General features: G+C 74.9%; 57 protein-coding genes, 1 pseudogene and 1 riboswitch (2 of these 59 only partly in view). Of the genes and pseudogenes, 33 read left to right on the top strand and 25 right to left on the bottom strand.

All coding sequences use genetic code 11. The features are described from left to right. Positions 1-105, top strand: the 3' end of a protein-coding gene (locus tag OU787_RS03410) for an SOS response-associated peptidase (RefSeq protein ID WP_268658487.1). It extends 639 nt beyond the left edge of the window; 105 of the gene's 744 nt are visible here — the last part of the coding sequence; the start codon falls outside the window, past its left edge; the stop codon is at positions 103-105. 23 nt (positions 106-128) lie between these two features. Here OU787_RS03410 and OU787_RS03405 read toward each other — a convergent pair whose 3' ends face one another. Then, positions 129-344: a hypothetical protein gene (locus OU787_RS03405; protein WP_268658486.1), complete on the bottom strand. Its 216-nt coding sequence runs from the start codon at positions 342-344 to the stop codon at positions 129-131. Positions 345-497: 153 nt separating this feature from the next. Between OU787_RS03405 and OU787_RS34750 the strand changes: the two are divergent. The 4 genes and pseudogenes from OU787_RS34750 (at position 498) to OU787_RS03385 (ending at position 3,462) form a co-directional block, all read left to right on the top strand. After that, positions 498-1,429: pseudogene (locus OU787_RS34750) on the top strand (ADP-ribosylglycohydrolase family protein). A 5-nt stretch (positions 1,430-1,434) separates the two neighbouring features. Further along, on the top strand, positions 1,435-1,731 hold the full coding sequence (locus tag OU787_RS03395) for a hypothetical protein (protein ID WP_030461392.1): 297 nt from the start codon (positions 1,435-1,437) through the stop codon (positions 1,729-1,731). Between the two features lie 98 nt (positions 1,732-1,829). Further along, the gene (locus OU787_RS03390; RefSeq protein WP_268658485.1) at positions 1,830-2,519 is read left to right on the top strand and encodes an HAD family hydrolase; all 690 of its coding nucleotides are present in this window, start codon (positions 1,830-1,832) and stop codon (positions 2,517-2,519) included. A 268-nt stretch (positions 2,520-2,787) separates the two neighbouring features. Next, the gene (locus OU787_RS03385; RefSeq protein ID WP_198545022.1) at positions 2,788-3,462 is read left to right on the top strand and encodes an endonuclease; all 675 of its coding nucleotides are present in this window, start codon (positions 2,788-2,790) and stop codon (positions 3,460-3,462) included. Positions 3,463-3,535: 73 nt separating this feature from the next. Here the strand turns inward: OU787_RS03385 and OU787_RS03380 are convergent, their stop codons facing one another. The 4 genes from OU787_RS03380 to OU787_RS03365 all read right to left on the bottom strand — a co-directional run bounded on the left by OU787_RS03380 (position 3,536) and on the right by OU787_RS03365 (position 7,642). Next, a complete protein-coding gene (locus tag OU787_RS03380; RefSeq protein ID WP_035955991.1) occupies positions 3,536-3,769 on the bottom strand; it encodes a hypothetical protein in 234 nt (77 codons plus the stop codon). Between the two features lie 31 nt (positions 3,770-3,800). Next, complete coding sequence (locus tag OU787_RS03375) at positions 3,801-5,957, bottom strand: MMPL family transporter (RefSeq protein ID WP_030461395.1); 2,157 nt, start codon at positions 5,955-5,957, stop codon at positions 3,801-3,803. 115 nt (positions 5,958-6,072) lie between these two features. Next, complete coding sequence (locus OU787_RS03370) at positions 6,073-6,501, bottom strand: DUF302 domain-containing protein (RefSeq protein WP_051817170.1); 429 nt, start codon at positions 6,499-6,501, stop codon at positions 6,073-6,075. A 148-nt stretch (positions 6,502-6,649) separates the two neighbouring features. Continuing rightward, positions 6,650-7,642, bottom strand: a complete 993-nt coding sequence (locus OU787_RS03365; RefSeq protein ID WP_051817171.1) for a cytochrome c oxidase assembly protein — start codon at positions 7,640-7,642, stop codon at positions 6,650-6,652. Positions 7,643-7,783: 141 nt separating this feature from the next. Here OU787_RS03365 and OU787_RS03360 point away from each other — a divergent pair, with 141 nt between their 5' ends. After that, on the top strand, positions 7,784-9,169 hold the full coding sequence (locus OU787_RS03360; protein ID WP_030461398.1) for an FtsW/RodA/SpoVE family cell cycle protein: 1,386 nt from the start codon (positions 7,784-7,786) through the stop codon (positions 9,167-9,169). Between the two features lie 39 nt (positions 9,170-9,208). On the opposite strand, the gene OU787_RS03355 is transcribed toward OU787_RS03360, so the two are convergent. Beyond that, positions 9,209-9,799 carry a TetR/AcrR family transcriptional regulator gene (locus OU787_RS03355; RefSeq protein ID WP_030461399.1) on the bottom strand — a complete coding sequence of 197 codons (591 nt, stop codon included), beginning with the start codon at positions 9,797-9,799 and terminating at the stop codon, positions 9,209-9,211. 121 nt (positions 9,800-9,920) lie between these two features. Between OU787_RS03355 and OU787_RS03350 the strand changes: the two genes are divergently transcribed. Continuing rightward, the gene (locus OU787_RS03350) at positions 9,921-11,033 is read left to right on the top strand and encodes an ABC transporter permease (protein ID WP_030461400.1); all 1,113 of its coding nucleotides are present in this window, start codon (positions 9,921-9,923) and stop codon (positions 11,031-11,033) included. After that, positions 11,030-11,680, top strand: a complete 651-nt coding sequence (locus OU787_RS03345; protein ID WP_030461401.1) for an ABC transporter ATP-binding protein — start codon at positions 11,030-11,032, stop codon at positions 11,678-11,680. Before OU787_RS03350 ends, OU787_RS03345 begins: the two co-directional genes overlap by 4 nt. 200 nt (positions 11,681-11,880) lie before the next feature. On the opposite strand, the gene OU787_RS03340 is transcribed toward OU787_RS03345, so the two are convergent. The 3 genes from OU787_RS03340 to OU787_RS03330 all read right to left on the bottom strand — a co-directional run bounded on the left by OU787_RS03340 (position 11,881) and on the right by OU787_RS03330 (position 14,394). Beyond that, positions 11,881-13,275 (bottom strand): FAD-dependent oxidoreductase, encoded by a 1,395-nt coding sequence (locus tag OU787_RS03340; RefSeq protein ID WP_030461402.1) that lies wholly within the window; start codon positions 13,273-13,275, stop codon positions 11,881-11,883. 185 nt (positions 13,276-13,460) lie between these two features. Further along, positions 13,461-14,099, bottom strand: a complete 639-nt coding sequence (locus tag OU787_RS03335) for an MSMEG_1061 family FMN-dependent PPOX-type flavoprotein (RefSeq protein ID WP_030461403.1) — start codon at positions 14,097-14,099, stop codon at positions 13,461-13,463. A gap of 46 nt (positions 14,100-14,145) precedes the next feature. Further along, a complete protein-coding gene (locus tag OU787_RS03330; RefSeq protein WP_030461404.1) occupies positions 14,146-14,394 on the bottom strand; it encodes an SCO4226 family nickel-binding protein in 249 nt (82 codons plus the stop codon). A gap of 150 nt (positions 14,395-14,544) precedes the next feature. Beyond that, a riboswitch (FMN riboswitch) is annotated at positions 14,545-14,672 on the top strand. A gap of 182 nt (positions 14,673-14,854) precedes the next feature. Here OU787_RS03330 and OU787_RS03325 point away from each other — a divergent pair. The 9 genes from OU787_RS03325 to OU787_RS03285 all read left to right on the top strand — a co-directional run bounded on the left by OU787_RS03325 (position 14,855) and on the right by OU787_RS03285 (position 22,459). Further along, positions 14,855-15,514 (top strand): riboflavin synthase, encoded by a 660-nt coding sequence (locus tag OU787_RS03325; protein WP_030461405.1) that lies wholly within the window; start codon positions 14,855-14,857, stop codon positions 15,512-15,514. A gap of 56 nt (positions 15,515-15,570) precedes the next feature. Next, positions 15,571-16,161 carry a nicotinamide mononucleotide transporter family protein gene (locus OU787_RS03320; protein WP_268661797.1) on the top strand — a complete coding sequence of 197 codons (591 nt, stop codon included), beginning with the start codon at positions 15,571-15,573 and terminating at the stop codon, positions 16,159-16,161. Continuing rightward, the gene (locus OU787_RS03315; RefSeq protein ID WP_268658484.1) at positions 16,158-17,426 is read left to right on the top strand and encodes a bifunctional 3,4-dihydroxy-2-butanone-4-phosphate synthase/GTP cyclohydrolase II; all 1,269 of its coding nucleotides are present in this window, start codon (positions 16,158-16,160) and stop codon (positions 17,424-17,426) included. The genes OU787_RS03320 and OU787_RS03315 overlap by 4 nt, the downstream gene beginning before the upstream one ends. 90 nt (positions 17,427-17,516) lie before the next feature. Continuing rightward, on the top strand, positions 17,517-18,014 hold the full coding sequence (gene ribH / locus OU787_RS03310) for a 6,7-dimethyl-8-ribityllumazine synthase (RefSeq protein WP_268658483.1): 498 nt from the start codon (positions 17,517-17,519) through the stop codon (positions 18,012-18,014). Positions 18,015-18,193: 179 nt separating this feature from the next. Further along, on the top strand, positions 18,194-18,466 hold the full coding sequence (locus tag OU787_RS03305) for a phosphoribosyl-ATP diphosphatase (protein WP_030461409.1): 273 nt from the start codon (positions 18,194-18,196) through the stop codon (positions 18,464-18,466). Positions 18,467-18,507: 41 nt separating this feature from the next. After that, on the top strand, positions 18,508-19,356 hold the full coding sequence (gene hisG / locus OU787_RS03300) for an ATP phosphoribosyltransferase (RefSeq protein WP_268658482.1): 849 nt from the start codon (positions 18,508-18,510) through the stop codon (positions 19,354-19,356). A gap of 55 nt (positions 19,357-19,411) precedes the next feature. Continuing rightward, entirely contained in the window at positions 19,412-19,867 is a 456-nt protein-coding gene (locus OU787_RS03295; protein ID WP_030461411.1) for a PH domain-containing protein, read from the top strand. A 208-nt stretch (positions 19,868-20,075) separates the two neighbouring features. Next, positions 20,076-21,413, top strand: coding sequence for a hemolysin family protein (locus OU787_RS03290; RefSeq protein ID WP_268658481.1), 1,338 nt, complete (start codon positions 20,076-20,078; stop codon positions 21,411-21,413). Beyond that, positions 21,410-22,459 (top strand): hemolysin family protein, encoded by a 1,050-nt coding sequence (locus OU787_RS03285; RefSeq protein ID WP_268658480.1) that lies wholly within the window; start codon positions 21,410-21,412, stop codon positions 22,457-22,459. Before OU787_RS03290 ends, OU787_RS03285 begins: the two co-directional genes overlap by 4 nt. A gap of 62 nt (positions 22,460-22,521) precedes the next feature. Here OU787_RS03285 and OU787_RS03280 read toward each other — a convergent pair whose 3' ends face one another. The 3 genes from OU787_RS03280 to OU787_RS03270 all read right to left on the bottom strand — a co-directional run bounded on the left by OU787_RS03280 (position 22,522) and on the right by OU787_RS03270 (position 25,884). Further along, positions 22,522-24,354, bottom strand: coding sequence for an AAA family ATPase (locus OU787_RS03280; protein WP_268661796.1), 1,833 nt, complete (start codon positions 24,352-24,354; stop codon positions 22,522-22,524). Positions 24,355-24,660: 306 nt separating this feature from the next. Then, a complete protein-coding gene (locus OU787_RS03275; protein ID WP_268658479.1) occupies positions 24,661-25,284 on the bottom strand; it encodes a uridine kinase family protein in 624 nt (207 codons plus the stop codon). Between the two features lie 198 nt (positions 25,285-25,482). Continuing rightward, positions 25,483-25,884 carry a hypothetical protein gene (locus OU787_RS03270; RefSeq protein ID WP_268658478.1) on the bottom strand — a complete coding sequence of 134 codons (402 nt, stop codon included), beginning with the start codon at positions 25,882-25,884 and terminating at the stop codon, positions 25,483-25,485. 208 nt (positions 25,885-26,092) lie between these two features. Here OU787_RS03270 and OU787_RS03265 point away from each other — a divergent pair, with 208 nt between their 5' ends. Both OU787_RS03265 and OU787_RS03260 read left to right on the top strand, forming a co-directional pair. Beyond that, positions 26,093-26,533, top strand: coding sequence for an Lrp/AsnC family transcriptional regulator (locus OU787_RS03265; protein WP_030461417.1), 441 nt, complete (start codon positions 26,093-26,095; stop codon positions 26,531-26,533). Positions 26,534-26,564: 31 nt separating this feature from the next. Then, positions 26,565-28,172, top strand: a complete 1,608-nt coding sequence (locus OU787_RS03260; protein WP_268658477.1) for an amidohydrolase — start codon at positions 26,565-26,567, stop codon at positions 28,170-28,172. A gap of 15 nt (positions 28,173-28,187) precedes the next feature. On the opposite strand, the gene OU787_RS03255 is transcribed toward OU787_RS03260, so the two are convergent. Next, on the bottom strand, positions 28,188-29,099 hold the full coding sequence (locus OU787_RS03255) for an SDR family oxidoreductase (RefSeq protein ID WP_268658476.1): 912 nt from the start codon (positions 29,097-29,099) through the stop codon (positions 28,188-28,190). Between the two features lie 121 nt (positions 29,100-29,220). Here OU787_RS03255 and OU787_RS03250 point away from each other — a divergent pair, with 121 nt between their 5' ends. The 3 genes from OU787_RS03250 (at position 29,221) to fxsA (ending at position 32,898) form a co-directional block, all read left to right on the top strand. Next, the gene (locus OU787_RS03250; protein ID WP_268658475.1) at positions 29,221-29,811 is read left to right on the top strand and encodes a TetR/AcrR family transcriptional regulator; all 591 of its coding nucleotides are present in this window, start codon (positions 29,221-29,223) and stop codon (positions 29,809-29,811) included. A 756-nt stretch (positions 29,812-30,567) separates the two neighbouring features. Beyond that, positions 30,568-32,172, top strand: a complete 1,605-nt coding sequence (lnt, locus tag OU787_RS03245; protein WP_442788417.1) for an apolipoprotein N-acyltransferase — start codon at positions 30,568-30,570, stop codon at positions 32,170-32,172. A 138-nt stretch (positions 32,173-32,310) separates the two neighbouring features. Next, the gene (gene fxsA, locus OU787_RS03240) at positions 32,311-32,898 is read left to right on the top strand and encodes an FxsA family membrane protein (RefSeq protein ID WP_268658474.1); all 588 of its coding nucleotides are present in this window, start codon (positions 32,311-32,313) and stop codon (positions 32,896-32,898) included. A 132-nt stretch (positions 32,899-33,030) separates the two neighbouring features. Here fxsA and OU787_RS03235 read toward each other — a convergent pair whose 3' ends face one another. The 3 genes from OU787_RS03235 to OU787_RS03225 all read right to left on the bottom strand — a co-directional run bounded on the left by OU787_RS03235 (position 33,031) and on the right by OU787_RS03225 (position 35,644). After that, on the bottom strand, positions 33,031-33,405 hold the full coding sequence (locus OU787_RS03235; RefSeq protein WP_030461424.1) for an RNA polymerase-binding protein RbpA: 375 nt from the start codon (positions 33,403-33,405) through the stop codon (positions 33,031-33,033). A gap of 247 nt (positions 33,406-33,652) precedes the next feature. Beyond that, positions 33,653-35,278 carry an FtsK/SpoIIIE domain-containing protein gene (locus OU787_RS03230; protein ID WP_268658473.1) on the bottom strand — a complete coding sequence of 542 codons (1,626 nt, stop codon included), beginning with the start codon at positions 35,276-35,278 and terminating at the stop codon, positions 33,653-33,655. A gap of 171 nt (positions 35,279-35,449) precedes the next feature. Continuing rightward, positions 35,450-35,644, bottom strand: a complete 195-nt coding sequence (locus OU787_RS03225; RefSeq protein WP_014134294.1) for a hypothetical protein — start codon at positions 35,642-35,644, stop codon at positions 35,450-35,452. Between the two features lie 347 nt (positions 35,645-35,991). Here OU787_RS03225 and OU787_RS03220 point away from each other — a divergent pair, with 347 nt between their 5' ends. The 5 genes from OU787_RS03220 (at position 35,992) to OU787_RS03200 (ending at position 40,538) form a co-directional block, all read left to right on the top strand. Continuing rightward, positions 35,992-36,411, top strand: a complete 420-nt coding sequence (locus OU787_RS03220) for an ankyrin repeat domain-containing protein (RefSeq protein ID WP_051817173.1) — start codon at positions 35,992-35,994, stop codon at positions 36,409-36,411. A gap of 66 nt (positions 36,412-36,477) precedes the next feature. Next, entirely contained in the window at positions 36,478-36,975 is a 498-nt protein-coding gene (locus tag OU787_RS03215) for a GNAT family N-acetyltransferase (RefSeq protein WP_030461427.1), read from the top strand. Between the two features lie 204 nt (positions 36,976-37,179). Then, on the top strand, positions 37,180-38,718 hold the full coding sequence (locus OU787_RS03210) for an endo-1,4-beta-xylanase (RefSeq protein ID WP_327059450.1): 1,539 nt from the start codon (positions 37,180-37,182) through the stop codon (positions 38,716-38,718). 384 nt (positions 38,719-39,102) lie between these two features. Then, positions 39,103-40,005 carry a nucleotidyltransferase domain-containing protein gene (locus tag OU787_RS03205; RefSeq protein WP_268658472.1) on the top strand — a complete coding sequence of 301 codons (903 nt, stop codon included), beginning with the start codon at positions 39,103-39,105 and terminating at the stop codon, positions 40,003-40,005. Next, positions 40,002-40,538 carry a GNAT family N-acetyltransferase gene (locus OU787_RS03200; RefSeq protein WP_268658471.1) on the top strand — a complete coding sequence of 179 codons (537 nt, stop codon included), beginning with the start codon at positions 40,002-40,004 and terminating at the stop codon, positions 40,536-40,538. Before OU787_RS03205 ends, OU787_RS03200 begins: the two co-directional genes overlap by 4 nt. A gap of 7 nt (positions 40,539-40,545) precedes the next feature. Here the strand turns inward: OU787_RS03200 and OU787_RS03195 are convergent, their stop codons facing one another. Both OU787_RS03195 and OU787_RS03190 read right to left on the bottom strand, forming a co-directional pair. Beyond that, a complete protein-coding gene (locus OU787_RS03195; RefSeq protein WP_268658470.1) occupies positions 40,546-41,352 on the bottom strand; it encodes an alpha/beta fold hydrolase in 807 nt (268 codons plus the stop codon). Between the two features lie 120 nt (positions 41,353-41,472). Beyond that, entirely contained in the window at positions 41,473-41,970 is a 498-nt protein-coding gene (locus OU787_RS03190) for a MarR family winged helix-turn-helix transcriptional regulator (RefSeq protein ID WP_030461432.1), read from the bottom strand. A gap of 133 nt (positions 41,971-42,103) precedes the next feature. Between OU787_RS03190 and OU787_RS03185 the strand changes: the two genes are divergently transcribed. Beyond that, the gene (locus OU787_RS03185; protein WP_051817174.1) at positions 42,104-42,961 is read left to right on the top strand and encodes an SDR family NAD(P)-dependent oxidoreductase; all 858 of its coding nucleotides are present in this window, start codon (positions 42,104-42,106) and stop codon (positions 42,959-42,961) included. Positions 42,962-43,079: 118 nt separating this feature from the next. On the opposite strand, the gene OU787_RS03180 is transcribed toward OU787_RS03185, so the two are convergent. From OU787_RS03180 to thrS, 4 genes are all read right to left on the bottom strand, one after another. Next, a complete protein-coding gene (locus OU787_RS03180; RefSeq protein WP_030463431.1) occupies positions 43,080-43,697 on the bottom strand; it encodes a vitamin K epoxide reductase family protein in 618 nt (205 codons plus the stop codon). A 4-nt stretch (positions 43,698-43,701) separates the two neighbouring features. Continuing rightward, a complete protein-coding gene (locus OU787_RS03175) occupies positions 43,702-44,541 on the bottom strand; it encodes a DsbA family protein (RefSeq protein WP_051817758.1) in 840 nt (279 codons plus the stop codon). 143 nt (positions 44,542-44,684) lie between these two features. After that, complete coding sequence (locus OU787_RS03170) at positions 44,685-45,323, bottom strand: hypothetical protein (protein ID WP_051817755.1); 639 nt, start codon at positions 45,321-45,323, stop codon at positions 44,685-44,687. 199 nt (positions 45,324-45,522) lie between these two features. Beyond that, entirely contained in the window at positions 45,523-46,791 is a 1,269-nt protein-coding gene (gene thrS / locus OU787_RS03165; protein ID WP_051817761.1) for a threonine--tRNA ligase, read from the bottom strand. Between the two features lie 250 nt (positions 46,792-47,041). Here thrS and OU787_RS03160 point away from each other — a divergent pair, with 250 nt between their 5' ends. Beyond that, entirely contained in the window at positions 47,042-48,742 is a 1,701-nt protein-coding gene (locus tag OU787_RS03160) for a hypothetical protein (RefSeq protein WP_268658469.1), read from the top strand. A 7-nt stretch (positions 48,743-48,749) separates the two neighbouring features. On the opposite strand, the gene OU787_RS03155 is transcribed toward OU787_RS03160, so the two are convergent. Continuing rightward, entirely contained in the window at positions 48,750-49,760 is a 1,011-nt protein-coding gene (locus tag OU787_RS03155) for a helix-turn-helix transcriptional regulator (protein WP_268658468.1), read from the bottom strand. Between the two features lie 148 nt (positions 49,761-49,908). Between OU787_RS03155 and OU787_RS03150 the strand changes: the two genes are divergently transcribed. From OU787_RS03150 to OU787_RS03140, 3 genes are all read left to right on the top strand, one after another. Further along, a complete protein-coding gene (locus OU787_RS03150) occupies positions 49,909-50,394 on the top strand; it encodes a DUF3224 domain-containing protein (protein ID WP_327059351.1) in 486 nt (161 codons plus the stop codon). Positions 50,395-50,491: 97 nt separating this feature from the next. Further along, complete coding sequence (locus OU787_RS03145) at positions 50,492-51,775, top strand: cytochrome P450 (protein WP_268658467.1); 1,284 nt, start codon at positions 50,492-50,494, stop codon at positions 51,773-51,775. Between the two features lie 132 nt (positions 51,776-51,907). Beyond that, positions 51,908-52,684 (top strand): SDR family oxidoreductase, encoded by a 777-nt coding sequence (locus OU787_RS03140; RefSeq protein ID WP_268658466.1) that lies wholly within the window; start codon positions 51,908-51,910, stop codon positions 52,682-52,684. Positions 52,685-52,748: 64 nt separating this feature from the next. On the opposite strand, the gene OU787_RS03135 is transcribed toward OU787_RS03140, so the two are convergent. Together OU787_RS03135 and OU787_RS03130 are read right to left on the bottom strand one after the other, a co-directional pair. Further along, complete coding sequence (locus OU787_RS03135) at positions 52,749-53,891, bottom strand: Cmx/CmrA family chloramphenicol efflux MFS transporter (protein ID WP_268658465.1); 1,143 nt, start codon at positions 53,889-53,891, stop codon at positions 52,749-52,751. A 313-nt stretch (positions 53,892-54,204) separates the two neighbouring features. Continuing rightward, the gene (locus tag OU787_RS03130) at positions 54,205-54,426 is read right to left on the bottom strand and encodes a hypothetical protein (RefSeq protein WP_268658464.1); all 222 of its coding nucleotides are present in this window, start codon (positions 54,424-54,426) and stop codon (positions 54,205-54,207) included. A gap of 181 nt (positions 54,427-54,607) precedes the next feature. On the opposite strand from OU787_RS03130, the gene OU787_RS03125 reads away from it, so the two are divergent. Continuing rightward, positions 54,608-54,847, top strand: partial view of a TetR/AcrR family transcriptional regulator gene (locus OU787_RS03125; protein WP_268658463.1) — the 5' portion only. Its footprint extends 357 nt past the window's final position; only the first 240 of its 597 coding nucleotides appear in the window; its start codon is at positions 54,608-54,610; its stop codon lies off the right edge, out of view.

The raw sequence follows: 54,847 nt of genomic DNA, 5'->3' as shown, positions 1-54,847 counted from the left end.
GGCAACCTCCTGGTCCGGGCGGTGCCGACGGCCGTCAACCGGGTCTCCGCGAACGGCCCCGACCTGCTCGCCGACGCCCCCGACCCGCTCGGCCTGACCGGCTGACGGGCCGACCGGCTGACCGCCCGTCAGCCGTCCCCGTCGGCGCTGCCGCTGCTGCCGGAGTCACCGGGGACCAGCTGCCGCTTCCGGTTGCGGTGCGCCCAGCGGACCGCGCCGCCCGCACCGAGCGTCACCCGGGCCACGCCCCGCACCCAGCCGGGGCCGCCGCGCTCGGCCCACACCACGCAGCCGCACCCGCCCAGCACCAGCAGCAGGACGACGATCAGCACCGCACCGACCATGGGGAACCACCTCTCGCGTACGACGGCCGTACCGTCCGATCATCGCAGGTCGCCTCGGCCGGACCGAGCCGACCCGACCCGACCCGAGCCGACCGTGCCGTGCCGGGCCGGGTCTTGACATCCGGCCCGCCCGCGCGCTCCGATGGGGCACGTATGACTGACTCCTTCCCGCACCGCGGCCCCGCATTCGACGCCCTCCAGGGCCTGTCCGTCGGCGACGCGCTCGGCGCCCAGTTCTTCGTGCCCGACACCGCCCGCACCCACCTCGACGCCCGCACCGCACCGCCCGGCCCGTGGCCGTGGACCGACGACACCGAGATGGCCTGCTCGGTGTACGCCGCCCAGAGCGAACGCGGCACGATCGACACCTTCGACCTCACCCACGCCTTCGCCCGCCGGCACGACTTCGACCGCGGCTACGGACCGGCCGCCAACCGGCTGCTCCGGCTGATCCGGGAAGGCGGCGACGCCCGCCGCCTGGCCGCCGAACTCTTCGACGGCCAGGGCTCGTTCGGCAACGGCGCGGCCATGCGGGTGGCCCCGCTCGGCGCCCGGTACGCCGAGGACCCGGCCGCCGCCGTCCGCCCCGCCGCCGACACCGCCGTGACCACCCACACCCACCCGCAGGCCGTGGACGGCGCCGTCGCGGTGGCCGTCGCCGCCGCCCTCGCCGTCCGCGCCCGCACCGAACCCACCACCCCCGCACGCTACTTGCAGGCCGTCGCCGACCTCACCCCGCACGGCGCCGTCCGCCGCGGCCTGGCCGAGGCCGCCGCGCTGACCGACCGCACCGACCCCGGGCCGCGGCCGCCGTCCTCGGCAACGGCAGCCGCACCAGCGCCGCCGACACCGTCCCGTACGCGCTGTGGTGCGCCGCGCACTGGCTCACCGACTACCCGTCCGCGCTGTGGGCCGCGATCGGCGCGGGCGGCGACGTCGACACCGTCGCCGCGATCACCGGCGGCGTGGTCGCCGCCCGCACCGGCACCGCCGGCATCCCCGCCCCTGGCTGGCCGCCCGCGAACCCCTGCCCGCCTGGACGTTCCCCACCCCCGGCGCCGTCCGCCCCGCCCCCGCCGGCCTGACCCCGATGCAACTGCCCCGCCCGCACCCCGTCCCCGACCTGCGCTGGTCCGACCGGCAGTGGAACCGCTACCGCGCCGGCCTGCGCACCCGCCACTGGCTCACCCACACCGCCGACGGCACCCTCCACCTCCACCGCGCCGACACCGGCCACGAACTCTGGGCCCTCGCCTTCGCGCCCGCCCCCGGCGGCCACTGGCGCCCCACCGCCGTCCGCACCGAAGCCCACCCCGCCCGCAACCCCGCCCCCACCCACCTCCTCGACGCCCTCCTGTCCCTCGAACACGACACCCCTGCCCGCTGAGCCCCCGGGGCGAAGCCGCCAGGTGAGCGGGGGGTGGCCGGGTGGTGACGGGAAGTCAGCGGCCGGTAGGGTGGCCGGGGGAGGACGGGAGGCGGACGGTGATCGAAGCGGTGCTGTTCGACCTCGACGGCACGCTGGTGGACCACGACGGGGCGGCCGAGGCGGCCGTGCTGGCCGGGGTCGCGGCGGAGCTGTCCGGGCGGGGGTTCGACCGGGACGAGGTGCTGCGGTTCTGGCGCCGCCTCGAACGGGTCGAGTACGACCGCTACTTGACCGGCGAGGTGACCGTCCAGCAGCAGCGCCGCAACCGGGCCGTGGGCCTGGCCGCCCACCTCGGGCTGGGGGAGTGGCCGGCCGACCGCGCCGACGCCTGGTTCGCCGGGTACCTGCGGCGCTACGAGCGCTCCTGGCGGGCCTACCCCGACGCGCCGCGCGCGGTACGGGAGTTGGGCGCGTCGCGGCGGACCGGCGTGATCACCAACGGCGAGGGCGACGTCCAGCGGCGCAAGCTGCGCGCCGTCGGCCTCGACGTGCTGGTCCCGCACACCACGGCCTCCGCCGAGGCGGGCTGCGCCAAGCCCGATCCGGAGATCTTCCGGCTGGCCTGCCGCGCCCTCGGCGTGGCCCCCGAGCGCACCGCGTACGTCGGCGACCGGCTCGACGTGGACGCGCAGGCGGCCACCGCCGCCGGGCTGCTGGGCATCTGGCTGGACCGCGAGCCGAGCGGCGAGGAGTCGTCCGTGCCGCGGGTGCACTCGCTGGCCGAGGTCGCCGCGCTGCTGAACTGAGCCCGCGGCTGCCGCACTGAGCCCGCGGCTGCCGCACTGGGTTCGCGGCTTTCGCACTGGGCCCGCGGCTGCCGCACCGAGCCCGCGCCGGAGTTCGCGCCCGCGCGCACCCCCGCACGCCCGCGCGTCCGCCGGTCCGGGTGCCCGTTGCCCGGTGGAACGGGCCGGGGGCTCGCGGCGTGGCTGCGGGCCGGTCGGGGCGGCCGCCGCGTACCGTCGGCCCCGACAGTCGGCGGTTCGTCGGCGAATCAGTGGCGGGAGGTCCGGAGTGGACGCACGACGGCGGGTGGCGGTGCTGTTGGAGAGCGCGGGGGGCACGTACCCGGAACAGGCGGGGATCGTGCTCGCGGACCGGGCCGAACCGCTGTGGCAGCTCCTGGTGTTGAGCAATCTGGCGTCGGCCCGGATCCACGGTTCGATCGCCGTCACCGGCACGGCCGCGCTGATCGCCGCCGGGGCCGGCACGCCCGCGGGAACCCTGGAGCTGGGGCGGCTGCACTGCAAGGAGGCGCTGATCGCCGGGCGCTACCGCCACTTCGCCGAGGGCACCGCGACCCGGCTCAGCGACTGCGCCCGGCTGGCCGAGGACGAGTACGGCGGCGACCTGCGCGGGCTCGCCGCGGCGGCGCAGTACCGCCCGGACCGCACCCGGGCCCTGCTGCAGCGCTTCCCGGGCATCGGCCCGGCCGGTGCCGCCGCGTTCTGCCGCGACGCGCAGGCCGTCTGGCCGCACCTGCGTCCGGCGCTGGACGCCCGGGTGCCGGTCGGTGCCGAACGCCTCGGGCTCCCCGTCGAGCCGGACCGGCTGGCGGCCCTGGTCGACCCGTCCGACCTGCACCGGCTGGCCGACGCCCTGGTCCGGGTCGCCCTCGACCCGGAGCTGGCCGAACGGGTGCTGGACGCCGAGCGGGAGCCGGCCGCCGAGCGGCTGCCGGTGCACTGACGCGGACGCCCCCGCCCCGCGGCGTGCGGGGCGGGGGCGTTCCCGGAGCGGGCCCGGACGGTTCGACGCGGCGTCAGCTCCGGCCGAACAGCCGGGAGAACCAGGACCCGGCCGGCGCGGCCGCGCCCCCGGTGCTCCCGGCGTTCCCGGCGTCCCCCGCCGCCTTGGCGGTCTTGGCGGCCTTGGCGTCCGCCGCGCAGGAGCAGCGCTGCGCCTTCGGTACGCCGGCCAGGACCTGGTCGACGTGCATGCCGCAGCCGGCGAAGGTCGGCTTGCCGCAGGACTTGCAGGTGACGCGACGACACATGGGAGGGGTTCCTTCCGTACGGGGGCGGGGGTCAGGAGTGCGAGAACGGGATCCGGGGCAGGACGCGGTCCAGCCAGCGGGGGGTGTGCCAGGCGGCGCGCCCGGCGAGGCGGAGCAGGACGGGCAGCAGCACCAGCCGGACCAGGGCGGCGTCCAGCAGGACCGCCACGCCCAGCACGATGCCCATCTCCTTGGGCGGCAGCGGGCCGGACAGCGCGAAGGTGAAGAACACCGCGACCATCACGGCCGCCGCGGCGAAGACCACCCGGCCGGAGTGGGCCAGCGCGCCGACCATCGCCTGCTTCGGGTCGCCGGTGCGCTCGTACTGCTCCTTCGCGGAGGCCAGCAGGAAGACGGTGTAGTCCATCGCGATCGCGAAGATCATGGCGAAGAAGAACACCGGGGCCCAGCCGTCCAGGAAGCCCTGCGGGGTGAAGCCGAGCAGCCCGGCGCCGTGCCCGTCCTGGAAGACCAGCCGGGCCACGCCGAACGCGGCGCCGGTGGACAGCAGTCCGGCGGCGGTGCCGAGGGCCGCGATCAGCGGGGCGCGCAGCGCGAACAGCAGCAGGACGAAGCCGAGCGCCATCACCACGCCGATCACCAGCGGGGTCTTCTCGGTCAGCAGGTGCTGGAGGTCGAGGTTCTCCACCGAGGCGCCGCCGACCAGGGTGCGGTCGGGCAGTTCGGCGCGCAGCGTGTCGACGGTGCGGCCGAGTCCGGGGTCGGACGGGTCGACGGTCGGGACGGCCTGCACCATCGCCCAGCCGGAGCCGTCGGCGGCGTCCTGGGCGGGCAGCACCCCGGCGATGCCGGGGTTGGCGGCGACGGTCCGCACGGTGTCGGCGGCCCGGTCGGCGGGGGTGAGGATCTGCAGGGTGCCGGGGGTGCCGGGGCCGAACGCCTGCTGGACGGCGGCGTACCCGGTGCGGGCGCCGGCGTCGGTGGGCAGCACGTCGATCGAGGGCATCGCGGTGCGCAGCCCGATCACCGGCGCGGCCAGTGCGAGCAGCACGGTCAGCGCGAGGGCGCCCCAGCGCAGCGGGTGCTTCCACAGCCGCTCGCCCCAGGCGGCGAACCGCGGTGAGGTCTGCCGCTGCCGCTCGGCCCAGGGCAGGGACACCGCGTCGACCCGGTGGCCGAGCTTGCCGAGGACGGCGGGCAGCAGGGTGAGCGTCGCGGCCAGCACGAACAGCACGGCCAGCATGATGCCGCCGGCCATCGAGCGGAACGCGGGCGCGGGCACCAGCATCACGGCGGAGAGGCTGACCAGCACCGTCGCACCGGACAGCAGGACGGCCTTGCCCGCGGTGTCCATGGTCTCGGCGACGGCCCGCGGGCCGTCCTTCCCGGCGGCCCGGGCGGCCCGGAAGCGCACCACCAGGAACAGCGCGTAGTCGATGCCGAGGGCGAGTGCGAACATCATCGCGAAGTTCATCGCCCACACCGAGACCGGCAGCAGGTGGCCGATCAGCACCAGCGATCCGGCCGACGCGGCCAGGCCCGCCATGGTGAGCAGCAGCGGCAGTCCGGCGGCGACCAGCGAGCCGAAGGCCAGGACCAGGATGGCCAGGGTGACCGGCCAGGACATGAACTCGGACTTCATCATCGCGTCGTGGTTGGCCGTGTTGAAGTCGCTCCACAGCACGGACGCGCCGGTCGCGCTGACCTCGACGCCGTCGCCGGAGAGCGCGCGCAGCGGCTCCTTGAGGTCGTCGGCGGCCCGCACCATGTCGTCCGGCGAGGCGGCGGCCCCGGCCAGCAGCACGGCGGTCCGGCCGTCCGGGCTGACGGTGGCGCCGGGCTGCGGCGGGATCACGGTGGATATCCGGCCGTCGGCGGCGGCCAGCGCGGCGGCCCGGTCGACCACCTGCCGCACGCCGGGATCGTCGACCGGGCGGTCCGCGGCCACCACGATCTGGATCGCGGACGAGGCGTTGCCCGCGAAGTGCTCCTCGGCGAGCGTGCGGACCTGCACCGAGTCCGAGCCGTCGGCCTGCCAGCCCGCGCCGGACAGCGCGGAGGTGACCTGCGGGGCGAACGCGCCCAGCCCGATCACCAGCACCAGCCAGCCGGCCATCACGGCCTTGAAGTGTCGTACGGACCACACGCCGAGACGGCCCAGCAGTCCCGGCCGGGACGGGTCGGCCGCGATGGCCTGGACGGCCGGGGCGGGGGCGGAGCGGTTCACTGGTCTCTCTCCAAGCGCGAGGGGACTGATAATACCCTGGGGGGTATTTTGGAGGTCGTGCGGAGCCCGGGGCGTGCCCCGCGGTGCGGGGCGCCCCGGGTGGTCGGTCAGCTGCTCATCCGCCCAGCGGGGCGAGGGCCGCGCGCAGGCGGGCGGCCGCGTCGTCGGCGATGGCGGCGAGTTCGGGGCGGCCGGTGAACTGCACCATCAGCTGCGGGTCCATGGCCTCGACCAGGACGGCCGTCCCGCCGGGGGCGGTGCGCAGGACGACGTTGCAGGGCAGCAGCAGGCCGATCCGGCGGTCGGCCTCCAGGGCGCGGTGGGCGAGCGGGGGGTTGCAGGCGCCGAGGACCAGGTAGTCCTCCAGTTCGACGCCGAGCTTGGCGCGCAGGGTGGCGGTCATGTCGATCTCGGTGAGGATGCCGAAGCCCTGCTCGGCGAGGGCCGCGCGGACCCGGTCGGCGGCCTCCGCGAAGGTGGTGCCGGTGAGCGTGGCGGTGATGCCGCCGGGGTGGGCGTCCGAGGGCGCGTGGGTGTTCGCCATGTCGTCGAACCTCTCTCGTTGATACCCCCCTGGGTATTCAACCGTACGCCCGGTGCAACCCGGACTCCGGGAGGCGCATTCCCCGGCGCGGCGCGGACGGCCCGTGAGCTGCGTCGCACCCCGCCGCCCGGCCGACCGGCCGGCGAGGTCAACCGCCGTAGCGGTGGCGGAGGTTGGGGTCGTCCAGCCACCAGGGCCGGTCCCCGGCGGGGGCGTCGGTCCCGGCCGCCACGGCCGTCGCCGCCGCCACCGCCCTGGCCTCCTCCACCGCGTCCAGGGCGGCGTCCACCGCCGCCGTCTCGGCGCGCCCGGTGACGATCAGGCGGCGGATCAGCGCGCACAGAAAGGGCAGGCCGACCAGGTCGCCGAGGATCCAGATCGCGTTGCCGCCGACGAACTGGTCGCGGGCGAGCGTCGGCCCCCAGTCGCGGGCCAGGCCCGCGTAGTACGGCTCGGCGATCACGTGGCCGCCGTACAGCAGCACCAGGGCGAGGGCGGCGTCGAAGACCACCTCGACGAAGGTGATCACCACGCCGATCATCAGCGGGTACGCGTGCGCGACCGGGTCCAGCTGCAGGCGGGGCCAGAAGTAGAGCAGGCCGATCAGCACCAGGACCAGGTGGAAGGCGGTGTTCCCGAGCGGGTCGGTCAGCGTCCGCCCGTACAGCGGCGTGAAGTACAGCAGCCAGGGCGGCGCGACCAGCAGCACGGTGGACACCAGCGGGAACATCAGCACCCGGGAGGTCCGGCCGGACAGCGCGGCCCGCAGCCGGGCGCGGCCCGCCGCCGGCAGCGCGTCGGCCAGCAGCGAGACCGGCGCGCCCAGCGCGAGCAGCATCGGCACCAGCATCAGCAGCAGGACCAGCTGCACCGCGCGGTCGGTGAACAGCACCCGCTCGTACGCGCCGAGGCCGGAGCAGGTGGTCCAGACCCAGACCGCCAGCCCGCCCAGGAACGCCGCGGTGCGGTGCCAGGGCCACGGGCCGTCCCCGTCGGCCCCGCCGGTGCGACGGCGGCGGCGGACGCCGGCCAGGTAGCCGGCCGCGAGCAGCGCGGACAGGGCGGCCACCGCCGGTTCCAGGGTCCAGGTGTCGGCCAGCGCCGACCAGTGCCAGGGCGCGACGGCCGCGGGGTGGGTCATGCCGGTGGTCCTCCTTCGGGCGGCGGTTGCCGAGAGCGGGGCCCAGCCGGGACCCGGGCGCCGTCGCGGGCCCGGCCCGCAACCGCGGACCCGGTTCCGACGTCTACACCGCTGTAGAATCTACCGAGTGGGGGAGCCAGGGTGGAAACCGCCCCGCGCAGCGCGGGCCGACGCCGCGCCGCACACCGCCGTCGCCGCGAACTCGCCCTGCTGCTGCTCGCGGTGGCGGTCTGCCTGGCGGCCTGGACCGGCGCGAGCCTCGCCCTGCGCGACGCCCTCCCGCCCGGCCTGCTCCCCTACGGCGCCGGCCTCGGCGCGCTCGCCCTGCTGCTGCACCTCGCCGTCCGCCGCTTCGCCCCGTACGCGGACCCGCTGATCCTGCCGCTCGCGGTCTTCCTCAGCGGCTTCGGACTGGTCCTGCTCGACCGCCTCGACTACTCGTACAAGCTCTGGCACGCCGACAAGGGCGACTGGCAGAAGCTCCCCGCCGCGCCCGGCCAGGTGCAGTGGACGGTGATCGCCGCGCTGCTGGCCGTCGGCGTGCTGGCCGCGGTCCGGCACCACCGGCTGTTCCAGAAGTACGTCTACCTGATCATGACGGGCGCGCTGGTGCTGCTGGCCGCGCCCGCGTTCTTCCCCGGCGACAGCTTCGGCGCCAAGCGGTGGATCCGCCTCGGCGGGCTCTCCTTCGAGCCCGACGAGTTCGTCAAGGTCGCCATCGCGGTCTTCTTCGCCGGCTACCTGACCGCCAACCGGGACGCCCTCGCGCTCACCGGCCGCCGGGTCTGGGGCCTGCAACTGCCGCGCGGCCGCAACCTCGGACCGGTGCTGGCGATCTGGGCGGTCAGCCTGCTGGTGCTGGTCTTCGAACGCGACCTCGGCACCTCGCTGATCTTCTTCGGCGTCTTCGTGGTGATGCTCTACACCGCCACCGAACGCACCGGCTGGGTGGTCATCGGCCTGCTGATGGCCGTCGGCGGCGCCGCCGTGGTCGGCGACCTCGAACCCCACGTGCACGGCCGGGTCGAAGCCTGGCTGCACCCCCTCGACATCTACCGGCCCGTCCACGACCCGGCCCTGATCTCCCAGCAGCCCGCCCAGGCGCTCTTCGGCCTCGGCTCCGGCGGCGTCCTCGGCACCGGCCTCGGCCAGGGCCGCCCGTTCCTGATCGGCTTCGCCGGGCGCAGCGACTTCATCTTCACCACCATCGGCGAAGAGCTCGGCCTGGCCGGCTCGATGGCCGTCCTGCTGCTCTACGGCCTGCTGGTGCAGCGCGCCCTGCGCACCGCCGTGGCCGTCACCGACCCGTTCGGCAAACTCCTCGCCACCGGCCTCGCCGCCGCCCTCGCCCTCCAGGTCTTCGTCGTGGTCGGCGGCGTCACCGGCCTCATCCCGCTCACCGGCAAGGCCCTGCCCTACCTCGCCGCCGGCGGCTCCTCCCTCACCGCCAACTGGCTGCTGACCGCCGTCCTGATCAAACTCTCCGACGCCGCCGGCCGGGCCGAACTGGAACCCGCCCCGGCCTGACGGACGCCGAGTCCCGTGCGGTACGGGGCACTCGACCGGTCAGTTCGGCCGGAGGGCCGCCAGTGAGGCCACCGCCAGCGCGGTGGCCCGTTCGGTGGTCGGCCGGTACGGGGCGCCGGACTCCAGGGCGGTGACGGCCGCGTTCACCAGGCCCTGGAGCAGTTGCGCGGTGCGCAGCGGCGCCCGGTCGCCGAGCTCGGAGAGCGCGGTGACCAGCGGCGACAGCAGCCTGCGGTGGGCGTCCCCGGCGGCCTCGCGCAGCGCCGCCGCGTCCCGGTCGCCGGCCAGCGCGCGGGCGATCCGGTGCTCGCCGTCCCGCACCAGCTCGCACTGGGCGCGCACGTACGCGGCGACCTGCTGCTCGGGGGTGCGGGCGGCGGCCATCGCGGCGGCGATCCGCTCGGTCCACCGCGGGGTGGACTCGTGCACGACGGCGGCCAGCAGCGCGGCCCGGTCCGGGAAGTACTTGTACACGCTGTTGCGGGCCAGGCCGGTGCGACGGGCGACGGCGGCGAAGGTCACCGCGGCGCCGTCGCCCTCGGCCTCCAGCAGTTCGCGGGCGGCCGTGACCAGCGCCCGGTACTGCTGGGCGCGGTGGTCGGCGACGGTGGAGGCACTGATCTTCGGCACCCGCCCAGTCTAGGAGCAGGCCCCGTCGGTCCCGTCGGCCCGGCCGGGGCCCCGGTTTGGGGACAGTGCGTCGCCATGCCCTATGTTGGGGACGCATCGTCCCCATCCTGGAAGGAGCACGGTGTACCTCGCCCTGCTCGAACTCAAGGCCGCCCGCGGCCGTTTCCTGCTCATGGGCTGCGTCGTCCTGCTGGTCGCCGCCCTGGTCGGGATCGTCTCCGGATTCACCACCGGCCTCGGCGACGACACGGTCTCCGCCCTGCGCCGCCTGCCCGCCACCCACCTGGCGTTCTCCCCGGACGCCGGGACCGACCAGTTCGCCCGCAGCCTCGTCCCCGCCGAGACGCTCGACCGCTGGCGCCGGCAGCCCGGCGTCCGGGCCGCCCCGCTCGGCGTCTCCCTCACCCGCGGCACCACCGACCGGCACACCGAGGTCGACCTCGCCGCGTTCGGCGTCGAACCCGGCTCCTTCCTCGACCCCGGCGCCGAGGACGGCCAACGCCTCGGCGGCGACGACCAGTTGGTCATCTCCCGGAAACTCGCCGAAGAGGGCGTGCGGATCGGCGACACCCTCACCGTCGACCGGCTCGGCATCGCCCTCAAGGTCACCGGCATCACCGGCCGCTCCTCCTACGGCCACGTCCCGGCCGGCTACGTCACCACCGCCACCTGGCAGCGCATCCGCTTCACCACCCCCGGCGCCACCACCCCCGCCACCGCCCTCCCGCAGCAGTACGCCGCGATCGCCCTGCAGGCCGACGGCGGAGCCCGACTCGCCGACGCCGACCACGAGTTCGGCACCCGCACGCTCACCGTCGAGCAGGCGTACGCGGCCGCCCCCGGCTACACCGGCGAACGCGTCACCATGACGTCCATCCAGTTCTTCCTCTACCTGATCGCCCCGCTGGTGGTCGGCGCGTTCTTCGGCGTCTGGACGGTCCAGCGCCAACCCGAACTCGCCCTGCTGCGCGCCATGGGCGCCTCCCGCCGCCGCCTGCTCGGCCACACCCTCGCCCAGGCCGCCGCCGTCGTCCTCGGCGGCACCCTGGCGGGCGCCGCGCTCGCCTCCGCGGTCGGCCTGCTGGTCGGCACCGAAGTCCCGTTCAGCCTCCCGGGGTTGTCCCTCGCCACCACCATGGGCGCCGTCGCCCTCGCCGCCCTCGCCGGGGCCGCCCTCACCCTCCGCCGGGTCGCCAAGGCGGACCCGATGACCATGCTGGGAGCCGGACGATGACCGAACTCACCCTGCGCGGCGTGAGCGTCGCCCTCGGCCACGGCGACGCCCGCACCCCCGTCCTGCGCGCCGTCGACGCCACCTGCGCCCCCGGCGTCCTCACCGCCCTGGTCGGCCCCTCCGGCTCCGGCAAGTCCACCCTGCTCGCCGTCGCCGGCGCCCTGCTCCGCCCCGACGCGGGCCAAGTCCTGCTCGGCACAACCGATTTGGCGGCCCTCGGCGACGCCGAACGGGCCCAGGTCCGACGCGAACGGATCGGCTACATGTTCCAGAGCGGCAACCTGCTCACCGGCCTCACCGCCGTCGAACAACTCCTCGCCGCCGCCTCCGTCGCGGGCCGCCCCGCCAGGCGGCTGCGCGCCGCGGCGGAACACGCCCTCACCGAAGTCGGCCTCGCCCACCGCCTCCACCACCGCGCCGACCAACTCTCCGGCGGCGAACGCCAACGCGTCGCCCTCGCCCGGGCCCTCTTCCTCGAACCCGACCTCCTCCTGATCGACGAACCCACCGCCGCCGTCGACCGTTCCCAAGCCGCGACCCTCACCACCCTCATCGCCACCACCGCACAACGCCGCCACTGCGCCGCCCTGGTCGCCACCCACGACCCGATCGTCGCCGAGACCGCCGGAGCGACCATCACGATGTGAGATGTGAGATGTGAGGCGAAAGGCGAAAGCAGGGGCGCGGGGAACTGCGCGGCCAAGCAAGCACGCACAGCCAGATCGCCTCGCAGGACAGCCACTTGCACTATCCCGCGAACTTGCTGACGTGCGACTCCCGCCGCGCGCAGTTCCCCGCGCCCCTGCTTTCGCGCCCGTCGCTTTCGCGTCCGTCGCTTTCGCGCCCGTCAGCGCGCAGCGCTGTTGCGTTCCGCAGACCTCTCGCTGCGCGAAGCGTCCAGCATCCCCACCCGCTCGACGACCTTCACCCGCTCGCGGCCCTCGGCCGCGCCGAGGGCCTTCTCGTGGGCGTCCAGGTGGTGCCAGCCCTCCCAGGTGGTGAAGTCGACGCCGCGGGCGCGCAGGAAGTCGAGGACGGCGTCCTCGGCGGGTTCGGCCGCCTCGCGGAGCAGACCCGCGGCGTGGTCGGCGACCAGGCAGGCGACGGTCTCGTTGGCGTCGCCCTTGGTGTGGCCGATCAGGCCGACGGGGCCGCGCTTGATCCAGCCGGTGACGTAGACGGAGGGCAGGTGGGCGCCGTTCTCCTGGACCCGGCCGGCCTGGTGCGGGACGGTCGAGGTGAGGGCGTCGAAGGGCAGCTTGGGCAGTTCGTCGGAGCGGTAGCCGACCGCCCGGTAGACCGCCTGGACGGGCCACTCGCGGAAGGTGCCGGTGCCCACCGTGTTGCCGGTGCCGTCGAGTTCGGTGCGCTCGGTGCGCAGCGCGACGACGCGACCGTCCTCGCCGAGCACCTCGACCGGGTTCTCGAAGAAGTGCAGGTGGATGCGGTGCGGCCGGTCGCCGATGTCGCGGATCGCCCAGTTCTCCAGCGTCGAGGCGACCATGTCGGCCTGCTTGTTGGCGCGCCGGGTGGCGATCGAGCCCTCGTCGTAGTCGATGTCCTCGGGGTCGACGACGACCTCGATGGTGGGGGAGTGGTCGAGTTCGCGCAGTTCCATCGGCGAGAACTTGGCCTGGGCGGGGCCGCGCCGGCCGAACACGTGCACCTCGACGGCGCGGTTCGCGGCCAGGCCCTCGTACACGTTCGGCGGGATCTCGGTGGGCAGCAGCTCGTCCGCGGTCTTGGCGAGGACGCGGGCGACGTCGAGCGCGACGTTGCCGACGCCGAGGACGGCGACCTGTTCGGCCTCCAGCGGCCAGGTGCGCGGGACCTCGGGGTGGCCGTCGTACCAGGAGACGAAGTCGGCGGCGCCGTAGGAGCCGTCGAGCTCGATGCCGGGGATGTTCAGGTCGCGGTCGGCCTCGGCGCCGGTGGCGAAGACCAGGGCGTCGTAGAAGCGGTGCAGTTCGTCGAGCGAGAGGTCGCCGGGGTAGTCGACGTTGCCGAGCAGGCGGACCTGGGGCTTGTCGAGGACCTGGTGGAGGGCGGTGACGATGCCCTTGATCCGGGGGTGGTCGGGGGCGACGCCGTAGCGGATCAGGCCGAAGGGGGCGGGCAGGCGTTCGATCAGGTCGATCGAGACGCCGGGCGCGGCGGCGAGGTCGGACTTCAGCAGCGCGTCGGCGGCGTAGATCCCGGCGGGGCCGGAACCGACGATGGCCACCCGGACGGGGCGGGGCATGGGCAGGTACTCCTGTTCGACTCGGGGCGCGTACCGCTCAGCCTTCCGGCCGGCGGGCGCGCCCGGTACGGTGCTCCGGCTTATGTCGTCATAAGCCGAAACTATGGCCCCCCAAAGTTCCGCCTATGCGGAAACCCCGTTCCCCCAGCATGCACCAGCCCCCGCGCAACCCCCGCGGTCCCTGCTCACTCGTAGCGCAGCCGCAGCGACTCCTCCTCGGCGGCCACCACCTGCTCCAGGGTGAGCGCCGGATCGCCCAGGTGGGAGAGGGTGATCTCGGCCGAGCTGGGCGCCGCGTCCGCGGGCAGCCAGCGTTCGGGGCGCCAGGCGGCCGAGCGCAGCAGGGCCTTCGGGCAGTGCCCGTACACCTCGTCGGCGGCCACCACGATCGCGGTGCGCGGCGGCTTCCCCACCGGGGTCAGCCGGGCCAGCAACTCGGGGTCCTCGCTGACGCAGGCCCGCCCGTTGACCCGCAGGGTGGCCTCCCGGCCGGGGACGACGAAGAGCAGCCCGGCCTTCCCGGTGGCGGCGATGTTGTGCAGGCTGTCCAGCCGCCGGTTGCCGGTGGCGTCGGGGATCGCCAGGGTGTGCTCGTCCAGCACCGCGACGAAGCCGGGCGGGCCGCCGCGGGGCGTGGCGTCGCAGTTGCCGTCGGCGTCGGCGGTGGCGACGAACACCAGGGACGAGCAGCCGATCAGCCGGCGGGCCGCCTCGTGCAGGTGGTCCACCTGCTTGCGCCGCACCATCGCGCTCGGCTGCTCGTACAGGGCCCGCAGGCGGGCCGGTTCGCGGATCGCGTCCGCGGCGAGGGCGTCGAAGATCACGTGTCCCGACGCTACCGCCGCTCACGCCCCCGTCGGCAGGGGGGTCTCAGACCTGCAGCGGCACCGGGTGCACCTCGTCCGCCGGGTGTCCGGTGCGCTCGTGCACGCGCTGCACGGCCTCCCGGGACGGGGCGGAGGACAGGCAGTAGACGGTGCCCGAGTCCGGGTCGGCCCAGGCCTGCCGGAACTCCACGCCCTCCTCGCCCTGCGCCGCGAGGTCCGCCTCGTGCGCGGCCTTCAACTGCTCGGCGGTGATGCCCGCCATCCCGTGGTGGACGTCCATGAACATCGCCATGGCGGATTCAACTCCTCGGCCGGGAGCCCTCCGTACGGAGAACTATTCCCCTCCACGGTGCGCCGCCGACGTGAACCAGGCCACAGGGCACGTCCTTGCGGCCGGACCACCCGCGCGTGCAACAATGTGGATGCAGTACCAGTGACGTTCAGCGCACTCCGGGGTCGGTGAAAATCCGAACCGGCGGTTACAGTCCGCGACCCGTCCGCAGCCAGCGGCCGGTTGACCAGGTGAAATTCCTGGACCGACGGTTAAAGTCCGGATGGGAGGCGTGCGCGGCGGATCAGGCGTGTCATCACCGCGGCCCACCCGAGGGCCGGGGTGCGGAGCAGGACGGCAGCGAACCCGTGCCGGGCGAGGACGCCCAGGCATCCCGGGGGAGCCGCGTCCGGCATGCCGTCCGCAGTCAACTCCCATGAGCCGCCCCGGAGTCCGCGCCCCAAGCGCGAGGAGAACCCGGGTGTTCACCGGCATCATCGAAGAGCTCGGCGAGGTCGTCTCCATCGAGGAGATCGGCGAGTCCTCCCGAATCCGCCTGCGCGGCCCCGTCGTGACGGCCGACGCCCGGCACGGCGACTCCATCGCGGTCAACGGCGTCTGCCTCACCGTCCTCGACGGCAACGAGCAACTCGCCGACCGCAACGGCGAGTTCAGCGCCGACGTGATGCGCGAGACGCTGCAGCGCTCCAGCCTCGGCGTGCTGCGCCCCGGCTCCCGGGTCAACCTGGAACGGGCGATGGCGCTCGGCGCCCGGCTCGGCGGCCACCTGGTGCAGGGGCACGTCGACGCCACCGGCACGCTGCTCTCCCGGGAGCCCGGCGACCTCGACGCGGACGGGAATCCGCGCTGGGAGGTGCTGCGTTTCACCCTGCCGCAGCCGATCTCGCGCTACCTGGTGGAGAAGGGGTCGATCACCGTGGACGGAGTGAGCCTCACCGTCGTCGAGGCGGCCCTCGACTCGTTCACCGTCTCGCTGATCCCCGCCACGCTGGAACTCACCACGCTGGGCGCCAAGCAGGTCGGCGAGCCGGTCAACCTCGAGGTGGACGTCCTCGCCAAGTACGTCGAGCGGCTGCTCGACACCCGTGCCCTGCCCGAGACCCCGGGGAGTTCGAAGTGAGCGCGTTCGGAGACCTGGCCTTCACCGCCTTCGGCGAGCACGTGAAGGTCGCCGACATGACCGGCAACCTGATCGGACTGGCCGGCCTGGCCCTCGGCTGGCGCCGCTCGGTGCTCACCTGGCCCGCCCAACTGCTGGCCGGCGCGGTGCTGATCACCGCGTTCCTCGGCGGGCAGGTGCCCGGCCTGATCGGCAAGCAGGTGATCGTCATCGTCGCCGCCGTCTGGGGCTGGACGCAGTGGAGCCGCGGCCGCCGGGACACCGGCGAGGTCGCGGTGCGCTTCGCCGGCTGGGGCGAGCGGGCCGTGCTGGTGGTCGCCACCGCGGCCGGCACCGCCGCCGTCGCCGCGCTCTTCCACGCCTTCCCGAAGCTGTCCTGGAACCCGCTGCTGGACGCGTACATCTTCGTCGGCACGCTCGCCGCGATGTACGCCCAGGCCCGCGGCTGGGTCGAGTTCTGGTTCGCCTGGCTCGCCGTCGACCTGATCAGCGTCCCGTACTCGTACACCCACGGCTACGTCTTCTCCGCGCTGACCTTCAGCATCTACTTCGTCCTGGTGGTGGCCGGCCTGGTCAGCTGGTGGACGAAGGCCCGCGCGTCCCGGCCCGCCCAGTCCGCCCCGTCCGCCAAGGGAGTCACCGCATGAGCACCGAGCCCGCCGCCCAGCCGCTCGCCCTCGACCCGGTCGAGCGGGCCGTCGCCGACATCGCGCTCGGCCGCGCCGTGATCGTGGTCGACGACGAGGACCGCGAGAACGAGGGCGACATCGTCTTCGCCGCCTCCGCCGCCACCCCCGAACTGCTCGCCTTCACCGTCCGCTACTCCTCGGGCGTGATCTGCGTCCCGATGACCGGCGCGGAGCTGGACCGGCTCGAACTCCCGCCGATGACCCGGGTCAACCAGGACCGCAAGGGCACCGCGTACGCCGTCTCGGTGGACGCCCGCGACGGCGTGGACACCGGCATCTCGGCCGCCGACCGGGCCCGCACCGTCAAGCTGCTCGCCTCCGCCGGCACCTCGCCCGCCGACCTGACCCGCCCCGGCCACGTCTTCCCGCTGCGCGCGGTCGAGGGCGGCGTGCTGGTCCGCCCCGGCCACACCGAGGCCGCCGTCGACCTGGCCCGGCTGGCCGGCCTCCCGCCGGCCGGCGGCATCGCCGAGGTGGTCAACGACGACGGCACCATGGCCCGGCTGCCCGAACTGCACGCCTTCGCCCGCGAGCACGGCCTGGCGATCATCTCGATCGAGGACCTGATCGCCTACCGCCGCCGCACCGAACTGCACGTCGACCGCGCCGCCGTCACCCAACTGCCCACCGAGCACGGCGAGTTCACCGCCGTCGGCTACCGCGGCACGATCGACGGCACCGAGCACCTGGCCCTGGTGGCCGGCGGCCTGGACGCGGACGGCCGGCTCCCCGACGGCGAGGACGTCCTGGTCCGGCTGCACTCCGAGTGCCTGACCGGCGACGTGTTCGGCTCGCTGCGCTGCGACTGCGGCCCCCAGCTGCAGACCTCGCTGGCCGCCGTCGCCGAGGCCGGCCGCGGCGTGGTGCTCTACCTGCGCGGCCACGAGGGCCGCGGCATCGGCCTGGCCCACAAGCTGCGCGCCTACCAGCTGCAGGAGCAGGGCCTGGACACCGTCGACGCCAACCTCGACCAGGGCCTGCCCGCCGACGCCCGCGACTACTCGATCGGCGCGCAGATGCTCACCGACCTCGGCGTCCGCTCGCTGACCCTGCTCAGCAACAACCCGGCCAAGCAGACCGCGCTCACCGAGTACGGCCTCAAGGTCGCCGCCCGCCGCCCGCTGCCCACCGCCGCGGGCGAGCACAACCTGCGCTACCTGCGCACCAAGCGCGACCGGATGGGCCACGACCTGCCGTGGCTCGACGACGACGACGTCAAGTAAGCGCCGCCGCAAGCCCCTTGACCGCACGTCAGCAACGAACACCAGCAACGCACGTCAGCAACGAGCAGCAACGAACAGAGGAAGACGAACATGGCCGGCCACGGAGCCCCCGTCCTGTCCCCGGAGACCCTGGAGAGCACCGCCGACCTGCGGGTCGCGGTGGTCGCCGCGCAGTGGCACCAGCAGGTGATGGACGGCCTGCTGGACGGCGCCCGGCGCGCCCTGGCGGAGCTCGGCGTGGACGGCGGCGCCACCGTGCTGCGCGTCCCCGGCACCTTCGAGCTGCCGGTCGCCGCCAAGCGGCTGGCCGACGCCGGCTACGACGCGGTGGTCGCGCTGGGCGTGGTGATCCGCGGCGGCACCCCGCACTTCGACTACGTCTGCCAGGGCGCCACCCTCGGCCTGACCCAGGTGTCGGTGGACACCGGCGTCCCGGTCGGCTTCGGCGTGCTCACCTGCGACACCGAGCAGCAGGCGCTGGACCGGGCCGGGCTGCCCGGCTCCGCCGAGGACAAGGGCCACGAGGCGGTCACCGCGGCCGTGGCCACCGCCGCCGCGCTGCGCGCCCTCGCCAAGGCCCGGGGCTAGCCCCGCGCCGGGGCCCCGGGCCCGAGCCCGCGCCGGGTCCGAGCCCGCGCCGGGTCCGAGCCCGCGCCGGGCCCGGGCCCGGGGCCGGGCCTCCGGGGCCGGCCGGCCGTCCATCCGACTGTCCACGGTGCGAAACCGTTTACCGTCCGTCAGCCCGCACCCCGTAAGGTGAGCTCATCATGGCTTCCAAGACATTCGAGGAGCTCTTCACCGAGCTCCAGCAGAAGGCCGCCACCGGCGACCCCGCGACCTCCCGCACCGCCCAGCTCGTGCAGCAGGGCGTCCACGCGATCGGCAAGAAGGTCGTCGAGGAGGCCGCCGAGGTCTGGATGGCCGCCGAGTACCAGTCGCCCGAGGAGGCGGCGGAGGAGATCTCGCAGCTCCTCTACCACGTCCAGGTGATGATGCTCGCCCGCGGGCTGACGCTCGAAGACGTCTACAAGTACCTCTAGCCCCACCTCCATTGATCGCCAACGCGAAGGGTTCGCCTCTCATGCTCCGCATCGCCGTCCCCAACAAGGGTTCGCTCTCGGGTCCCGCGGCGGAGATGCTCCATGAGGCCGGCTACCGGCAGCGCAAGGAGGCCAAGGAGCTCGTCCTGGTCGACCCGGACAACCAGGTCGAGTTCTTCTTCCTGCGCCCGCGCGACATCGCCGTCTACGTCGGCTCCGGCCGGCTCGACGTCGGCATCACCGGCCGCGACCTGCTGCTCGACTCGGCCTCCGAGGCCGAGGAGGTGCTGGCGCTCGGCTTCGCCGGCTCGACCTTCCGGTTCGCCCGGCCGGTCGGCGCCGAGATCGCCGGGGTCCAGGACCTGGACGGCCTGCGGATCGCCACCTCGTACACCGGCCTGGTCGAGCAGCACCTCGCCGAGCACGGCGTGAAGGCCACCGTCACCAAGCTGGACGGCGCCGTCGAGACCGCCGTGCACCTGGGCGTCGCCGACGTGATCGCCGACGTGGTGGAGACCGGCACCAGCCTGCGCAACGCGGGCCTGGAGGTGTTCGGCGACCCGATCCTGGTCTCCGACGCCGTGGTGATCCGCCCCAAGGGCGCCGGCGAGGACGCCTCGGTCGAGCAGTTCCTGCGCCGCCTGCAGGGCGTGCTGGTGGCCCGCCGCTACGTGCTGATGGACTACGACATCCGGGCCGGGAAGGTCAGCGAGGCCGTCGCCCTCACCCCGGGCCTGGAGTCGCCGACCGTCTCGCCGCTGCACACCGAGGGCTGGGTCGCGGTCCGCTCGATGGTGCTCCGCAAGGAGGCGCAGCGGATCATGGACGACCTGTGGGCGATCGGCGCCCGCGCCATCCTGGTCACCAACATCCACGCCTGCCGCATCTGACCCGCCACCGGACGGGGGCCGCCACCCCTGGCCCCCGTCCCCCCTGGAGCCACCCGTGTCCACCGCCACCCCCGTCGCCCTGCCCGTGACCTGGGCGCCCCGCCGCAACCGCGCCGTGCTGTACGCGCTGTGCGCCGTGATGCTGGTGCTGTTCTCCGTGCTCGCCGTGGTGCTCCCGGAGAGCTGGCAGTTCAACGACCGGGTGATGATGGCCTGCTCCGGCGTGCTGTTCGCCGCGGTCGGCCTGATGCTGGCCCGCCCCAAGGTGGTCGCCGACCCCGAGGGCCTGACGGTGGTCAACTTCGTCCGCAGCCGCCGGCTGTCCTGGGCCGAGGTCGTCCGGGTCAACTTCAAGGCCGGCGACCCCTGGGTGATGCTCGACCTCGCCGACGGCACCGCGCTGGCCGCGGTCGGCATCCAGCCCGGCGGCGGCCGCGCCCAGGCCATCGCCGCCGCCCGCAGCCTGCGCGACCTGGTCGAACAGCGCGGCAGCGGCGCCCGGCAGGGCTGACACGCCCCCGGACGGACGGGTCGAACGGGCCCGGAGAAGCGTTCGGGTATCGTCTACGCTGGTAAAACCGCGGCAAAGCCCCACCACAGGTCCGGGCTTCCCGCCTCCACCCGCGACCAGAGGAGTGACACCTCCCCTCGATGGACGACCCGTCCGGTAGTACCAGCGCCGCCACGCACGTTTCCAGCCGGGGAAGGCGGGCGGCCCGATGACCACCGCCTGGCTCCTGCTGCTCGCGGCCTTCCTGCTCATCCTCGCCAACGGCCTGTTCGTGGCCGCCGAGTTCGCGTTCGTGACCGCCGACCGCGGCACCGTCGAACGCGCCGCGGCCGCCGGCGACCGCAAGGCCGCCAGCCTGTCGAAGGCCCTGCACAAGCTGTCCTTCCAGCTCTCCGGCGCCCAGCTCGGCATCACCATCACCTCGCTGGTGGTCGGCATGCTCGCCGAACCGGCGCTCTCCACCCTGCTCAAGCCGGTGTTCACCGCCGTCGGCCTGCCCGACTCGGCGGCCCGCGGCACCGCGGTCCTGGTCGGCCTGGTGCTGGCCACCGTGATCCAGATGGTGATCGGCGAACTCGTCCCGAAGAACTGGGCGATCTCCCGCCCGATGCAGGTCGCCCACGCCGTGGTCGCCCCGCAGCGCGCCTTCTCCGCGGTCTGCCGCCCGCTGATCGCCTTCCTGAACGGCTCCGCCGACCGGATCGTCCGGGCCCTCGGCGTCGAACCGCAGGAGGAGCTCGGCCACGCCCGCACCGCCGACGAGCTCGTCGCCCTGGCCCGGCACTCCTACCAGGCCGGCGTCATGGACGAGCAGTCCACCGCGCTGTTCGTCCGCACCCTGGGCCTGCGCGAGCTGACCGCCGAGTCCGTGATGACCCCGCGGATCGACGTCGCCGCCCTCCAGGAGGACGCCACCGCCACCGACGTGCTCAACCTCACCCGGGCCACCGGCCTGAGCCGCTTCCCGGTGTACGCCGACAGCCTCGACGAGGTCACCGGCACCGTCACCCTCAAGGACGCCCTCGCCGTCCCCGCCGGGCGCCGCGACCACACCAGGGTCCGCCACCTGGCCGCCCCGCCGCTGCTGGTCCCCGAGACCATGCCCGCCGAACGGCTGCTCGACCTGCTGCGCGGCCGCGAACCGATGGCCGTGGTGGTCGACGAGTACGGCGGCACCGCCGGCGTCGCCACCATCGAGGACATCGTCGAGGAGGTGGTCGGCGAGGTCCAGGACGAGCACGACCCCGCCGACACCCCCGACCTGCGCCCGCTCGCCCCGCGCGACGGCCTGCCGGTCTGGGACGCCGACGGCCGGGCCCGGCTCGACCAGCTCGACAGGATCGGCCTGCACGCCCCCGACGGCCCCTACGAGACGCTCGGCGGCCTGCTCGCCGACCTGCTCGGCAAGCTCCCCGCCGTCGGCGAGCGCGCCCACCTGCCCGGCTGGGAGCTGACGGTCACCGCCGTCGACCGGCACCGCACCAGCCGGGTCGAGGTCCGGCGCGTGCACGACGAGGACCACGAGGACCAGGACAACCACCGATGAGCGCCCTGCAACTCGCCTTCTCGCTGCTCCTGCTGCTCGGCAACGCCTTCTTCGTCGGCGCCGAGTTCGCCGTCATCTCGGTGCGCCGCAGCCAGATCGAACCGCTCGCCGAGGCCGGCGACAAGCGCGCCCGCACCGTGCTGCACGCGCTGTCCAACGTCTCCGCGATGCTGGCCGCCGCCCAACTCGGCATCACCGTCTGCTCGCTGCTGCTCGGTGCGCTCGCCGAACCCACCATCGCGCACCTGCTGGAACCCGCCTTCCACGCGCTCGGCGTCCCCGACTCGGCGATGCACCTGCTGAGCTACGTCATCGCGCTGAGCATCGTGGTGTTCCTGCACATGGTGATCGGCGAGATGGTGCCGAAGAACCTGGCGCTGGCCGGACCGGAGAGGGCCGCGCTCTGGCTCGGCCCGCCGCTGGACCGGCTGGCCCGCTGGCTCGCCCCGTTCATCTCCTTCCTGAACGCCTTCGCCAACGGCGTGCTGCGGCTGTTCCGGGTCGAGCCCAAGGACGAGGTCGACTCGGTCGCCACCAGCGAGCAGATGCTGCTGATGCTCACCGACTCCGGCGAGGCCGGCCTGCTCGACGACAGCCGCCGCGAACGCCTGGAGGACGCCCTGGAGATGGGCAGCCGCCCGGTCACCGAGGTGCTGCTCGCCCCCGGGCAGCTGGTCACCGTCGGCCGCGAGGTCACCGGCGAGGAGATCCAGCGCCTCGCGGTGCGCACCGGCTTCTCCCGCTTCCCGGTCGCCGACCGGGACGGCACCGTGCTCGGCTACCTGCACGTCAAGGACTCGCTGGAGGTCGACGACCTCGCCGCCCCGATCCCGGACCGGCTGTGGCGCCCGATCACCGTGCTGCGCTCCGCCCTGCCGCTGGACGACGCGCTCGCCGTGATGCGCCGCGCCGCCGCCCACCTGGCCGCCGTGGTCGACCCCGACGGGCGCCAGCTCGGCCTGGTCGCCCTGGAGGACGTCCTGGAGGAACTGGTCGGCGAGGTCCACGACCCCGACCACCGCCCGCCCGCCGCCACCGCCCGCTGACCCCGCCCGGACGGCCGGACCCCCACCGCGAGGGGGCCGGCCGTCCGGCCGTCCGCGGGCCCTCAGGCCCGGCCGTCGATCAGCTCGCCGTACGCCTGGAGCAGGTCCGGCAGCCGCAGCGTCGAGAGGTCCTCCCGGGACGGGGTGCCGCGCTGGCCGGACAGCCGCAGGTCCCGGTAGGCGCAGGACTTCTCGTACAGGGTGCGGATGAACCGGCCGTTGCCGAGCTGGTCGATCCAGCCCTCGGCGACCACGTGCCCGCAGATCGAGGCGAGCTCCTCGGCGGCGTCCACGTCCCAGCCGTCGCCGTCCGCCCGGGCCAGCTGGGCGCCGATCTCGGCGAGCTCGCCGGGCCGGTAGGACGGGAAGTCGACCCGGGTGGTGAAGCGCGAGTTCAGCCCCGGGTTGGTGGCCAGCAGCCGGTTCATCCCCTCCGGGTAGCCCGCCAGGATCACCACCAGCCGGTCCCGGTTGTCCTCGGCCCGCTTGAGCAGCACCTGCAGCGCCTCGTCGCCGTACGCGTCGCCCTTGCTGTAGCCGGAGTTGGCCAGCGAGTACGCCTCGTCTATGAACAGCACGCCGTCCAGCGCCGAGTCGATCAGCTCGTTCGCCTTCACCGCGGTCTGGCCGAGGAACTCGCCCACCAGGTCGGCGCGTTGGGCCTCCACCAGGTGGTCGCCGGAGAGCAGGCCGAGGGCGTGGAAGACCCGGCCGAGGATCCGCGCCACCGAGGTCTTGCCGGTGCCCGACGGGCCGGAGAAGACGAAGTGCCGCTTCGGCGGCTGCACCGGCAGCCCCCGGTCGGCGCGCAGCCGGGCCATCCGCAGCTGCGCGGACAGCGCCCGCACCTGGCGCTTGACCGGGTCGAGGCCGACCATCTCCTCCAGTTCGGCCAGCGCCTGGTCCAGCTCCAGCCGGGCGGCCGGCGCCGGGTTCGGCCCGGCGGGCGGGATCGCCTGCGCCACCGGCCAGTTGCCCAGCCGCGGCGCCGGCGGCGAGGTGCCCGGGGCCCGCTCGGCCAGCCGCGCCCGGCCCGGCTCGGCCGCCCCCGGCTCGTCGTCCTCCTCCTCCGCGCACGCCTCCTCGCTCACCCCGCCGGACCCGCCGCGGGACTCCGGCTCCGGCCCGGCCGGCGGCGCGGGCACCGCCGCGCCCCGGTACTCGCCGAACGCCTCGCCGTCCAGCAGCCCGTCCTCGGCGGCGATCGCCGCGAGCCGCTGCTCGGTGTCCATGAACGCCGGGTCGGCCCGGTGCACCGCCCGGTACAGCGGCAGCGCCGCCGCGCTGCGCCCGGCACCCTCGTACGCCCGGGCCAGCCAGTAGCGCAGCTCCTTGCGCTGCGGCTGCTCGGAGCGGCAGCGGGCCAGCGAGGCGGCCAGCGGGCGCTGGGCCTGCGCGCACATGTCGAGGCGGACCCGCGCCATGCCCGCGAACAGGCCGGCCTCGATGCCCAGCACCGGGTCGTCCAGCAGGCGGTCGGTGTCCCGGATCAGCTGCTCCCAGTCCTTGAGCAGGTAGGAGCGGCAGGCGTGCAGGAAGCGCACCGCGGGCTCCTGCTCCGGGGCCGGACAGGCCGTCAGGGCCTGCTCCAGCTCGGCCAGGTGACGGCCGTCCAGCCAGTGCGAGGCGTGCGCCAGCGCCAGGTCCTGCGGGGTCTCCAGCACCGGCTGCACCCACCAGCCCAGCCAGTACCAGGAACTGAGCGGGCGGCGGTGGCGCTCGCGCTGCTCGCCGAAGCGGTCCCGGTGCCGGTGCATCGCCAGCAGGGCGCCGGCGGTGTCGCTGCGCAGCGCGTGCAGGCCGAGCCAGGCGTCGGCCATGCCCGGGTCGACGTAGACCGCGGCCCGGAACTCCTCCTCCGCGCGGGCGTACGAACCGGCCGTGTAGGCGTCCATGGCCCGCGACCAGGCGCGGTCGGCGTCCGGATCCGGACCCGCCGCGGCGGAACCCTTGCCGCCCGAACTCTCCACCGTCACTGACGCCCCCCGCCAGACCTCGGGGCGCTCCTCTGCGCGCCTGCGTGGCATGGTACCGGCGCGGCGCTGATCCGTAAGGGTGCCGCGCGGCTCGAATGGCGCGGGAGGGGCGGGTCCCGGCGGGCGGCGCGGAGGGCAGGACGGCGCCTCCGGCTCACGGGGGAACAAGCCGGAGACGCCGTGTCTGTGGTTGCGGATTCAACTGATTTCCGCGACAGGCAGAACTTAAATCCTGATGATGTCGCAGGTCAAGAGCGGTTCACGCGGTTCACTCAGGGTGCTCCCGACGATCCGCCCGGTGACCCCGTCGACCCGCACCGCGGCCTGCGGACGGCTCGGGTCCGCCGCGAAGTGCGCGTCCTCCGCACGCGACCAACCGGCCCAGAACTCGGCCAGTTCCGGACCGTCCCGCAACTGCCCGCGGGCCCGGGCGGCGGCCCGTTCCAACTCCATCCACAGCAGCGCCGCCAGGTGCGGGCGCACCGCCCGCCGGCCCGCGCCCACCCCCTCCAGCAGCACCACCGGCGCCACCGGCACCGCCCGCTCGGCGGTGAAGGCCCGCGCCGTCCAGTCGTACACCGGGTGCCGGCCCGCCTCCCCGCGCGCCAGCGGCTCCAGCACGCCCGCGCGCAGCCGCTCCGTCCAGCCGAACGGCTCCCGGTGGGTGGCCAGGTCGTCCAGGTGCACCACCGGGGCGCCGCCGAGCGCGGCGGCCAGCCGGCCGGTGAACGTGGTCTTGCCGGAGCCCGCGTACCCGTCCACCGCCACCAGCCGCACCGGCCCCAGCGAGGGCGGCAGTGCGAGCAGGCCCGCGGCCAGCGCGGGCAGGTCGGGGAGGGCGGCGTCCATCCGGCCAGGGTACGCGGCCGCTTCCGCCCGGTTGGCGGGCGTTCCGGCGGGCGTTCCGGAGGGCACCGCGGGCGGCGCCCCGCCGGACGTCGGACCGCCCGGGGCGGTCCGGTTCCTCGGTCGGGCCCGGGACCGGGCCGTGGTCAGGCCAGGATCAGGCCGTGGTCGGGCCGGGTTCGGGCCGTGGTCGGGCCGGGTTCAGGCCGCGCGGCGGTCGCGCTGCGTGGGCACGAAGACCCGCACCGGGCGGTGCGCCCCGGCGTGCGAGAACGGCTGGGTGCGCCAGTCCAGCGCGGTCGGCAGGGCCACCAGGTTGGACTGGCCGTCCTGCTCCGGCTGCTCCTCGCACTCCGGCAGGTCGGCGGTCGGCGCGCCGGTGCCCCGGCAGATCGCGGGCTGGAAGGGGTTCCACGCGGAGGTCAGCACCGCGTGCTGGGGCAGGCGCTCCTCGTCCCCGATCAACGCGATCGGGCGGTCGCACTCCGGGCAGTGCACCCGGACGATCTCCCAGGTGTCGGCCGCGCCCGGGTCCGTCCCGAAGGACGCCTCGGGCGCGCCGGGTTCGTCCTCGACGTCGGAACGCAGGTCGGTGGAAGGCATGGTGATCCCCCTCGGATCGGGCCGGAACCTCTCGTCGTCCGGGCCACCAGCAGCACTTCCCAGTGACGGGACGTCATAACCCTGCACTGCGGCGCACGGTGATGCATTCCTTGTGTTCCTCGCCACATTCCGTTGGCATGTGCCCCCCGGATGCGCCCCCCGCGAGCTGTCTGCACGGCCCACCCCCGATCGAGTAGGTTGACGCCTTGTGGAGGAACTCGACCAGCGCATCGTCCAGCTGCTGCTCCAGGACGGACGGATGAGCTACACCGACCTGGGCAAGGCCACCGGCCTGTCCACCTCGGCCGTGCACCAGCGGGTGCGCCGCCTCGAGCAGCGCGGCGTCGTCCGCGGCTACACCGCCATCGTCGACCCCGAGGCGGTCAACCTGGCGCTCACCGCGTTCATCTCGGTCAAGCCCTTCGACCCCAGCGCCCCCGACGACACCCCGGAACGGCTCGTCGGCCTGCCCGAGATCGAGGCCTGCCACAGCGTCGCCGGCGACGAGAACTACATCCTCAAGGTCCGGGTCCCCGGCCCCGGCGACCTCGAGGACCTGCTGGCCCGGATCCGCACCGCCGCCGGCGTCTCCACCCGCACCACCGTGGTCCTCTCCACGCCCTACGAGGCGCGCCCCCCGAAGCTCTGACCCCGGTGTCCGCAGTGCGAGACTGGACGCCATGACCGAACGCACCGACCGGACCGTGCTGCTGCGCGGCGGCAACGTCTACAGCCCCGCCGACCCCTTCGCCACCGCCATGCTGGTCGAGGGCCAACACGTCGCCTGGGTCGGCAGCGACGGAGCCGCCGAGGCGTACGCCGACACCGTCGACGAGATCGTCGAACTGGACGGCGCCCTGGTCACCCCCGCCTTCGTCGACGCCCACGTGCACGCCACCTCCACCGGCCTCGCCCTCACCGGCCTCGACCTCACCGACTGCGGCTCGCTCGCCGAAGCCCTGAACCGCACCGCCGCGTTCGGCGCCTCCTTCGCCGGCGGCGCCCTGATCGGCCACGGCTGGGACGAGACCCGCTGGCCCGAGCACCGCGCCCCCTCGCTCGCCGAACTCGACGCCGCCGCCGGGGACGTCCCGCTCTACCTCTCCCGCACCGACGTCCACTCCGGCCTCGCCACCAGCGCGCTGCGCGCCCTCGTCCCCGGCCTCGACGCGCTCCCCGGCCACGACGCCACCGGCCCGCTCACCCGCGACGCCCACCACGCCGTCCGGCAGGCCGCCCTCGCCCACCTCACCCCCGTCCAGCGCCGCGACGCCCAGTACGCCACCCTGCGCCGGGCCGCCGCCCTCGGCATCGGCACCCTGCACGAGTGCGCCGGCCCGCAGATCTCCTCCGCCGAGGACCTCGCCGCGCTGCTCGCCCTCGCCGCCGAGACCGACGGCCCCGAGGTGTACGGCTACTGGGGCGAACTCGGCCCCGAGGGCGTCGAGACCGCCCGGCGCCTCGGCGCGGTCGGCGCCGGCGGCGACCTGTTCGTCGACGGCGCGCTCGGCTCGCACACCGCCTGCCTGCACGACCCCTACACCGACGCCGACCACACCGGCACCGCCTACCTGAGCGCCGCCGAGATCGCCGACCACGTCACCGCCTGCACCGAGGCGGGCCTGCAGGCCGGCTTCCACGCCATCGGCGACGCCGCGATCGGCGCCGTCGTGGAGGGCGTCCGGGCCGCCGCCGACAAGCTCGGCCCCGACCGGGTCAAGGCGATGCGCCACCGCGTCGAGCACGCCGAGGCCCTCACCCCCGAGACCCTCGCCGCATTCGCCGAACTCGGCCTCACCGCCTCGGTCCAGCCCGCCTTCGACGCCGCCTGGGGCGGCCCCGACGGCATGTACGCGGCCCGCCTCGGCGCCGACCGCGCCGCCGCCCTCAACCCGTTCGCCGCGATGCTGCGCGCCGGCCTCCCGCTGGCCTTCGGCTCCGACGCCCCCGTCACCCCGCTCGACCCCTGGGGCACCGTCCGGGCCGCCGCCTTCCACCGCACCCCCGAGCACCGGATCTCGGTCCGCGCCGCCTTCACCGCCCACACCCGCGGCGGCCACCGGGCGCTGGGCCACGACGCCGACGGCATCCTCGTCCCCGGCGCGATCGCCTCCTACGCCGTCTGGGACACCACCGACCTCGTCGTCCAGGCCCCCGACACCCGCATCGCCGGCTGGTCCACCGACCCCCGCTCCGGCACCCCCGGCCTCCCCGACCTCACCCCCGGCCACCCCCTCCCGCTCTGCCTGCGCACCGTGGTCCGCGGCCGCACCGTCCACCGGCACTAGGCCCGGACGGGGGGTTCAGGAGGCCGGTGCGGCCAGGTAGTCGCCGTGCGCCAGGTCCTCGAGCAGGGTCGGCCCGGTGGGGGTCCAGCCGAGCAGCCGCCGGGTGCGGGAGCTGGAGGCCGGCCCGTCGAAGGCGTAGGCGGTGGCCATGAACGGGCTGACGAAGTGGGTGGCGGCCTCCTCGGGGGTCAGCGAGCGGGTGGGCAGGCCCAGGCCCCGGCCGATGGCCTGCGCGACGCTCCGCAGCGGGACGCCGCTCTCGGCCACCCCGTGCAGGACGCTGCCCGCGGGCGCCCGTTCGACCGCGAGCCGGAACAGCACCGCCGCGTCGCGCCGGTGCACGGCGGGCCACCGGTTGGCGCCGTCCCCGACGTAGGCCGAGACGCCGCTCTGCCGGGCGGTGGCGACGAGCATGGGGACGAAGCCGTGGTCCCGGGGGCCGTGGACGGTGGGGGCGAGGCGGACCACGCTCGCGCGCACTCCCCGGGCGGCGAGGTCCAGGCAGGCCCGCTCGCCCGCGATCCGGAAGGCGGCGATCCCGGCCGGGTCGGGCGCGTCCTGCTCGGTGGCCTCCCGGCCCGCGGGCAGCACGAGGGTGCCCGAGGTGACGACGAGCGGCTTCCCGGAGCCCTCCAGCGGCCGGCCCAGCGCCTCGATCGCGCTCCGGTCGCGCCGCGCCATGTCGGCGAGGTCGGAGAAGTCGCCGCCGTAGGCCATGTGCAGGACGCCGTCGGCGGCCCCGGCGCCGCGGCGCAGGCTGTCGAGGTCGTCCAGCGAGCCGCGGTGCGGCACGGCGCCCAGTGACTCCAGCCGGGCGGCGGCCGCGTCCGAGCGGGCCAGGCCGGTGACGGTGTGGCCGGCCGCGAGGAGTTCGGCGACGACCGCGGGCCCGGTCTGGCCGGAACCGCCGGTGACGAAGACGTGCATGGAGCACCCTCCCGTTTAATGTCAGTGACTGGCGCTACGCGGCGCCGTCGCCGAGCCTAGGTAGCGCCAGTCACTGGCGTCAAGAAGCGCCAGTGACTGGCGCGTGCGCTATCCTCTGGGCGTGCCACGGAGCGGAGCAGAAGCGCGCGGCCGCCTCCAGCAGGCGGCCTTGGAGCTGTACCGGGAACGCGGGTTCGACCGGACCACGACGGCCGAGATCGCCGCCCGCGCCGGCGTCAACGAGCGCACCTTCTTCCGGCACTTCCCGGACAAGCGCGAGGTGCTCTTCGACGGCGAGGCCGACCTGCGCGCCGCGCTGGTCCGGGCGGTGGCCGAGGCGCCCGACGGCCTGCGGCCGCTCGAAGTGCTGCTGCGCGCCTTCCGGGAGGCCGAACCGATCCTGGAGCGCAACCGCCCCTTCGCCGAACCGCGCCTGCAGGTCATCGCGGCCACCCCGGCGCTCCGCGAACGCGACCTGGCCAAGGCCGCGGCCCTGGGCGAGGCCCTGGCCGAGGCCCTGCGGCAGCGGGGCGTCCCCGGCCGGCCGGCCCGACTGGCCGCCGCGACCGGCTGGGCCGCCTTCCACCAGGCGGTCCAGGACTGGATCGACGACCCCTCGCCGGGCCTGGAGGCCCACCTCCGCCGGGTCTTCGCCGACCTGCGCGCCCTCTGCGCGGACGACGCCCCCGCACCGGCCCGGCCCCGCGGCTGAACCCCCGCTGACATTCGTCCAGGACCCGGCGGCGCCGGACGGCGGTGCGGGCGGCGCTGCCCGCCCTGGAGGCGGCCGGCCACCACGTGGTCGACACCGCGCTGCCGCTGCCGCCGACCGAGGAGCCGGTCGGCGTGTTCACCACGCTGTGGAACACCGGCGCGGCCGGCGTCCCGCTCACCGACCCGGACCGGGTCGAGCCGCACGACCGGGCGCTGCGGGACGCCGCGCACGCCGTCGACTCCTGGGCGTACGCGCAGGACGTGCTGCGCACCCGGCGGCTCTCCCGGGGCCTGGTGGAGGGCTTCCCGGCCGCCTTCGACCTGCTGGTCACTCCGACCACGGCCTGCCTGCCTGCCGCCGCGGATCGGCGCCTGGCGGCCGGCACCGCCGAGGACCCGCCGGCCGCGGTCCGCAACTCCTGCCCGACGGGCGTGTTCACCTCGGTGTTCAGCATCACGGGCAACCCGCGCTCTCGCTGCCGCTGCGCCAGGACCCGGCCACCGGCCTGCCCGTGGGCGTCCGGCTGGTCGCCGCGCCCTGGCGCGAGGACCTGCTGCTCCGGGTCGCCCGCACCCTGGAGCAGGCCCTGCCCCGGGCCGGGCGCCGCCCGCCGGTCGGCCGCTGACGGACCGTCGGCCGCACGGGGCGGCCGGGGGAGTGAGGTACCTTTCCTGGGACGTCGAACGAGGTGGAACGCGCGTGCGCCCCCTCCCCGGCGGAGACGACCCCGAGGTAGAGAGGTGGTGCGCCCAGGTGGCACTGCCCGTTTCGCAGGAGCAGCCGGTGGCCGAGGAGGACGCGGAGCCGCCGGCGCCCGTGCGGGGCAGCCGCAAGGCGTGGTGGGCCCGGACGGGGCTGGCCGCGCTGTCCGGCCTGGCCCTGGCGTTCGCGTTCCCGCCGTTCGACGTGTGGCCGCTGTCGATCCTCGCGGTGGCCGCCCTGGCGGTGCTGACCCGCGGGCAGCGGGCCCGGCACGGGGCCTGGCTGGGCTTCGCGTTCGGCGTGCCGTTCTTCGTGGTGCTGCTGTCCTGGCTGCGCCCGGTCGGCTGGGACGCCACGGTGGGCCTGTCGCTGATCGAGGCGCTGTTCCTGGCCCTGATGGGCGCGGGCACGGCGCTGACCTCGAAGCTGCGCGGCTGGCCGCTGTGGGGAGCGGTGCTCTGGGTCACCCAGGAGTGGATGCGCGACCGGCTGCCGTTCGGCGGCTTCCCGTGGGGACGGCTGGCGTTCGCCAACACCGCGAGCCCGTTCACGCCGCTGGCCGCGCTGGGCGGCGCCCCGCTGGTGACCTTCGCGGTCGCCGCCGGCGGCACCCTGCTGGCCTGGGCGGCGCTGAGCGCGGCGCGGGCCCGGCGCACCGACACCGACCTGCCGTGGCGCACCGCGGTCGGCGTGGTGGGCGCGGTCGCGCTGGTGCTGGTCGGCTACGCGGTGCCGGTGCCGACCTCGGCGGACGACACGGTGAAGGTCGCGCTCGTCCAGGGCAACGTGGACCGGCCCGGCATGGACTTCCTGGGCCGCCCGATGGAGGTGCTGGACAACCACGCCACCGCCACCGAGAAGCTCGCCGCCTCGGTCGCCGCGGGCGCCGCCCCCAAGCCGGACGTGGTGATCTGGCCGGAGAACGCCTCCGACCTGGACCCGTTCACCGACCCGGCGGCGTTCGCCCGGATCGACGCCGCGGTCAAGGCGGTCGGCGTGCCCACCCTGGTCGGCGCGCTGGTCGACGGCCCCGACGAGCAGCACGTGCAGAACGAGGGCATCGTCTGGGACCCGTCCACCGGCCCCGGCGCCTCCTACACCAAGCAGCACCCGGTGCCGTTCGGCGAGTACGTGCCGTTCCGCACCGAGCTGTCCAAGGTGATCAGCCGCCTGCAGCGGGTCGCCCGGGACTTCTACCCCGGCGACCACAACGGCGTGATGCAGCTGGGCCCGGCCCGGATCGGCGACGTGATCTGCTTCGAGGTGGCGTACGACGAGATCGTCCGGGACACCGTCAACCAGGGCGGCCGGGTGATCGTCGTGCAGACCAACAACGCCACCTACAACAACACCGGGCAGACCGAGCAGCAGCTGGCGATGTCCCGGCTGCGGGCGGTCGAGCACGGGCGGGCGGTGCTGATCGCGGCGACCAGTGGCGTCTCCGCGGTGATCGCCCCGGACGGCACGGTGCAGCAGCGCACCGGCGAGATGGAGCAGGCCGTGCTGAACGCGGTGGTGCCGCTGCGCGACGGCAGGACCGTCGCCGACCGGGTCGGCGCGGTGCCGGAGTGGACGCTGGCCCTGGGCGGCGTGCTGGCCTGCGCGTTCGCGGTGGCCGGCGGGGTGCGCCGGCGGAAGGCGCAGCGCGCCGCCTGAGCGGGCGCGGGCCGACGGCCCCGGAGCCGCTGCCGAGGAACACGGCGGGCTCCGGGGCCGTTGTGCTGGGTGGTGCCGTGGACGCGGCCGGAGAGGCCGGCTGCCGCGGAGAGCACCGCGATGGAGTGGATCCGTACCGTGTCCCAGCAAGCAACCCCGGCCCGCCCGGCCCCCCGAGGCCGGCTCGCCCGAACCGTGCCGCTGCTGATCGTGGCCTGGCTGGTGCTGGAGATCTGGCTGGTCACGGTGGTGGCCGGCTGGATCGGCTGGTTCCTGCTGCTGCTGCTGCTGGTCGCCGGGGTGTTCCTCGGCGGGACGGTGATCAAGCGCGCCGGGGCGCGGGCGTTCCGGGCCGCGGTCGAGCTGTCCAAGGACCCGCAGTCCGCGCAGCCGCAGACCGGCACCTCGATGACGGTGCTGGCGGGCATCCTGCTGATGGTCCCCGGTTTCCTGTCCGACCTGCTGGCGGTGACGTTCCTGCTGCCGCCGACCCGCGCGGTGTGGCGGGCCGTCGGCCGCCGGATCGCCGGCTCGGCGCTGCGCTCCACCTCCCCGGTCGGCGCGGACCGGTTCGCCGACGCGGTGCGGCTGCAGGAGCAGCTGCGGATCCACCGCCCCGACGGCAAGGTCGTCCAGGGCGAGGTCGTCGACCCGCCGTCCGGCCCGCGCGGCCCGTCGGGTCCGTCCGGCCCGGACACCGGGTACCGCCCGCCGATCGCCCCCTGACGGACCGTCCGGCGCTCCCCGGTGCCGAGAGCGCCGGGGGAACGCCGCCGAGAACGCCGAAGGGCCCCGGGGGGAACCGGGGCCCTTCGGCGGTGGTGCAGGTCGTGCGGTGGTGCGGCGGAAGTCCGTCCGTCAGGCGGACTTGCGCGAGTCGCGCGGGTGGATCGCCAGGTTCATTCCTCCGGAGCGCAGGACGGCCAGGCGCTCGGCCAGGACCTCCTCCAACTCCTCGCGGGTCCGGCGCTCCATCAGCATGTCCCAGTGGGTGCGGGTGGGCTTGGTCTTCTTCTCCTCCGGCTCCTCGCCGTCGAGGAGCGCGGCCTCCTGACCGCAGAAGCGGCATTCCCACACCGAGGGGATCTCGGCCTCGACCGAGAACGGGACCTCGAATCGGTGTCCGTTCTGACATGCGTACTCGACGGTCTGGCGGGGTGCCAGGTCAATACCGCGGTCGGTCTCGTAGCTGGTCGCCCCGAGTCGCGTGCCGCGGAGAGCTCGCTCGCTCATGAATCGTGCCTCCCGGGCTTCTTGCCCACAGGACTAGTGGTCGCTGTCTTCGTCGCTGGGTCCAACGCTCGACCTCCGACGAAGATTCCCGTCCGGGACATACGTCGCCTGTCGTGCCGCCCCTGTTTGTACCCATGGTCGCCCGTTTTGTCACATCTGAGCGGTGTTATCACCCGGCGTGTCACATTTTGTGCACTTATGGTCCGGCGAAGTCCGCCGGGGCGACCGGCCCTCCCGACGGACGTTCTTACCAGACCGGGCGGGCCCGGCCCGGCGCGGCCTCCCCGGCCAACTCCCCGGCGGGCTTCCCGGCCGGTTCCCCGAGCGACTCCCCGAGCGGCTCCTTGGCCAGGTTCGCCGGAGCCGGCGCGGCGGCCGGCGCGGCCGCCTCGGTGCGGGTGTCGCGGTGCGGGAGCAGCGCGACCACGGCGTCCCGCAGCGGGGCCGGGGCGTCCTCGTCCAACGGGTCGACGGTGACCGGGACCTGGAGCCGGACCGGCGCCGCGGTGCCGATCCGGGCGTAGCCGCGCCCGGGCGGGGTGTGCGCGGCGGGCGCGATGTCCAGCGGGCCGCCGAGCGCGGCCGCGCCGGAGTCGGCGGTGACCGGGCCGAGCACCACCCGGGTGCGGGTGCAGGTGCGGACGGTCGCCGAGACCCGGTCCCGGGCGTCCAGCGCGTCCACGAACACCACCGTCACCCGGGCCGCGCGGCCGTGCCGCAGCGGCACCTCCAGCAGCTCCTGCGGGTCGGTGCGGCCCTCGGCGTGGGCGAGTTCGGACAGTTCGGTGAGGCGGTCGAGCAGGATCCACAGCGGCCGGGTGACGTCGGCGGGCGCGGCCAGCCCGTGGTGCCGGGCGGCGTTCAGCGCGACCAGCCGGCGCTCGGTCTCCTGCGCGCACCACTCCAGCGCGGCGAGCGCCCCGTGCAGGCTGGTCTCCACGGTGTGCACGCCCGGACGGTTCACCAGGCAGGCGTGCTCGCCGGTGCTCGCCCCGTCCACCACCACCAGGTCGCCGTGCGGCAGCGCCTGCAGCGCGATCGAGCGCAGCAGCGTCGAGGTGCCGTGGCCGGGCGCGCCCAGTGCCAGCAGGTGCGGCTCGGCCGAGCGCGGCCCGACCCGCCAGATCACCGGCGGCTGCTGCTCGTTGACGCCGCCCTGCTCGACCGGGATGGTGCGGTGGCTGCCCGCGCCGTCGGTGAAGCCCAGCACGATCTCGCCCGGCGCGGTGACGAAGCGCTGCGCGGCGATGTCGGCGGGCAGCGGGGAAAGCGCCGCCACCCGCAGCCGGTTGGACTCCTCGTCCCAGTCGAAGCGGTACTCCCGCGAGCGCCCCGCCTTGCCCTGCACCACCTGCTCGATCCGGGCCCGGGCGGCCGGCTCGGTGTCGGTGAAGTACGCCGGGTAGGCGATCTCCAGCGCGGCCAGCCGACCGTCCGGGTCGAACGCCCACTCGCTGAACGCCGACTTCCACTCGCCGTCCACCCGGTACAGCGCCCCCGGGTCGTCGTAGCCGCCGAAGTACGGGGTGAGCGCCGCGTACAGGGCGGGCAGCTTGACGTCGGCGGCGTCCGGCTCGGGTGCCGCCGGGGCCTTGGGGCTGCGGCCGACCCAGGCGGCGGAGGCGACCAGGGCGGCGATCGCCAGCAGCGGGCCGTGCGGCAGCAGGAAGACGCCGAGCACGACGGCCGCGCCGACCAGCAGCGTCGGGCCGCGCCGCTCCTTCGGGGTGGCCGCCCAGCGGGCCTTGGCCCAGTCGGCGTGGCGGCGCAGGCCGCGGCCGATCAGGGCCAGCGGCGCGAACACGTCGGCGGCGTGGTCGCCGGCGCTGCGGGCGAGGTCGCGGCCCCGGGTGAAGTGGCGGGTGAGGGACATGCGGGCTCCGGAGGGCGGGGAGGGCGGGGAGAACGGGAAGGCGAGGGCCGGTGGCGGGGACGGGGACCGGCCGGGGGAGGGGCCGGGAGCTGACGGGGAATCAGCTCCCGGCTGGCAGAAGGCCCGGGGCGGTGGGATGTCCGCGCCCGGGCCGTGAGGAGCAGGGACCGCTCAGAACTTCAGGCCGCCGATCAGGCTGGCCAGGCTCGCGCCGCCCGCCTGGATGCTCGGGGCGATCGAGGAACCCGCGACGTAGAAGCCGAACAGCGCGCACACCAGGGCGTGCGAGATCTTCAGCCCGTCCCGGCGGAAGAAGAGGAAGGCGATCACGCCGAACAGGACGATGCCGGAGATGGAGAGAATCACGGGATTGCTCCTCACGAGGGGCGGGGACAAGGTGACAGAAAGTGCCTCAATGGTGACAAAAAGTAATAGATGATGGGGTGCGGCAAACGGGTGGATCTCACCCGGGCACCCGGATCGGCGGTATACGTCCCGCAGTTCGACGGTGCACAGGGCCAGTGGATCGCACCGGCGCACTCAGGCGTCCCCGCGCGGGGCGCAGCCGCGCCCCGCACACCCGGAATTCGCCCGAACGGCCGTGCCGCACCACGCCGTACCGGTCCGCGGGGGCGTCCGCTAGCGTTCGCGGTGGCACGACCAGGACGAACCGCGGCCCCCGGGCCGCGCACCCGGAAGGCGGAACACCCCTCATGACCGACCCCACCGCGCGGGCCGACGGCGCCCCGCAGCCCGACGAGGACGTCATCGCCCTGGCCGGCCGGCTCTTCGACGCCGCCCGCACCGGGGACGCCGCGCTGCTCGCCGCCTACCTCGACGCCGGCACCCCCGCCAACCTCACCAACGACCGCGGCGACACCCTGCTGATGCTCGCCGCCTACCACGGCCACGCCGCCGCCGTCACCGCCCTGCTGGAGCGCGGCGCCGAGGCCGACCGCGCCAACGACCGCGGCCAGACCCCGCTGGCCGGCGCCGTCTTCAAGGGCGCCACCGAGGTCGTCGACGCCCTGCTCGCGCACGGCGCCGACCCGCGCGCCGGGGCGCCCTCCGCGCTGGACGCGGCCCGGATGTTCGGCAAGGACGAGCTGGTCGCCCGCCTCACCCGCGCCTGAGCGCCCCTCCCGCCCCCGGACACCTGCGCACCGCGGGCCGGGGGCGGGCCCGTACCCTTGGGCGCCATGGAGATCCGCACCACCGGCTTCGGACACCCCGACGCCCAACAGCTCGCCGCCGAGGTCCAGCAGGAGTACGTCCGCAGGTACGGCGACGGCGACCAGACCGCCATGCACACCGACCACTTCGACCCGCCCGCCGGGCTGTTCGTGATCGGCTACCAGGACGGCCGGCCGGTGGCCTGCGGCGGATGGCGGGCCAAGGAACGCGACGAGGACGGGCTGCGCGACGGCGACGCCGAACTCAAGCGGATGTACGTCGTCCCCGACGCCCGCGGCCGCGGCCACGCCCGCGCCGTGCTGCGCCACCTGGAGGCCGCCGCCCTCGCCGCCGGGCGCACCCGGCTGGTGCTGGAGACCGGCACCCTGCAGCCCGAGGCGATCGCGCTCTACGGCTCCGAGGGCTACGCCGAGATCCGCAAGTTCGGCTACTACAAGGACCACGAGCAGAGCGTCTGCATGGGCAAGGAGCTCGCCGCCGTTCCCGCGGCGCAGCCCCGCTGACGTGCGGCGGCTGTAACTTTCTTGACCACAGGGCCAGTTGGGGCGGCCGCGGACCCGGAGCACCGGGCCGCGGCCGCTGCGTGTTTTCCGTCTCCCGCCGCAGGTCGGGGCGGTGGGTGTCGAAGGACAGTCGAACGCCCGTCGAAATTTTCGGAGCCGGGCAGGTGGCGGCGGCCGGCGGCCGGCCGCGGCGCTCCGTTGCCGGTGGCGCGCGGGCGGCCGTACGGTCCGTGCACCCCACCCACCCCTGGAAGGACCCACCATGGCTGCACAGTTGCGCGCAGCTCGCCGCCCGGGCGCGCCCTCGCGGCACTGGCCCTCGCCGCCGCCGGCGGACTGCTGGCCGCCGCCACCGTCGGCAGCGGACCGGCCGGCGCGGCCGGCACCACCCTGCGCGACCTCGCCGAGGCCAAGGGCAGCTACTTCGGCACCGCGCTGACCCAGTCCAACCTGAACAGCTCCACCATCACCGCCATCGCCGGCACCCAGTTCGACATGGTCACCCCCGGCAACGAGATGAAGTGGGACACCACCGAGTCCTCCGCCGGGAACTTCAACTTCGGCCCCGGCGACCAGATCGTCTCCTTCGCCAAGGCCCACAGCATGCGGGTGCGCGGCCACACCCTGGTCTGGCACAGCCAGCTGCCCAACTGGGTCAGCAGCCTGCCCACCGCCCAGGTGCAGGCCGCGATGGAGAACCACATCACCACCGAGGCCACCCACTACAAGGGCCAGGTCTACTCCTGGGACGTCGTCAACGAGCCCTTCAACGAAGACGGTTCGCTGCGCACCGACGCCTTCTACAACGCGATGGGCTCCGGCTACATCGCCGACGCGCTGCGCACCGCGCACGCCGCCGACCCGAACGCCAAGCTCTACCTGAACGACTACAACATCGAGGGCCTGGGCGCGAAGAGCGACGCCATGTACCAGCTGGTCTCCTCGCTCAAGCAGCAGGGCGTGCCGATCGACGGCGTCGGCTTCGAGAGCCACTTCATCGTCGGCCAGGTCCCCAGCACCCTGAAGGCCAACATCCAGCGCTTCACCGCGCTCGGCGTGAACGTCGCCATCACCGAGCTGGACGACCGGATGCCCGTCCCGGCCAGCGCCGCCAACCTCGCCCAGCAGGCCACCGACTACGCCTACGTGGTCAACTCCTGCCTGGCGGTGAGCGGTTGCGTCGGCGTCTCGCAGTGGGGCGTGGGCGACCCGGACTCCTGGATCCCGGGCTTCTTCTCCGGCTACGGCGCGGCCACCATGTACGACGACAACTACCAGCCGAAGGCCGCCTACAACGCGGCGGTGACGGCGCTCGGCGGCAGCACCTCCTCGCCGTCCCCGTCGTCCTCCTCCTCGGCCTCGCCGTCGCCGTCCTCTTCGCCCTCCTCGTCGCCCTCCTCCTCGCCGTCGGTGCCGCCGACCGGCGCGGCCTGCAAGGTCAGCACCCAGGTCAGCGCCTGGAACACCGGCCTGACCGAGAACGTGACGGTCACCAACACCGGCGGCAGCGCCGTCAACGGCTGGAAGCTGACCTTCACGCTGCCCGGCGGGCAGAGCGTCACCAACGCCTGGAACGCCACCGTCAGCCCGGCCACCGGCCAGGTCAGCGCCGTCAACCTGGCGTACAACGCGGCGATCCCGGCCGGGGGCTCTACCACCTTCGGCTTCCAGGCCAACCACACCGGCAACGCTGCCGCGGCCGGCGGCTTCGCCCTCAACGGGGTTTCCTGCACGGCCGGTTGAGCCGAACCGGGTGAGAACACCCAGGGAGCCGGGTGAACTCTTCCGGAGAGGCTGAACCGGTGGGCCGCACCGGGCGGAACGACCCGAACGGGGCCGGGCCGACCGGAGCCCGGGGCGGCCGGACCGGGCCGGGCGGACGCGGGGCCGTGCCATGGGGGCGGTTCCGCGGCCGTCCGGTCCGCTCGGTGACCGGGCGCCCGTACGGGTGGCGCCCGGCGGCGCGGTGCGGGGCGGTGCGGCGCCCCCACCGCGCTCTTTCGCGTTCGCGGCGGGCGGCGTGGCGTGGCGCGTGGTGCGGGGGTGGGGTGCGGGGTGCGGGGTGTGGCCGGTGGCGGGCGGAAAATGTCTGGCGGCGGGTGGTGCGGTGGGGCAGGGTGGCGGTCGATGGCAAACGAGAACGAGAACGAGACCGCGGAGACGGACGCCGGGCCGGGTGCAGCGGCGGATACCGGGGCGGACGAGGCCGGGGTGCTGGGGCCGGTCGTGCAGCGGCTGGCCGGGGTCGGCGGGATCGTCGGGGTCTGTCTCGGCGGCAGCCGGGCGCGCGGTACCCACACCGCCGGGTCCGACTACGACCTCGGCCTGTACTACCGCCCCGGGCAGCTCGACACCGGCGCGCTGCGGGAGGTGGCCGCCGAGCTGGGCGGCCGGCCGGTGGAGGTGACCGAGCCCGGCGGCTGGGGCCCCTGGGTGGACGGCGGCGCCTGGCTGGACATCGGCCCGGCCCGGGTCGACTGGATCTACCGGGACGTGCAGCGGGTGCGCCACTACGCGGCCGAGGCCCGCCACGGCCGGTACGTCTCCGGCCAGCAGCCCGGCCACCCGTACGGCGTGCCGTCCTACGCGTACGTCGGTGAGCTGGCGCTCGCCCGGGTGCTGGCCGACCCCGACGGGGAGCTGGCTGCGCTGCGCGGCGAAATCGGCGCGTTCCCGGCCGAGTTGACCCGGACGCTGGAGGCCGACGCGGCCTGGGAGGCCCCGTTCGCGCTGGCCAACGCGCGCAAGGGGGCCCGGCGCGGGGACGCCGGGTACGTCGCCGGGTGCCTGTTCCGGGCCGTCGGCCTGCTGGTGCACGCGCTGCACGCGCGGGCCGGGCAGTGGCTGGTCAACGAGAAGGGCGCGATCGCCTCGGCCGGCCGACTGCCGTGCGCGCCACCGGAGTTCGAGCGGCGCGCGCAGGAACTGTTCGCGCCCGGCGGCACCGACCCGGCGAGCCTGGCGGCCGTCCTTGACCGGGCCGAGGAACTGGCCCGCGAGGTGCTGGCCGGAGCGGAAGGAACCCGATGACAGTCACCGAACTCGCCACCCCCAGGCTGCTGTTGCGCCAGTGGCAGGACGAAGACCTGGACCGGTGGGCCGAGTTGAACGCCGACCCGCAGGTGCGCCGGTACTTCGGCACCCTGCTCGACCGGGAGCAGTCCGCCGGCTCGCTCGAGCACTTCCGGACCGAACTGGCGCAGCGCGGCTGGGGCTGGTGGGCGGTCGAACTCCGTTCGGAGCGCCGCTTCCTGGGCTTCGCCGGGCTCGACCCGGTCGACCCGGAGATGCCCTTCGACGGCGTCGAGGCCGGCTGGCGGCTGCACCGCGACGCCTGGGGCCACGGCTACGCCACCGAGGCCGGCCGGGCCGTCCTCCGGTACGGCTTCGAGGAGTTGGGCCTGACCGAGATCCTGGCCGTGATCGCCGCCGGGAACACCCCCTCGCGGGCGGTCGCGGAGCGCCTCGGCATGGTGCACGACCCGGCCGCCGACTTCCTCGACCCGAGCGTCCCGCCCGGCCCGCAGCAGCACGCGGTGCTGTACCGGCTCGCGAAGGGCTGACGGGACGTCAGTTTTTCCTGTCTCCTTGGTGGTTGTCTGTAGTCAGGAGATGGTGGGCGCGGCGCACCAGGGTGGTGAACCGGTCGGGGTCGGTGAGGCTGAGCAGGTGCCCGCCCCGGGTGTGGAACAGGCGGGCCGGGGTGCCGGCGGTGCGGGTGGCGGCGAGGAAGCGCCGCTCGTCGGCGCGGAACGGCAGGTCGGTGCGGCCGTTGAGGTAGAGGGCCGGGACGGTCAGCCCGGCCGCCATGGCGAGGAAGTCGTGGCGGCGCAGCTCGGCGACGCCCTGGGTGAGGGCGGGCAGGTGGAAGCCCCCCGCGAGGACCGCCTCGGCGGACTCCGGCGGGAGCATCCGGCGCATCGCCCGGGCCTGGAGCCGCGCCGAACGCTCCGGCCCCAGCAGGTCGCCCAGCCGTCCGGCGGTGGCGTACGCGGCGGCCAGCGGGCCGGTGGTGCGGGCCGTGCAGCCGTGCAGCAGGACCGCGCCGACGTCCTCGGGGTGGCGGACGGTGTGGGCCAGCGAGGTGAACCCGCCCAGGGACAGTCCGGCCAGCAGCGGTCGCCGCCCGGTCGCCGCACGGGCCTCCCGGACGGCCAGGCGGACGGCGTCGACGGCCGCGTCCAAGGTGAACGGCCGTGCGGCGAGGGCGCCGTGGCAGGGCAGGTCCGGCGTGCTGACCCGGAAGTCCGGGGCGAGGCGGCGGGCGTGCGGACGCCACATGGTGGCGGACAGCCGGATGCCGTGCACCAGAACCAGCGGAGGAGCGGTGTCCGGGCCGAACACGGTCAGCCCGGGGGCGATCTGGCGTCCGGTCACGGGGTGTGCTCCGATCGGTCGGGGGTGGGGAGGGGATGCGGCGGGGGCGGGGCTGGGCGGTTCTCGGACCGTAGTGTGGTGCTGTGTGCTGCCGGTCGGTCGGGTGGTCCTGTGTGGCGGTTACTCCGGGTCGGTGGTGTGCTGTGCCGCCGCCGTGAGCATGTGTTCCTGGATCAGGCCCAATACGTCGGCCGCGTGGCCGAGTTGCTCCGGAGGGGTGGCGTCGAAGGTCTCGGCGAGCAGGTCGCAGCGGGCGGACCGGACCAGGGCCAGCGCCCGGCGGCCCTCCTCGGTGATCGCGATGACGCCGGATCGGCCGTCGGCCGGATCGGTGCGGCGGCTGACCAGCGCGTCGGCGCGCAGCCGGCGCAGTTGCAGGGAGGCCGTCGAGATGTCGATGCGCAGGCACTCGGCGATGTCGGAGACCCGCATCGGGCCCGCCGCCTCGAAGTGCTCCAGCAGTCGCAGCGAGCTGGACGGCATGTCGAACCCGGAACGGCGGGCCACCTCGGTGCGGATGTGCCTGCTCTCGCTCCACCGGACCAGCGCGGACAACGCCAGCTCCAGTCGGGCCAGTTCGCGGGCCACGGCGGACGGTGGAGTGGGGGTTGCGGTCACCCGCCCAGCCTACCGGGCCGGCCGGCTCCACCTTGGACAGCAGGTAACTCGCCTGCTGGGCCTGCTGGTTGCCCCGCACGCCCGCGAATGCTTTGATGCATCAAAGCATTTGGCGCCGGGAGGGGAACGAGCCATGGCCACAGCAGTGATCACGGGTGGGACGGACGGCATCGGCCGCGCCCTCGCCACCGCCTACCTGGAGCGCGGGCACCACGTCCTGGTGGTCGGCACCGACCCGGCCAAGGGCGAGGCGTTCCGGGCCGACGCCCACCGGCGCGGCGCGGGCGGACGGGCGCACTTCCTCACCGCGGACCTCAGCCTGGTCGCCGAGAACCGCCGTCTGATCGCCCACGTCGCCGCGCACCACCCGGCGGTGGACGTCCTCGTCCTGGGGGCCCGCTACCACCGTTCCACCAGGGCCGAGACCGCCGACGGCCTGGAGAGCAACTTCGCCCTCTTCTACCTCAGCCGCCACCTGCTCTCGCACGGCCTGCTGCCCCAACTGCGGCGCTCCGCAAGCCCCGTGGTGCTCAACTTCGGCGGCGCCGGACTGGCCGGCCCGGTCCGCTGGGACGACCTCCAGCTGCGCCGCGACTACCCCGGCACTGGTGCCCTCGGTCACGGCGGGGCCCTGTGCGACCTGCTGGCCGCCCACCTCGCCCACCTGCACCCCGACGTGCCCCAGGTCGTCAACCACCCCGGCGTGGTCGCCACCAGCTTCGCCGGCGAGTACGACCCCGCCACCGCCGCCCACGTCGACCGCCTGCGCGTCCACGGCAAACCCGTCACCGAGGCGGTCGCCCAGATCCTCCCCCACCTCGACTCACCCTCCGGCCCCCTCACCGCCGTCCTGGAGGGCCGCCGCGTCCCCACCGACACCCCCGCCTTCGACCCCGCCGCCGCCCGGCGCCTGCACGCGGTCACCGAGCAGCTCCTCGCCGCGCTGCCGGGTGTGGTTGAGGATCAGGAGGGCGGTGCGGTGACGCGGTAGGCGGGGGATGAGCCGCTGGAAGTGGAGGGCGGCCTGCACGTGGTCACCGAGCAGTTCCTTGCCGCGCTGCCGGCCCCCGCCCGGGTGTGTGGGTGGGGGCCGGTGGGGGCGGCGGGGGTCAGAGGAGGGTCTGCCAGTAGTACCAGAAGCGGTTGAGGATCAGGAGGGCGATGACGAAGTAGGCGGCGGTGGGGACGAGCCACTGGAAGCGGAGGGCGGCCAGGCGGCGGAGGAGGGCGGGGGCGGGGAGGACTCCGGTGCGGAGGTTGTGGAGGGTGGTGTACCAGAAGGTGGTGATGACCACGGCCCACACCACCATGCAGTAGGGGCAGAGGGCGCCGATCTCGTAGAGGGTCTGGTCGATGAGCCAGGCGACGAAACCGAGGCCGAGGAGGGTGCCGGCCTGGAGGGAGAGCCAGAACCAGCGGCGGTGGGCGGCTCCGGCGAGCAGGCCCGCGCCGACGGCGGCGAGGGCGCCGAAGGCGGCCAGGCCGATCAGCGGGTTGGGGAAGCCGAAGGCCGAGGCCTGGGCGGTGCGCATGACGGAACCGCAGCTGATGATCGGGTTGATGTTGCAGCTGGGCTGGTAGGCCGGGTTCTCCAGCAGCCTGAGCTTGTCGAGGGTGAGCACGGCAGAGGCGGCCAGGCCGATCAGGCCGCCGATCAGCAGGAGCCAGGCGTAGCCGCGGGAGGCGCCGACCGGGCCCCGGGGCGTGGTGGTGGGGGCGGTGGTCATCGGGTCACCCGCCGATGGTCTGCTTGACCAGGGCGGTGAACTGGTCGCCGGTGAGCGGCTTGCCGTCCTGGCCGATCACGGCGAGCTGCTTGCCGTCGAGCTTGACGGTGGGGGTGCCGGAGACGCCGCTCTTGTTGAAGGCGGTGGAGACCTTGGCGGCCCAGCCCTTGTAGGTGCCGTCGGTGACGGCCTTGGTGAACGCCTCGGTCTTCAGGCCGGGGACCTGCCCGGCGAGGTCGAGGAGGTGGTTGACGTCGCCGAAGCCGTCCTCGCTCTCGGCGGGCTGGTTGGCGTACAGCACGTCGTGGAACGCCTTGAACTTGTCGACGCCCTCGTTGAGCGCCGCGCCCGCCGCGGCCAGCGCGGTCCTGGAGCCCTTGCCGCCCAGGTTGCCGTCCAGGAACGTGGCCAGGTGGTACTCGATCTTGTAGTCGCCCTGGTCGGCGAGCTGCTGGACGGTCTTGCCGGCCGAGGTCTCGAACGCCTGGCAGACCGGGCAGCGGAAGTCCTCGTACACGGACAGGGTGTGCGGGGCGTCGGCCTTGCCGTAGACGACCACGGTGTCGTCGGCGGGGCTGGTGTTGGCCGGGGCGACGGCGGAGGCCGTCGCGGTGCCGTCGTCCTTCGAGGCGCCGGCGACGGCGAGGGCGGTGCCGCCGGCGAGCACGGCGACGGCGGCGGCGATCGACACGCCGATGGTCAGGCCGCGGCGGCGCTTGGCGGTCCGGGCCTCGGCCTGCTGGGCCTGCTTGAGGCGCTCGCGGGCGGTGGACTGCGGGTTCTGCCGGTTCTGCGGGTTCTTCTGGCTCTTCTGGTTCTGCTGGTTCTTCGGGGCGGTGGTCATGGTGATCCGTCGTCTCCTCGGCACCCGTCGGCGGCGCGACGCGGCCCGTGCCGGAGCAGGGCGCGGCGGGGCGCGGGTGAAAGAAAGGGGGAGGGCGCGCCTCGGTGGGCGGCCGGGACGGAACGCGTCCGGGTGACGGTCCGTCAGCTGGCGAAGGCCGGCTGCGGGGGACCGCGACGCGGAGCGGGGGAGAGGGCGAAGACCTGCGGGCTGCGGGCGGCGGGTTCGGTACCCGGGGACGGCAGCAGCGCGGCCGGGCAGCCCGGGCGGACGGCCAGCAGCAGCGTGCGCCACGGTGCGGGCAGCAGCCGGGCCAGCGCGTCCAGCGCCTCGGCGACGCCGGAGATCGCGGCGTCCGCCAGCCGCAGCCAGGCCGCGGCGGCCAGCGCCAGCGCCAGGTGCACGGCCAGCACCAGCAGGCGCAGCAGGCCCGCCGAGTTGTGCGTCCACTGCGCGAACAGCTCCGAGCCGCCCACCGAGTCGCCGCCGCAGACCAGCAGGTCCACGCCCCGGGCGGGGCGCGCACAGGCGTCCTGGCCGAGGTTGAACGCGGTGTTCAGCAGCAGCTCCACCGGCACCAGCACGGAGGACAGCAGCAGGAAACGGCGGCGCGCCCCGTCGAGGACCACCGCCAGCAGGAAGACCGCGACGCTCGCCGCCGCGACCAGGGTGAGCGGCAGGGCACGCCCGGTGATCGCCACCTGGCCGAACGCGGCCAGCGGCACGGCGAGCGCGGTGAACACCGCGCCCCGCAGGGCCTTGGTCGCGTGAATGCCGGTCATGGTGTTGGAGTATGGCACGCCGAAGGTCCCGGCGACGAGGGCCGAACAGCCCCCGCCGCGCGCACCCGATCTGTGAATAAGCCCTGGATAAAAGGGGCGTGGGGCGGGTGGGGCACGGGCGGCGGGGGGTTCGGGGGAGGGAACGGGGAGGCGCCGCGGACGGCCGGGGGTGGGGAGGGTCACGCGGCCCGGGTGGCGCTCACCACAGTTCGACGCTGTGCGCCCGCACCCGTTCAGCGAGGTCGGAGAGCACCTCGTCGGCCGGACGCGGACCGAGCCGCCGCCCGTCCCGCAGCCGGAGGGACAGACTGCCGTCGGCGGCCTCCCGGGGGCCCAGCACCACCTGGTACGGGGCCAGCCGCGCCGCCCGCACCCGGGCCCCCAGCGAACCGCGCTCCGCGCCCAGCACCTCGGCCCGCAGGTCCAGCTCCAGGCAGCGGGACGCCAGCGCGGCCGCCGCGTCCGCCTGCTCCGGGCCCAGCGGCAGCACTGCCAGCTGCACCGGCGCCAGCCAGGCCGGGAACGCCCCGCCGTGCCGCTCGATCAGGTGCGCCACCGCCCGCTCCACGCTGCCCACCACCGACCGGTGCACCATCACCGGCCGGTGCCGCGCCCCGTCCGCCCCGACGTACCGCAGGTCGAACCGCTCCGGCTGGTGGAAGTCGACCTGCACGGTGGACAGGGTCGACTCCCGCCCCGCCGCGTCCACCACCTGCACGTCGATCTTCGGCCCGTAGAAGGCCGCCTCGCCGACCCCCTCCTCGTACGGCACGCCCAGCTCCGCCAGCACCCGCACCAGGATCGCGGTCGCCCGCTCCCACAGCTCCGGGCGCGCCACGTACTTGCCGCCCGGCCCCGGCAGCGACAGCCGGTAGCGGGACGGGACCACGCCCATCGCCCGGTACGCCGCCGCGATCAGCTCCAGCGCGCCGCGCACCTCCGCCGCCGCCTGCTCCAGGGTGCAGAACACGTGCGCGTCGTTCAGCCGGATCGCCCGCACCCTGGTCAGCCCGCCCAGCACGCCCGACCGCTCGGAACGGTACATGTCGCCCAACTCGGCTATCCGCAGCGGCAGTTCGCGGTAGCTGCGGGAGCGGGAACGGAACAGCAGCGCGTGGTGCGGACACAGGCTCGGGCGGAGCACCAGCTCCTCGCCGGGGCCCATCTCCAACGGCGGGAACATGTCCTCCCGGTAGTGCGCCCAGTGCCCCGAGAGCTCGTACAGCTCGCGCTTGCCCAGCACCGGCGAGTACACGTGCCGGTAGCCCGCCCGCCGCTCCAGGGCGCGGACGAAGTCCTCCAGGCTCTGGCGCACCACGGCGCCGTCCGGCAGCCAGTACGGCAGGCCGGAGCCGATCAGCGGATCGGTGTCGAACAGGCCCAGCTCGCGGCCGAGCCGGCGGTGGTCGACGGCGGGAGAGTCGGGAGAGTCGGGAGAGTCGGGAGAAGAGGGGGCGGCGGGGGTGATGCGGTCGGACACGGTGGTCTCCTCGGAGGGGAAGGCGAGGGGACGAGTGCCGTGGGGGGCGTGCGCGCACGCGAAAGCCCCGGAGCACTCGGCCCCGGGGCTCGCACACAGCGGTCAGCGCGCCGGGACACTCTCCGGCGTCGTCGTCAGCATCGCAGCGCGCTTCATGCCCGCCACCGTAGCCGCCCGCCCGGCGACCGGCACCCGAATATCGGGCCTGCGGCCGGCGGCACCGTGCCACCATGACGCGGTGACCGACCCGACCGCGCCGATCTCTCCGATTTCCCCGACCGCGCCGATCTCCCCGACCGCGCTGACCGTGCCGATCTCCCCGGCCTCCCCGACCGCGCCGGGAGAACCGCACACCACCCTGCTGCGCGGCATCGCCGCCAACCCCAACGCCGGTACCGCGGTCCTCACCCGGCTGCTCGCCCCCGCCGCCGGACCCGCCTGGAGGATGTTCGGCCGCCGACCGCTGCCCGCCGACTTCGTCGACACCGCGCTCGACCACCCCGAACGCCGCGTCCGCAGCGCGGTCGCCGCCAACCCTTGGCTCTCCGACGCCCACTGCCTGCGGCTGGTCCGCGACCCCGCCGACCTGGTCGCCTGCCAGGCCGCCACCGGCCCCGGCGCCCGGCTGCGCCCCACCCCGCTGCCCGACGCCGCGATGGAACTGATGCTGCTCGGCACCTGGCCGCGCGAGACGGAGTTCCTCACCCGCAACGAGATCCTCGGCGAGCTGTACTCGCTCGGTGTGCTCCGCAGCGCCTTCCGCCGCCGGATGGCCCAGCACCCCGAACCCGAACTGCGCCGCCAAGCCTGCCAGTTCATCGGCGCCCTGCCCCCGGACCGGCGCGCCGCACTGCTCGCCGACCCCGACCCGGACGTCCGCGCCGAAGCCCGACGGGTGGCCACGCCGACCCTCCTGGAGCCGGAGGAACTGGTCGACGCCGTCCCGCGCACGCTCCAGGGCCTCTACCAGATCCGCCTGCTGCCGCCCGACCTGCTCGCCGACGCACTCGCCGCCCGTGACTACCTGAGCGCGCTCGCCCGCAACCGGCACCTGCCGCCCGACGCCGTTCGCACCCTCGCCGCCGACCCCGACCCGGAGGTCCGGCGCCTGATCGCCCGTCACCCCGCGCTCACCCCCGACCTGATGGTCGATCTCGCCACCGACCCGGACCCCGACGTCCGCCACCGCCTGGCCGGACATCCCGGCCTCACCCCCGCCCTGATCGACACCCTCGCCGCCGACCCCGACCCCGGGGCCGCCGCCCGCGCCGCCGCCGACCCCGCCCCGCGCGACCCCGCCCGCAGCCAGGTCCTCGACGAGGTCGACCCCCGCCCGACCCCCGAACGGTTCCGGCGGATCGACTACGGGATCGTCGACGAGCCCATCGACCCGCCCGACCCCGATTGGTACCACGCCTGCGCCCGCTCCCCGCTCCCGCTGCTGCGCCGCGCCGCCGCCACCTGCCCGCACCTCGACGAGCTGACGGTCAGTCAACTCGCGCAGGACGAGGACCCGGAGGTGCGCCATCTGCTCGCCCTGTACCACCTCGGCGCCCCGCCCGCCCTGCTGCTGGAGACCCATCTGCAACACCCCGAGCACCGCAAGCGCCTCCGGCTGCGCCCCGACTTCCCGCGGACCGGACTGCCGCTCGGACTCGCCCGCCACCCCGACCCCGAGGTGCGCGAACTCGCCGCCGCCGACCCGGAGTTCGACGGAGACCCGGAGGAACTGCTGGCCGACCCGCACCACCTCGTCCGGCTGGCCGCCGCCACCAACCCTCGACTGCGCCCGGAACGGGTCACCGAGCTGCTCGCCGACCCCGAACTGCGCGAAGGGGCCGCCGCCAACCCGCAGTTGGGGGAGGAACGGCTGCACGCCCTGCTGGACGGGGTGCTCGGGACGCGGGAGGAGGCGGCAGGTCAGGACGTCCCGGTGTAGCGGCGGGTCAGACCGTCCCGGCGTAGCGGCGGGCCAGGGCGGCGACCGCGTCGGCGACGGCGCGGCGCAGCGCGGGCGGGGCCAGCACCTCCGCGTCCGGGCCGAGGCGCAGCAGGTCGGAGACGGCCACCGGGGTGGACTCGACGGGGAGTTCGACCACCGTCCAGCCCTCCTCGTCGGGCGGGCCCGCGCTCCGGGCGGCGTCGGCGCCGGAGCGGCCGAACTGGACCGGCAGCAGGCCCAGTGCGCGCGGGGAGACCCGGACGGTGGCCGTGTCCTGGTGCAGCATGCCCGCCAACTCGCGGGTGACGGACGCCCAGTGGGCGGCCAGGTCGAAGTCCGGCGGGCGCTCGAAGGGCTCGGCGGCTACCTCGGCGGACAGGATGCGGGAGACCCGGTAGGTGCGGAGGGAGGGCGGAGCGGGAGAGGGGGAGGGGGGAGTCGGGGAGGAAGGGGCGGGGAGGGCCACCAGGTACCAGATGCCGCTCTTCAACACCAGGCCCAGTGGCCGCAGTTCGCGGTGCACCTCGCCGCGCCAGCGCCGGTAGTGCACGCGCAGCACCCGCTGTTCCCAGACGGCTTCGGCGACCCGGGCCAGTTCCGGCACCGGGTCCGCATCCCGGAACCAGGAGGCCGGGTCGAGGTGGAAGCGGTCCTGCAACTGCCGGGTGCGGTCGGCGAGTTCGGCGGGCAGCGCGGCCTGCACCTTCAGCTGGGCGGTGGCCAGCACCGCACCCAGCCCCAGTTCCTTCGCCGCGTCCGGCACCCCGGCCAGGAACAGCGCACCCGCCTCGTCCCCGGTCAGTCCGGTGAGCCGGGTGCGGTAGCCGTCCACCAGTCGGTAGCCGCCGGTCCGGCCGCGCTCGGCGAGGACGGGCACGCCCGCCGCGCCCAGCGCCTCCACGTCCCGGTGCACGGTGCGGACCGAGACCTCGAGGGCCGCGGCGAGCTCGGCGGCCGTGCACAGCCCCCGGTTCTGGAGCAGCAGGAGCAGGGAGAGCAGACGGTCGGCGCGCACCCCGCCATCATCGCGCAGATCCGCCGGAATACCTGACAGAAGATGGCAGGTATGGCCGTCAGTGTTGGCAGTACGGCCCGCCCGGGAGGACGCGGCCGCGGCCCCTCGCTGCGCGGACCCGCCGCGCACCGGACGGAAGGACGGCGCCGTGACCGCACGTACTGACATCACCACCGACATCACCACCGACACCGACATCACCGCCGGCACCGACACCGCTGTTGCCGCCGAGGCGGTCACCACCAGCGGCAGCATCAGCTTCGCCAACTGGGAGGAGAAGGAGGCGGGTTCGAGCGGAGCAGGCCCGCGCACCGCGCACGCCTCGGTGGTCAACACCTTCTCCGGCGGCATCGAGGCCGCCGGCACCGCCTGCGACTACAGCATCGCCTACACGGTCGGCCACGCCGGGGTGTTCACCGGAATGGAGCTGGTCACCGGCAGCATCGACGGCCGCCCGGGCAGCTTCGTCCTCGAACAGCGCGGCACCTTCGCCGAGGACGGCACCATCCACTGCACCTTCACCGTCGTCCCGGGCAGCGGCACCGAGGGCCTGGCGGGGCTCACCGGCACCGGCGAGTACACCTGCCGCACCGGGCAGGCGTCCTTCCCCTACTCGCTCAGCTACCGGCTCTGAACGTCCTCTTTCGAGGTCTTCGGGCCCGGGCGGCGGGTTCTGTCGTTAGGGTGGTCGGTGTCCGTACGGTGCAGTTCCGCCCGGTAGGAGAGTCGCCTTGGCCACGGCCGCCCACAGTGTCCTTCCCGAACTCGACGCCGGGGCGTTCGCCCGCTGGCGCAGCGGCGGCGGGCGGGTGGTCGATCTGCTCGGCGAGGCCCGGGAGTTGGGGCCGGTGGCGGGCTTCCGGCTCGGGGACCGGCAGGTCGTGCTGGTGACCGGGGCGAGCCAGGTGCAGCAGGTGCTGGCGAAGAGCCCCGACACGTACGTGAAGCGCGGCCACCGACTCAAGCCGCTGCTGGGGGAAGGGCTGCTGTGCGCGGCCGGCGAACAGTGGCGGCGGCAGCGCAAGTTGCTGCAGTCGCAGTTCACCGGACGCGGCATCAAGGTGTACGAGCCGCAGATCCGTGCCGCGGTGGCGGCCGTCGCCGAGCGCTGGCGGGCGGCGGCCGCGGCGGGGGAGGTGCGGGAGATCGACGCCGACCTGCGGTACTTCTCGCTGGACGTGATCTGGCGCTCGCTCACCGCCCACCCGCTGGACCCGGAGACCCACCGGCGGCTGGTCTCCGCCGGGGACAGCTTCGCCGCGATCCCGGCGTTCGCCCCCGCGACCGGTGACACCGCCATCGACTTCCGGGAGGCCAACGAACACGTCGACCGGGTCGCCGAGCGGGCGATCGCGCTGGCCGGGGAGACGGACGAACAGCCCGGGGTGGTCCGGGTGCTGCTCCAGGCTGCGGCCGAACTCCCGGAATACACCGAGCGGTTGGTGCGCGACGAGCTGATGACGGTGGTGGTGGCCGGGTACGAGACCACCGCCACCGCGCTCAGCTGGCTGTTCCTGCTGCTGGACGCGCACCCCGAGCAGCGGGACCTGGTGCTGGCCGCCGGGCCGGCCGGCTCGGCCGAACGGTCCGCCGCGATCCGGGCGCTGATCGACGAGACACTGCGGCTGTACCCCGTCGCCTGGCTGATGCCGCGCTACGCGGCCGCACCGGACACGCTGGACGGCATCCCGATCGAGGCCGGGACGACGGTGCTGCTCTCCCCGTACCTGACGCACCGCGACCCCGAACTGTGGCCCGACCCGGAGGAGTTCCGGCCGCAGCGCTTCCTGGACGCCGAGCGGCGCCCCGCGCCCGGCGCGTACCTCCCGTTCGGGCTCGGGCCGCGGGCCTGCCTGGGCGCGCAGTTCGCCGTCCGGGAGATGGCGATGCTGCTGGAGGAGGTGCTGCCCGCGTTCCGGGCCGAGGTCCGGGAGGCCCCCGCCGGGGCCGGCTACGGGCTCACTGTGCACCCCGACGGGCCGGTCCGGGCGGTGCTGCACGCGGCGGGGGAGTAGGGGCGGAGCGGGGTCGGGAAGCAGGGGCGGAGCGGGGGGAGCAGGGGCGGGCGGGGCACGGGTGCTCGAAAACGGTTTGTCAGGCGGGTTGACGAACTGTCAGGATCCCGGGCCGTGGAATCTGTGAAGTCCGTGAAGTCTGTGAAGTCCGTGGAGTCAGGGCGTCCCGTTGCGTTGGTCACCGGCGTCGGCCGGACGGTCGGCATCGGGGCCGCCGTCGCCGAGCGGTTGGCCGCCTCCGGGTGGGACATCGCCTACAGCTACTGGACGCCGTACGACACCCGGATGCCCTGGGGCGTGGAGGGCGGGGCGGTGGAGGCCGTTGGCGCGGCGCTCGGTGCGCACGGCGCGCGGCACCTCGCGGTGTCGGCCGACCTGGCCGACCCGGAGGCGCCCGCCCGGCTGTTCGACCAGGTGGAGGCCGGGCTCGGCCCCGTCACCGCGCTGGTGCTGAGCCACGCCGAGTCGGTCGACTCCGGCCTGCTGGAGACCACGGTGGAGAGCTTCGACCGGCACTTCGCGGTCAACGCCCGGGCGAGCTGGCTGCTGATCCGCGAGTTCGGCCTGCGTTTCACCGGCGCGTTCGGCACCGGCCGGATCGTCGCCCTGACCAGCGACCACACCGTCGGCAACCTCCCCTACGGGGCCAGCAAGGGTGCCCTCGACCGGATCACCCGCGCCGCCGCCCGCGAGCTCGCCCACCTCGGCGTGACGGCCAACGCGGTCGACCCCGGCCCGACCGACACCGGCTGGATGAGCGAGCAGCACCGGGCCGACATGATCGGCCACACCCCGCTGGCCCGGCTCGGCACCCCGCAGGACGCCGCGCACCTGATCGACTTCCTCTGCTCGCCGCAGGGCCAGTGGGTCAACGGCCAACTCCTGCAGAGCAGCGGCGGGTTGAAGTAGCAGGACGGGAGGGGAGGGGGCGGGGCGAGCCGGCCTGGGCCGCGCCGGGCGGGGCGCGGGGGCGTCAGCCGCGGGGGCGGAGGCGGGACCGGGCGGCGGTGCCGATCAGGACGGCCAGGGCGGTCAGCGCGGTGGCCGCGAGGAAGGGGCCGGTCGCGGGCGGGAGGGTGGCGGCGGCGAGCAGCGGGCCGGTGGCGGCGCCGAGGTTCAGGGCCGCCGTCGCGTACGAGCCCGCCATGGTCGGGGCGCCCGCGCCCTCGTAGAGGGCCCGGGCGATCAGGGTGGTGCCGACCGCGAAGGACAGGGCGCCCAGCAGCAGAACCAGGGGCAGCAGGACGGCCGGGTGCCCCGCGCCGAGGGCGAGCGCGGGCCAGCCGAGCAGCAGCAACGGGCCACCGAGGGCGAGGAGTTGGTGGGGCCGGGTGTCGGCCAGCCGCCCGGCCGCGGTCACCCCGAAGAAGGCGCCCGCGCCGAACAGCACCAGCACCACCGGCACCCAGCCGCGCCCCAGCCCCGCCGGGCCGGTGACCACCGGGGCGAGGAAGGTGAACGCGCCGAACGTCGCCGCGTTCACCAGCGCCGCCAGCAGCAGCGCCAACCGGAGCCGGGGGCGGGCGAGTTGCACCAGTTCGACGCGCAGCGCCGGGGCGGGCGAGCCGCCGGGGTCGGCCGGGACGCCCAGCAGCACTCCGACCGCCGCCGGTGCGCAGAGCACCGCGACCGCCCAGAACGCGGCCCGCCAGTCGAGCAGTTGGCCCAGCAGCGCCCCCGCCGGCACGCCCGCGACGGTCGCCGCCGTCGTCCCCGACAGCAGCACCCCCAGCGCCCGGCCCTTCCGGTCGGGGGCGACCAGCGCGGCCGCGGTCGCCACCGCCAGCGCCAGGAAACCGGCGTTCGCCAGCGCCGCCACCACCCGGGTGGCGAACAGCACCGCGAACGAGCCGGTCAGCGCGCCGACCGCGTGCGCCGCCGCGAACACCGCCACGAACCCGAACAGGCCGACCCGGCGCGGCCACCGGCGGGCCCACGCCGCCATCAGTGGCGCACCCGCCGCCATGCCCAGCGCGAAGGCGGACGCGAGCGTGCCCGCCGTCCCGACCGACACGTCGAGATCGGCGGCGAGGTCCGGCAGCAGGCCGGCCGGCATGAACTCCGAAGTGCCCATGGCGAACACGGCCAGGGCGAGCAAGTACAGGGCGAGAGGCATCGAAGGTGACTCCGGGGCGAACGAGAAACGGAAAAGGACGTCATCTCGTCACCGCCGCCGGCCCCCGGGGATCGGATCACTTCGGATCCCTGCCCGGACTCCGGTCCGGACCTCGGTCCGGACTCCCGCCCGGACCTCTATGCGGACCTCTGCCCGGACCTCTGTGCGGGCACCGTCGAGCGCCGCGCGGTCGTGCGCGGTCCGTGCTCAGCGGGGGTTCAGGACTTCCGGGGGCTGACGGCGTGACCGAAAGCCCCCACCTCGTCCGACTCGGGACTCACCACGCCCGCCACCCTACCCGCCTGTCGGACCGTCAGTCCTCGTGCTTGGCGGCCTTCGCCGCGCCGTGGGCCCAGCTCGCCAGCACCGCGCCCGCCACGGCGGCGAGGACGTGGACGGTGAGGCCGGCCGCGAACCCGCCCGGCAGCCAGCCGAGCAGCCCGGCGTCGGCGTGGTCGACGAGCTGGCGGATCGCGCCCTGGGCGCCGAGGACGAGCAGGACCATGCCGAGGCCCTGAAAGATGTCGTACTTCACCGTGACCGCCTCCCGGGGTTTCGCTGTGCTGGAGCCTGCCGTGCTGGGCCTGCCGGGATCGGGCTCGCTGGGCCCGAACGGCCGGTCGGGCTATTACCATGCACTTGCACTGTAATGGAGCGGGACCCGGTTTGCAATGCACTTGCATGGCAAACGGCGGGGGAGGCGGGAAGGAGACACCGTGCCGAAGATCGTCGACCACGAGCAGCGCCGGAGACGCCTGGTGGAGGCCGTCTGGGCGCTGGCGGTGCGGGGCGGCATCGAAGAGGTGACCCTGCGCAAGGTGGCCGACGAGGCGGGCGTCTCGATGGGGCAGGTGCAGCACTACTACCCCTCGATGCAGGCCCTGGTCCGCGACGCCCTCCACCGGGCCGTCCTGGCGGTGAACGCGAACATCGAGCACGCCGTCGCGGCGGCCGGC

The sequence above is a fragment of the Kitasatospora sp. YST-16 genome (genome assembly GCF_026802215.1).
GTDB lineage: Bacteria > Actinomycetota > Actinomycetes > Streptomycetales > Streptomycetaceae > Kitasatospora > Kitasatospora cineracea.
The sequence above is the reverse complement of the archived record's forward strand: the minus strand, read 5'-3'. Positions and strand labels throughout refer to the sequence as shown.

Excerpts from the sequence above, each read along its gene's own strand:
- OU787_RS03290 (WP_268658481.1), top strand. The coding sequence starts at position 20,076 with ATGACCACCGCCTGGCTCCTGCTGCTCGCGGCCTTCCTGCTCATCCTC.
- OU787_RS03370 (WP_051817170.1), bottom strand. The coding sequence starts at position 6,501 with ATGGCGAACACCCACGCGCCCTCGGACGCCCACCCCGGCGGCATCACC.
- OU787_RS03305 (WP_030461409.1), top strand. The coding sequence starts at position 18,194 with ATGGCTTCCAAGACATTCGAGGAGCTCTTCACCGAGCTCCAGCAGAAG.
- OU787_RS03185 (WP_051817174.1), top strand. The coding sequence starts at position 42,104 with ATGGCCACAGCAGTGATCACGGGTGGGACGGACGGCATCGGCCGCGCC.
- OU787_RS03170 (WP_051817755.1), bottom strand. The coding sequence starts at position 45,323 with ATGACCGGCATTCACGCGACCAAGGCCCTGCGGGGCGCGGTGTTCACC.
- OU787_RS03180 (WP_030463431.1), bottom strand. The coding sequence starts at position 43,697 with ATGACCACCGCCCCCACCACCACGCCCCGGGGCCCGGTCGGCGCCTCC.
- OU787_RS03215 (WP_030461427.1), top strand. The coding sequence starts at position 36,478 with ATGGAGATCCGCACCACCGGCTTCGGACACCCCGACGCCCAACAGCTC.
- OU787_RS03230 (WP_268658473.1), bottom strand. The coding sequence starts at position 35,278 with ATGTCCCTCACCCGCCACTTCACCCGGGGCCGCGACCTCGCCCGCAGC.
- ribH (WP_268658483.1), top strand. The coding sequence starts at position 17,517 with ATGGCCGGCCACGGAGCCCCCGTCCTGTCCCCGGAGACCCTGGAGAGC.
- OU787_RS03320 (WP_268661797.1), top strand. The coding sequence starts at position 15,571 with ATGACCGGCAACCTGATCGGACTGGCCGGCCTGGCCCTCGGCTGGCGC.
- OU787_RS03330 (WP_030461404.1), bottom strand. The coding sequence starts at position 14,394 with ATGGCGATGTTCATGGACGTCCACCACGGGATGGCGGGCATCACCGCC.
- OU787_RS03395 (WP_030461392.1), top strand. The coding sequence starts at position 1,435 with ATGCAACTGCCCCGCCCGCACCCCGTCCCCGACCTGCGCTGGTCCGAC.
- OU787_RS03345 (WP_030461401.1), top strand. The coding sequence starts at position 11,030 with ATGACCGAACTCACCCTGCGCGGCGTGAGCGTCGCCCTCGGCCACGGC.
- OU787_RS03175 (WP_051817758.1), bottom strand. The coding sequence starts at position 44,541 with ATGACCACCGCCCCGAAGAACCAGCAGAACCAGAAGAGCCAGAAGAAC.
- OU787_RS03380 (WP_035955991.1), bottom strand. The coding sequence starts at position 3,769 with ATGTGTCGTCGCGTCACCTGCAAGTCCTGCGGCAAGCCGACCTTCGCC.
- OU787_RS03405 (WP_268658486.1), bottom strand. The coding sequence starts at position 344 with ATGGTCGGTGCGGTGCTGATCGTCGTCCTGCTGCTGGTGCTGGGCGGG.
- OU787_RS03200 (WP_268658471.1), top strand. The coding sequence starts at position 40,002 with ATGACAGTCACCGAACTCGCCACCCCCAGGCTGCTGTTGCGCCAGTGG.
- OU787_RS03220 (WP_051817173.1), top strand. The coding sequence starts at position 35,992 with ATGACCGACCCCACCGCGCGGGCCGACGGCGCCCCGCAGCCCGACGAG.
- OU787_RS03315 (WP_268658484.1), top strand. The coding sequence starts at position 16,158 with ATGAGCACCGAGCCCGCCGCCCAGCCGCTCGCCCTCGACCCGGTCGAG.
- OU787_RS03270 (WP_268658478.1), bottom strand. The coding sequence starts at position 25,884 with ATGCCTTCCACCGACCTGCGTTCCGACGTCGAGGACGAACCCGGCGCG.
- OU787_RS03235 (WP_030461424.1), bottom strand. The coding sequence starts at position 33,405 with ATGAGCGAGCGAGCTCTCCGCGGCACGCGACTCGGGGCGACCAGCTAC.
- OU787_RS03365 (WP_051817171.1), bottom strand. The coding sequence starts at position 7,642 with ATGACCCACCCCGCGGCCGTCGCGCCCTGGCACTGGTCGGCGCTGGCC.
- OU787_RS03275 (WP_268658479.1), bottom strand. The coding sequence starts at position 25,284 with ATGGACGCCGCCCTCCCCGACCTGCCCGCGCTGGCCGCGGGCCTGCTC.
- OU787_RS03205 (WP_268658472.1), top strand. The coding sequence starts at position 39,103 with ATGGCAAACGAGAACGAGAACGAGACCGCGGAGACGGACGCCGGGCCG.
- OU787_RS03280 (WP_268661796.1), bottom strand. The coding sequence starts at position 24,354 with ATGGACGCCTACACGGCCGGTTCGTACGCCCGCGCGGAGGAGGAGTTC.
- OU787_RS03340 (WP_030461402.1), bottom strand. The coding sequence starts at position 13,275 with ATGCCCCGCCCCGTCCGGGTGGCCATCGTCGGTTCCGGCCCCGCCGGG.
- OU787_RS03135 (WP_268658465.1), bottom strand. The coding sequence starts at position 53,891 with ATGCCTCTCGCCCTGTACTTGCTCGCCCTGGCCGTGTTCGCCATGGGC.
- OU787_RS03255 (WP_268658476.1), bottom strand. The coding sequence starts at position 29,099 with ATGCACGTCTTCGTCACCGGCGGTTCCGGCCAGACCGGGCCCGCGGTC.
- OU787_RS03285 (WP_268658480.1), top strand. The coding sequence starts at position 21,410 with ATGAGCGCCCTGCAACTCGCCTTCTCGCTGCTCCTGCTGCTCGGCAAC.
- hisG (WP_268658482.1), top strand. The coding sequence starts at position 18,508 with ATGCTCCGCATCGCCGTCCCCAACAAGGGTTCGCTCTCGGGTCCCGCG.
- OU787_RS03260 (WP_268658477.1), top strand. The coding sequence starts at position 26,565 with ATGACCGAACGCACCGACCGGACCGTGCTGCTGCGCGGCGGCAACGTC.